At 60.9% G+C, this 55,908-nt stretch carries 48 protein-coding genes, 2 tRNA genes, 1 pseudogene and 1 riboswitch (1 of these 52 only partly in view); of the genes and pseudogenes, 26 read left to right on the top strand and 25 right to left on the bottom strand.

Annotated features, from left to right (window positions below; all coding sequences use genetic code 11):
- Positions 1–539, top strand: partial view of a YgiQ family radical SAM protein gene (locus AB5Y98_RS08540; protein WP_368231739.1) — the 3' portion only. The gene continues 1,867 nt to the left of window position 1, outside the view; the window shows 539 of its 2,406 coding nt (coding positions 1,868–2,406); its start codon lies beyond the left edge, outside the window; it ends in the stop codon at positions 537–539.
- A gap of 96 nt (positions 540–635) precedes the next feature.
- Here AB5Y98_RS08540 and AB5Y98_RS08535 read toward each other — a convergent pair whose 3' ends face one another.
- The 3 genes from AB5Y98_RS08535 to AB5Y98_RS08525 all read right to left on the bottom strand — a co-directional run bounded on the left by AB5Y98_RS08535 (position 636) and on the right by AB5Y98_RS08525 (position 4,668).
- A complete protein-coding gene (locus tag AB5Y98_RS08535) occupies positions 636–1,607 on the bottom strand; it encodes a retron St85 family RNA-directed DNA polymerase (RefSeq protein ID WP_368231737.1) in 972 nt (323 codons plus the stop codon).
- Between the two features lie 149 nt (positions 1,608–1,756).
- A complete protein-coding gene (locus AB5Y98_RS08530) occupies positions 1,757–2,689 on the bottom strand; it encodes a retron St85 family effector protein (protein WP_368231735.1) in 933 nt (310 codons plus the stop codon).
- A gap of 479 nt (positions 2,690–3,168) precedes the next feature.
- The gene (locus tag AB5Y98_RS08525) at positions 3,169–4,668 is read right to left on the bottom strand and encodes a histidine-type phosphatase (RefSeq protein ID WP_211051537.1); all 1,500 of its coding nucleotides are present in this window, start codon (positions 4,666–4,668) and stop codon (positions 3,169–3,171) included.
- Between the two features lie 221 nt (positions 4,669–4,889).
- Between AB5Y98_RS08525 and AB5Y98_RS08520 the strand changes: the two are divergent.
- Positions 4,890–5,118, top strand: a pseudogene (locus AB5Y98_RS08520) (hypothetical protein).
- Position 5,119: 1 nt separating this feature from the next.
- Here AB5Y98_RS08520 and AB5Y98_RS08515 read toward each other — a convergent pair.
- A complete protein-coding gene (locus AB5Y98_RS08515; protein WP_368231734.1) occupies positions 5,120–6,160 on the bottom strand; it encodes a helix-turn-helix transcriptional regulator in 1,041 nt (346 codons plus the stop codon).
- A 191-nt stretch (positions 6,161–6,351) separates the two neighbouring features.
- Here AB5Y98_RS08515 and AB5Y98_RS08510 point away from each other — a divergent pair, with 191 nt between their 5' ends.
- Both AB5Y98_RS08510 and AB5Y98_RS08505 read left to right on the top strand, forming a co-directional pair.
- Positions 6,352–6,693 carry a DUF805 domain-containing protein gene (locus tag AB5Y98_RS08510; RefSeq protein ID WP_201970535.1) on the top strand — a complete coding sequence of 114 codons (342 nt, stop codon included), beginning with the start codon at positions 6,352–6,354 and terminating at the stop codon, positions 6,691–6,693.
- The gene (locus AB5Y98_RS08505) at positions 6,690–7,172 is read left to right on the top strand and encodes a hypothetical protein (RefSeq protein WP_368231733.1); all 483 of its coding nucleotides are present in this window, start codon (positions 6,690–6,692) and stop codon (positions 7,170–7,172) included. The genes AB5Y98_RS08510 and AB5Y98_RS08505 overlap by 4 nt, the downstream gene beginning before the upstream one ends.
- 55 nt (positions 7,173–7,227) lie before the next feature.
- On the opposite strand, the gene AB5Y98_RS08500 is transcribed toward AB5Y98_RS08505, so the two are convergent.
- A complete protein-coding gene (locus tag AB5Y98_RS08500; protein ID WP_319909664.1) occupies positions 7,228–7,662 on the bottom strand; it encodes a hypothetical protein in 435 nt (144 codons plus the stop codon).
- Positions 7,659–8,192 (bottom strand): DinB family protein, encoded by a 534-nt coding sequence (locus AB5Y98_RS08495; RefSeq protein WP_368231731.1) that lies wholly within the window; start codon positions 8,190–8,192, stop codon positions 7,659–7,661. The genes AB5Y98_RS08500 and AB5Y98_RS08495 overlap by 4 nt, the downstream gene beginning before the upstream one ends.
- Positions 8,193–8,731: 539 nt before the next feature.
- Here AB5Y98_RS08495 and AB5Y98_RS08490 point away from each other — a divergent pair.
- The 4 genes from AB5Y98_RS08490 (at position 8,732) to aqpZ (ending at position 11,956) form a co-directional block, all read left to right on the top strand.
- Positions 8,732–9,118 carry a hypothetical protein gene (locus tag AB5Y98_RS08490; protein WP_005298645.1) on the top strand — a complete coding sequence of 129 codons (387 nt, stop codon included), beginning with the start codon at positions 8,732–8,734 and terminating at the stop codon, positions 9,116–9,118.
- A gap of 207 nt (positions 9,119–9,325) precedes the next feature.
- The gene (locus AB5Y98_RS08485) at positions 9,326–10,234 is read left to right on the top strand and encodes a Gfo/Idh/MocA family protein (protein WP_368231729.1); all 909 of its coding nucleotides are present in this window, start codon (positions 9,326–9,328) and stop codon (positions 10,232–10,234) included.
- A 187-nt stretch (positions 10,235–10,421) separates the two neighbouring features.
- Positions 10,422–10,943, top strand: a complete 522-nt coding sequence (ruvC, locus tag AB5Y98_RS08480) for a crossover junction endodeoxyribonuclease RuvC (RefSeq protein ID WP_258119696.1) — start codon at positions 10,422–10,424, stop codon at positions 10,941–10,943.
- Positions 10,944–11,269: 326 nt separating this feature from the next.
- Positions 11,270–11,956 (top strand): aquaporin Z, encoded by a 687-nt coding sequence (aqpZ, locus tag AB5Y98_RS08475; RefSeq protein WP_025202032.1) that lies wholly within the window; start codon positions 11,270–11,272, stop codon positions 11,954–11,956.
- A gap of 260 nt (positions 11,957–12,216) precedes the next feature.
- Here the strand turns inward: aqpZ and AB5Y98_RS08470 are convergent, their stop codons facing one another.
- The 3 genes from AB5Y98_RS08470 to AB5Y98_RS08460 form a co-directional block, all read right to left on the bottom strand.
- Positions 12,217–12,966 (bottom strand): lytic transglycosylase domain-containing protein, encoded by a 750-nt coding sequence (locus AB5Y98_RS08470; protein WP_368231754.1) that lies wholly within the window; start codon positions 12,964–12,966, stop codon positions 12,217–12,219.
- A gap of 172 nt (positions 12,967–13,138) precedes the next feature.
- Entirely contained in the window at positions 13,139–14,536 is a 1,398-nt protein-coding gene (locus AB5Y98_RS08465) for an alpha-amylase family protein (RefSeq protein ID WP_368231727.1), read from the bottom strand.
- 194 nt (positions 14,537–14,730) lie between these two features.
- Entirely contained in the window at positions 14,731–15,894 is a 1,164-nt protein-coding gene (locus AB5Y98_RS08460) for a M23 family metallopeptidase (protein ID WP_368231725.1), read from the bottom strand.
- Between the two features lie 428 nt (positions 15,895–16,322).
- On the opposite strand from AB5Y98_RS08460, the gene AB5Y98_RS08455 reads away from it, so the two are divergent.
- Entirely contained in the window at positions 16,323–16,802 is a 480-nt protein-coding gene (locus AB5Y98_RS08455; protein WP_005298657.1) for a GNAT family N-acetyltransferase, read from the top strand.
- 4 nt (positions 16,803–16,806) lie between these two features.
- Here the strand turns inward: AB5Y98_RS08455 and AB5Y98_RS08450 are convergent, their stop codons facing one another.
- Positions 16,807–17,349, bottom strand: a complete 543-nt coding sequence (locus tag AB5Y98_RS08450) for a DUF1439 domain-containing protein (RefSeq protein WP_368231724.1) — start codon at positions 17,347–17,349, stop codon at positions 16,807–16,809.
- A 96-nt stretch (positions 17,350–17,445) separates the two neighbouring features.
- Here AB5Y98_RS08450 and cls point away from each other — a divergent pair, with 96 nt between their 5' ends.
- Both cls and AB5Y98_RS08440 read left to right on the top strand, forming a co-directional pair.
- Positions 17,446–18,927, top strand: coding sequence for a cardiolipin synthase (gene cls, locus AB5Y98_RS08445; protein WP_005298659.1), 1,482 nt, complete (start codon positions 17,446–17,448; stop codon positions 18,925–18,927).
- Between the two features lie 95 nt (positions 18,928–19,022).
- A complete protein-coding gene (locus AB5Y98_RS08440) occupies positions 19,023–20,285 on the top strand; it encodes a DUF945 family protein (protein WP_368231723.1) in 1,263 nt (420 codons plus the stop codon).
- Positions 20,286–20,354: 69 nt separating this feature from the next.
- On the opposite strand, the gene purU is transcribed toward AB5Y98_RS08440, so the two are convergent.
- Positions 20,355–21,191 carry a formyltetrahydrofolate deformylase gene (purU, locus tag AB5Y98_RS08435; RefSeq protein ID WP_017780649.1) on the bottom strand — a complete coding sequence of 279 codons (837 nt, stop codon included), beginning with the start codon at positions 21,189–21,191 and terminating at the stop codon, positions 20,355–20,357.
- Positions 21,192–21,390: 199 nt separating this feature from the next.
- A riboswitch (FMN riboswitch) is annotated at positions 21,391–21,548 on the top strand.
- A 105-nt stretch (positions 21,549–21,653) separates the two neighbouring features.
- Between purU and ribB the strand changes: the two genes are divergently transcribed.
- Both ribB and AB5Y98_RS08425 read left to right on the top strand, forming a co-directional pair.
- On the top strand, positions 21,654–22,307 hold the full coding sequence (gene ribB, locus AB5Y98_RS08430) for a 3,4-dihydroxy-2-butanone-4-phosphate synthase (protein ID WP_005298666.1): 654 nt from the start codon (positions 21,654–21,656) through the stop codon (positions 22,305–22,307).
- A 224-nt stretch (positions 22,308–22,531) separates the two neighbouring features.
- On the top strand, positions 22,532–22,774 hold the full coding sequence (locus AB5Y98_RS08425) for an Lpp/OprI family alanine-zipper lipoprotein (protein ID WP_010634682.1): 243 nt from the start codon (positions 22,532–22,534) through the stop codon (positions 22,772–22,774).
- 143 nt (positions 22,775–22,917) lie between these two features.
- On the opposite strand, the gene AB5Y98_RS08420 is transcribed toward AB5Y98_RS08425, so the two are convergent.
- Positions 22,918–23,766: a tetratricopeptide repeat protein gene (locus tag AB5Y98_RS08420; RefSeq protein WP_368231722.1), complete on the bottom strand. Its 849-nt coding sequence runs from the start codon at positions 23,764–23,766 to the stop codon at positions 22,918–22,920.
- Entirely contained in the window at positions 23,763–24,485 is a 723-nt protein-coding gene (locus tag AB5Y98_RS08415) for a 4'-phosphopantetheinyl transferase superfamily protein (RefSeq protein ID WP_042050484.1), read from the bottom strand. Before AB5Y98_RS08415 ends, AB5Y98_RS08420 begins: the two co-directional genes overlap by 4 nt.
- Positions 24,486–24,760: 275 nt before the next feature.
- Here AB5Y98_RS08415 and AB5Y98_RS08410 point away from each other — a divergent pair, with 275 nt between their 5' ends.
- The 3 genes from AB5Y98_RS08410 (at position 24,761) to AB5Y98_RS08400 (ending at position 27,298) form a co-directional block, all read left to right on the top strand.
- The gene (locus AB5Y98_RS08410; RefSeq protein WP_005298673.1) at positions 24,761–25,249 is read left to right on the top strand and encodes a C40 family peptidase; all 489 of its coding nucleotides are present in this window, start codon (positions 24,761–24,763) and stop codon (positions 25,247–25,249) included.
- A 151-nt stretch (positions 25,250–25,400) separates the two neighbouring features.
- Entirely contained in the window at positions 25,401–26,345 is a 945-nt protein-coding gene (gene rlmF, locus AB5Y98_RS08405) for a 23S rRNA (adenine(1618)-N(6))-methyltransferase RlmF (protein WP_368231721.1), read from the top strand.
- Between the two features lie 233 nt (positions 26,346–26,578).
- Entirely contained in the window at positions 26,579–27,298 is a 720-nt protein-coding gene (locus AB5Y98_RS08400; protein ID WP_368231720.1) for a MaoC family dehydratase, read from the top strand.
- A gap of 138 nt (positions 27,299–27,436) precedes the next feature.
- Here AB5Y98_RS08400 and AB5Y98_RS08395 read toward each other — a convergent pair whose 3' ends face one another.
- Both AB5Y98_RS08395 and AB5Y98_RS08390 read right to left on the bottom strand, forming a co-directional pair.
- Positions 27,437–28,435: a DUF481 domain-containing protein gene (locus AB5Y98_RS08395; protein WP_336290784.1), complete on the bottom strand. Its 999-nt coding sequence runs from the start codon at positions 28,433–28,435 to the stop codon at positions 27,437–27,439.
- Between the two features lie 27 nt (positions 28,436–28,462).
- Positions 28,463–29,380: a L,D-transpeptidase family protein gene (locus AB5Y98_RS08390; protein WP_368204667.1), complete on the bottom strand. Its 918-nt coding sequence runs from the start codon at positions 29,378–29,380 to the stop codon at positions 28,463–28,465.
- 419 nt (positions 29,381–29,799) lie between these two features.
- Between AB5Y98_RS08390 and AB5Y98_RS08385 the strand changes: the two genes are divergently transcribed.
- Positions 29,800–29,889, top strand: a tRNA-Ser gene (locus tag AB5Y98_RS08385).
- Between the two features lie 50 nt (positions 29,890–29,939).
- Here the strand turns inward: AB5Y98_RS08385 and AB5Y98_RS08380 are convergent.
- The 4 genes from AB5Y98_RS08380 to AB5Y98_RS08365 all read right to left on the bottom strand — a co-directional run bounded on the left by AB5Y98_RS08380 (position 29,940) and on the right by AB5Y98_RS08365 (position 35,374).
- Positions 29,940–30,371: a hypothetical protein gene (locus AB5Y98_RS08380; protein ID WP_368231719.1), complete on the bottom strand. Its 432-nt coding sequence runs from the start codon at positions 30,369–30,371 to the stop codon at positions 29,940–29,942.
- A 198-nt stretch (positions 30,372–30,569) separates the two neighbouring features.
- A complete protein-coding gene (locus AB5Y98_RS08375) occupies positions 30,570–30,956 on the bottom strand; it encodes a hypothetical protein (RefSeq protein WP_206194334.1) in 387 nt (128 codons plus the stop codon).
- A gap of 117 nt (positions 30,957–31,073) precedes the next feature.
- A complete protein-coding gene (locus AB5Y98_RS08370) occupies positions 31,074–34,202 on the bottom strand; it encodes a multidrug efflux RND transporter permease subunit (RefSeq protein WP_368231718.1) in 3,129 nt (1,042 codons plus the stop codon).
- Between the two features lie 14 nt (positions 34,203–34,216).
- A complete protein-coding gene (locus AB5Y98_RS08365) occupies positions 34,217–35,374 on the bottom strand; it encodes an efflux RND transporter periplasmic adaptor subunit (RefSeq protein WP_368231717.1) in 1,158 nt (385 codons plus the stop codon).
- A 155-nt stretch (positions 35,375–35,529) separates the two neighbouring features.
- On the opposite strand from AB5Y98_RS08365, the gene AB5Y98_RS08360 reads away from it, so the two are divergent.
- Together AB5Y98_RS08360 and AB5Y98_RS08355 are read left to right on the top strand one after the other, a co-directional pair.
- Positions 35,530–36,258, top strand: coding sequence for a response regulator (locus AB5Y98_RS08360; protein WP_368231716.1), 729 nt, complete (start codon positions 35,530–35,532; stop codon positions 36,256–36,258).
- On the top strand, positions 36,255–37,334 hold the full coding sequence (locus AB5Y98_RS08355; RefSeq protein WP_368231714.1) for an ATP-binding protein: 1,080 nt from the start codon (positions 36,255–36,257) through the stop codon (positions 37,332–37,334). The genes AB5Y98_RS08360 and AB5Y98_RS08355 overlap by 4 nt, the downstream gene beginning before the upstream one ends.
- A gap of 1,018 nt (positions 37,335–38,352) precedes the next feature.
- Here the strand turns inward: AB5Y98_RS08355 and AB5Y98_RS08350 are convergent.
- The gene (locus AB5Y98_RS08350; RefSeq protein WP_208201478.1) at positions 38,353–38,556 is read right to left on the bottom strand and encodes a hypothetical protein; all 204 of its coding nucleotides are present in this window, start codon (positions 38,554–38,556) and stop codon (positions 38,353–38,355) included.
- Positions 38,557–38,823: 267 nt separating this feature from the next.
- Positions 38,824–39,741, bottom strand: a complete 918-nt coding sequence (locus tag AB5Y98_RS08345) for a LysR family transcriptional regulator (RefSeq protein WP_201882937.1) — start codon at positions 39,739–39,741, stop codon at positions 38,824–38,826.
- Between the two features lie 153 nt (positions 39,742–39,894).
- On the opposite strand from AB5Y98_RS08345, the gene fdhD reads away from it, so the two are divergent.
- Complete coding sequence (gene fdhD, locus AB5Y98_RS08340) at positions 39,895–40,701, top strand: formate dehydrogenase accessory sulfurtransferase FdhD (protein ID WP_162518998.1); 807 nt, start codon at positions 39,895–39,897, stop codon at positions 40,699–40,701.
- Positions 40,688–42,976, top strand: a complete 2,289-nt coding sequence (locus tag AB5Y98_RS08335) for an FdhF/YdeP family oxidoreductase (RefSeq protein ID WP_139431726.1) — start codon at positions 40,688–40,690, stop codon at positions 42,974–42,976. The genes fdhD and AB5Y98_RS08335 overlap by 14 nt, the downstream gene beginning before the upstream one ends.
- A gap of 115 nt (positions 42,977–43,091) precedes the next feature.
- Here the strand turns inward: AB5Y98_RS08335 and AB5Y98_RS08330 are convergent.
- Together AB5Y98_RS08330 and AB5Y98_RS08325 are read right to left on the bottom strand one after the other, a co-directional pair.
- A tRNA-Thr gene (locus AB5Y98_RS08330) sits at positions 43,092–43,167 on the bottom strand.
- 85 nt (positions 43,168–43,252) lie between these two features.
- Positions 43,253–43,993 carry a phosphatase gene (locus AB5Y98_RS08325; protein WP_094698106.1) on the bottom strand — a complete coding sequence of 247 codons (741 nt, stop codon included), beginning with the start codon at positions 43,991–43,993 and terminating at the stop codon, positions 43,253–43,255.
- A 468-nt stretch (positions 43,994–44,461) separates the two neighbouring features.
- On the opposite strand from AB5Y98_RS08325, the gene AB5Y98_RS08320 reads away from it, so the two are divergent.
- From AB5Y98_RS08320 to AB5Y98_RS08305, 4 genes are all read left to right on the top strand, one after another.
- A complete protein-coding gene (locus tag AB5Y98_RS08320) occupies positions 44,462–45,115 on the top strand; it encodes a TetR/AcrR family transcriptional regulator (RefSeq protein ID WP_005298722.1) in 654 nt (217 codons plus the stop codon).
- A gap of 48 nt (positions 45,116–45,163) precedes the next feature.
- Positions 45,164–47,488 carry an acyl-CoA dehydrogenase gene (locus AB5Y98_RS08315; protein ID WP_244365018.1) on the top strand — a complete coding sequence of 775 codons (2,325 nt, stop codon included), beginning with the start codon at positions 45,164–45,166 and terminating at the stop codon, positions 47,486–47,488.
- A 170-nt stretch (positions 47,489–47,658) separates the two neighbouring features.
- Positions 47,659–50,721, top strand: a complete 3,063-nt coding sequence (locus tag AB5Y98_RS08310; protein ID WP_368231713.1) for an efflux RND transporter permease subunit — start codon at positions 47,659–47,661, stop codon at positions 50,719–50,721.
- Between the two features lie 15 nt (positions 50,722–50,736).
- A complete protein-coding gene (locus tag AB5Y98_RS08305; RefSeq protein WP_017785768.1) occupies positions 50,737–51,783 on the top strand; it encodes an efflux RND transporter periplasmic adaptor subunit in 1,047 nt (348 codons plus the stop codon).
- A gap of 66 nt (positions 51,784–51,849) precedes the next feature.
- On the opposite strand, the gene pyk is transcribed toward AB5Y98_RS08305, so the two are convergent.
- On the bottom strand, positions 51,850–53,289 hold the full coding sequence (gene pyk / locus AB5Y98_RS08300; RefSeq protein ID WP_005298729.1) for a pyruvate kinase: 1,440 nt from the start codon (positions 53,287–53,289) through the stop codon (positions 51,850–51,852).
- Between the two features lie 163 nt (positions 53,290–53,452).
- The gene (locus AB5Y98_RS08295; protein ID WP_005298732.1) at positions 53,453–54,307 is read right to left on the bottom strand and encodes a MurR/RpiR family transcriptional regulator; all 855 of its coding nucleotides are present in this window, start codon (positions 54,305–54,307) and stop codon (positions 53,453–53,455) included.
- Between the two features lie 349 nt (positions 54,308–54,656).
- On the opposite strand from AB5Y98_RS08295, the gene glk reads away from it, so the two are divergent.
- Positions 54,657–55,625, top strand: coding sequence for a glucokinase (glk, locus tag AB5Y98_RS08290; RefSeq protein WP_042050465.1), 969 nt, complete (start codon positions 54,657–54,659; stop codon positions 55,623–55,625).
- Positions 55,626–55,908: the final 283 nt, after the last annotated feature.

Here is a 55,908-nt window from a genome sequence, read left to right as displayed (position 1 = left end):
TCGTGGTGAAAGGGGAGCGTCGCCGTCGCCTGCACAAGGCGCTGCTGCGCTACCACGATCCGGCCGGCTGGCCGATGATCCGCGAAGCCCTGCTGGAGATGGGCAAGGGCCACCTGATCGGTAACGGTCCCGACTGCCTGGTGCCGCCGGAAGGCCGTGGCGAAGCCAAGGCAGAACGCAGCCGCAGCAAGGGCCTCAAGCCCGCGTTGACCCGCCACAGTGCCATCACCCATCAGCGCAGTAACGGGGCGGGCAACAAGGGCGCTCGCAGCGAGGCCGGTGCAGCCAATGCCCCGGCAGCCAGCAGAAATGGCGGCAAGGCGGGCAATGGCAAACCGGTGGGCTCCGAGCTCAAGTTGGGTAAAGGGAACGGCAAACCCGCCGGACAAGGCGCAGGCCAGAATGCTGGTAAGGGCAAACCGACCGGCAAACCCGCCCATAAGGGCAAGGCGTCGACCCGGGCAGGCTCTGCCAAGCCCACCGCTCAGGGCAGCAAGCCTGCGGCCAAAGGAAATGGTGCCAAGCGACCGGCACGGTGAGTTTGCTGATTGGAAAGCGATAGAAAATAAAAAGGCGACCGTATGGTCGCCTTTTTATTTTTTTAGAGTGATGAAATGCGGTATCAGCATTATCAGTTAACGTGATATAACAATTTCCTTATTCAAGGAACTTGCCGCAGGAGATTGTGGAAATTTCTTTTTAAGAGATGAAATATAAGCATGTAATCTTGTATACATTTTTTTATCAACGGAGTACACGAATGATAGTAAACCGTTTACTCTTCGGTAATTATCACTCTTACCTGTAAATAAATAATGAATTTCTGCTCTTATTTCCCTATATTTTAAACTTCCAATTCCAACATTATTATCTGACAAAACAAGACCAGTGATTTTTTTCTGTTTTTTCACTCCAGACAATGTTGTCTTAGGCTTGTTAATCTTGAAACCTTCATCAGATATTATTGTTCCTAAAAAGGATTTGGCTTTTTGAATTTTTAATGCGCTATTTGATGATAATGTAATATCATCTGCATATCTTGTATAGGTTATGCCTTTCGGCCCAGCATAGCCTTGTATTCTAGAGTCTAATTTTGAGCAAACTAAATTGGCTAATTTAGGTGATGTCGGGGCACCTTGAGGTAATCCACCTTTGAAAACACATAAATTAGTTAGGAGTACACACATTTCTTTGTTATATCCAACAGAAGAAAATACTCCATAAACCTTATTTGCTGAAACGCTTGGGAAAAAATCTTGCAAATCAACAGAAAGAACATATTGAGAACCAATATGTGGCTTCGCATTATCTAATATCGACATTCCAGACTCAAATCCTTTTGAGTATGAGGAGCAGCTCAATTCATCTAGTATATTTCGCAATATCCAAGCTTGAACAGCTTTCAGATCTCGAGATGGCTGTGCAATTAGACGGTAAGAACCATTTGTCTTTGGCACTTTATAAGTCTTATATAAAAACTCTGAAGATCTTGATAGGTGACGGATTTTGCTAGGGGATAAACGTGAGAAAGAAGCGAAATCCTCTAAAGATTTCATTGCCGGCAGACCAAGATTTCTTAGTCTATATATGCTCTGGGTTGTCATCATGTTGGCGAAACACCCTTACGTCTTAAGTATCAAGTTTAACTGTGCAGATCAAGAAACGGATGTTTCTGGCTCTGCACAGTTAAATGCAGCAATAGCTCAGATTGTGTGCAGGACAGCGAAACGCTATCCAATGAACCAAGGTTCACTCGCTAAGGGTGCCCGCCGGTGAACATCCTATCACGACTAACTTTGGCTTTCCTACGATTTTCTGCATTTAGAAGCTCTATCCTAACTTTATCTAGATATATTCTATCGAATGTCTGCCTAACATGCTGAGCACCTAGAGTGGTGACTATATAACCGTAGTCAGTTTTTGATATAAAACGATTAAATGATAGACGGGCTAAAGCCGATCTCGTCGCAATTTCACATAGCGTCTTATCATGATTAGTAGCAAACTCCATTAATTTGTATAACATCAAAGAGTTAACGCTATCAATTAAATAAATACACGGAAGGATAAAGTTTTCTGCTTCTAAAATGTTGGCGACATCTTTTTTTACATGCCTGTTTCTTTTTATTACGGTAATGTGATCATTAACTTTTCTATATATTTTGTTTGCCTCTATGGGATCTGATAAATGATCGTAGTTAATATGTAGGACTTTGCCTGTTTCAGAGTTTTTTATCAGCCTATAAGGACCATAATTTATAAAGCTTTTATCTGATTTATATTTTTTGTTAGATAATACAATGATTTTATTAGCAAGATTCTTATTGTTCGAAAATGCTCCAATTTCTGCGAATGAACCAGGGCTTTCAGGGAAAATAACTATACTGTCAACGCTGTCAGCGAGAATATTCTCAAGTTCTAAAAGGCTGAATTTTCCTTGTCCAGCGAGTAAATCATCAAATATATCTTCTGGATATAGTAGTTCATATCTCGGATACTTAGAGAATATCAATGCCATTTTTGATCTTGCAGTGGCTTTGTTTTTTATATCAGCGCCGCACAAAAAAACAGTGACTTTTTTTTGGTTGACAGGAACAAAAATATGCTTTTTGATAACTTCAGAGATAATTTTAAGTTCCGTGTCAGATAGAGACTTATCAACTTTATAATGCTTGGTTTTAGCTGTCATTGACATATCCATATCATGGGATGTATTTCATGTTAATTGCTTATAATTCTAAAATTAATTTAGAAATTAATAAACGCTAAAAACTTATAAATCACTGTTTAGGGTCGGGTAATGAAAACCTCGGGGAGTGATATCTGTGGTATCAAAGACGCCCCATCTCTTTGTGCAAGGCGTAATGCAAGAATTCCACGCTACCGCCCGTGGATTACAGCTTCCAATATGCTCCCTTGACCCGCGCTGGCAGTAACCTATCGCAACTCAACAGGTTCTGGATGGCTATGGTAAGCCAAACGAAACTGCCGAGGCGAGCCTTAAATTGATTCAACTATCAGAAATTAATCGTTTTTTGCGTTTGATCAGCAAATGGAACTGGAAGGCGGCTTTATTGCCATATCCCGCTTTGGCAAGCAGGGAAGGGGAGTGGATCGGGGCGACCTGCTGGTCGCCCCTGGTGATTGCCATATCCGGCGTGCGAGGGGTTAGCCGTTATAGCCGTAGCAGCGTTTGAGCTCCTCGAAGTCGTAGTAGTGGCTGCCGCTCTGGTAGGGCTGGCAGCCGGTTTTAAAGGCGATCTCCTTTTCGTTGTAGAGCATCTTGACCAGCACCTGCCGTTGCCCGTTCTGGTAGATATCCCACTGAATATTGGCGGTATAGGGGGAGACCCAGCCGCCGCGCCACTCGTTGTTCTGCTGGCTGAACAGTTGATCCGCGCTGGCCCCCTGACGGCTCCCCTCCAGCTTCATCAGGGCGGCGAGGGGGATAATGGCTTCGGCGTGGGCAAAGCGCAGGGTGGCCCGTCGGCTCTGCTCACCCTCCACCACCTGACGCTGCACCTCGCCAAACAGGCCGTCGAGCAGCGGCTGGGCAATGGTGTAGGGGGCGCTCTGGTTGGCAAAGCTCGGCCCCTTCTCGTAGAAATCTTCCGCATCGGAGAGGTAGGAGAACCAGGCAGACTCCTGTGGGGTCAGGAACTGTTCCAGCGCCCAGGGTTCGCTGCCCTGTGCCTGCGCTTCGCGGATCATGCCGGGGCCGATGATAAAGAGGTTGTAGAGCATCAGGGCCGCATCCACTTCGTCGCGCACATAGGTCATGCCGCCATCTTCCGGGTTGACGGCGACAAACTCGACGCCGCCCGCCAGATAGTCGACAAAGCCCTTGCTGTAGATACGCTCCAGCATGCTGCGAGCCATCTCTTTGGTCTTGCTCAGGTTTTTAAGCTGATCCAGCGCCCTGGCCAGCTCGGGGGCCGGGGCGATTGCGGCATCTTCGTCGCCGATAAAGCGCTGGTAGCTCTCATAGGCGGGCAGGTAGCGGGCGTAATCCCCCTCGGGCGTGGTCTTGTGGAAGTAAAGCTCGAACTTGTTGACCAGCTTTTTGTCGATCTTCGAGGGGTCATCCTGCGTGAGGTAGCACTGCGCCGAGTCGCTGACATAGTTCACGTCGCGCTTGAGGCTCTCCATAAAGTAGAAGGCGCTTTCGTTGGCCCTGTCCTTGCCCGAGGTGACCACCTTGATGCAGTGGGGCTCGCTGCTGTTGAGCAGGGTCGGCAGCCGCGCCGCCAGCCGGGTGGCGAGATTGGCGTGCTCCTCTTTGCCCAGCGCCGAGAGCAGGCCATAGCCCAGCTTCTGGTTGGCGGCCGTCACCAGGTCGACCTTGCCTCCCAGCCCCTGCCCGAGAGTGGTGAGCGCCCCCTGACGCTGCGCCTCTTCCCATACCAGCTTGGTCAGCACGTCATATTTCGGGCTGGAGAGGGAGCGCGAGCCATGGCGCGCCACCATCTCGGTAAAGACCGGGCTGAACCCCTGGGGCGCTGGCTCGTAGCTCTCCGCCTGCTGCTGCGGGCTGTAGACCGCTTTGGTGCTGTATTGATAGGCGGTTTTGCCCTGGCTGTCGGCAGACGATTCGTTCTCTGACTGGCAGCCGCCAAGCAAGACCAGCGAGACGGCCAACGCCACATAAGAAGAGCGCGGAAAAGTCATGATGTTCCTTATCTATCCATATGAAAAATAAGTGAAAAACTCTATGGCTTGAAAATGACCGCGGGATGTCAGCCAGATGACAGGCTGATGACTTCTGATAAAGCAGTAAGCAAGGGGACAGACGTGGCGAGCATGCCCATCAGGGAGCGCTTCTGTTATCTTGGCCTGCCCGATAGATGGGCTTGGAGCCCGTTCATGACGTGTTTGGCAGGAGCAATCAGATGGCAATAAAAACGCGATCCCGCAGGGAGAAGGTGGGCGGCGGCCTTGGGCTGCTGCTCGGGATTATCGGCTTCAACCTGCTGGTGCCCTTCCTGTTTGAAAAGCAGGCGGGCTTTGATGGCAACCAGCTGCTCTGGGCCGCCGTGACGGCGCTGGTCTGCGCCGAGCTGGGGGGCCAGAGTGGGCAAGTGGCTGGATCGCCGGGAGCAAACGAGAGCCGGCGACTGACTCAGGAGGCGGCCGACAGGTCGCGCCTTGCCCTGAACTGGCTGGGAGTCAGGCCGGTGATGCGCTGAAATTCGCGATTGAAATTGGATTTGGTCTGAAAACCGGCGTTCATCAAGATCTGGGTAATGCTCTCATCCGTGTTCAGCAGAGCCTGCCTGGCATGGGCAATCCGATATTCGTTGATGACCCTGGGGATGCTCTGCTGGCGCACCAGATTGACGGCACTGGAGATCTGCTTGGCGGGAATGCCCAGTTTGCGTGAGAGACGGGCCAGGGTCAGCTCAGGATCCAGATAGCAGGCTTTCTCCTTCATCAGGTTATCGAGCAGAGCCACGATCTCCCGGGCGCGCTCTTCGCTCAGCAGCGGCGCTTTTTCTGCAGGCTCGGGTTCGGAGGCTGGCATCTCCTCCTCTTCTACGTCAGGGGTATTGACCCCTACCATCACCACGGCCGCCGCCAGCATGGGCACCAGCATCAGGTGACCCAGCGACAGGATATAGGGCGCCAGCTGGCCTTGATTGAAGGCGAAGTCGAGGGAGACGGCGGCGTCGATGGCCGCCGAAAACAGCAGCATCCAGCCTGCGATATGTTCCGCCCGCCTGACCCCCTCCCACTCATTGAACGAGACATAGAGCAGCAACTGTGTCTTATCGGAAAAGCGCACCAACGCGATGCCGTAGCAGAGATAGATAGCCGTTAGCAGGCCATCCAGCGGCAGTGGCAACCAGTTGTGGGTCAGCATGCCGAAGGCAACCAGTGCGGGGCCGACGCCGTGCAGCCAGGAGATGCGGGCCCCTGGCGCCTTGGCCCGGCTGAAGATATGCCAGGCGGCCACCGGAATAAGCGAGGCAAGGATCGGCTGCGCGAGAGTGAGCAGCGCCAGATCGAAGGTCCAGCGCAGCCCTACCACACCGGTGGTGATGGCGCACAGCAGCAAAAAGAGGGCGGTCGTTCTGGCAGATCGCCCGAGGCGCGCCAGCAGCACGGCGGCCAGCAGTGCCAGCAGCAAGGAGACGATAAAGGGTATGGGTATGGCCAGCATCATGTATCCCGTGTGCAAAGAGTGGCCGTTGACCGGCGGCGGCATGCCAGCATAACGGCTTGGGTCAGGCGAATGAAGCCCATGATGGCGCAGGCGCGGTTCGAGGACGACCTGAAACCGGTTTGAGGACGCCCGGGGGCGCTTTGCTCCCCATGATAAGGGCTCTCAATCACCATAAAAGGCAGGTATCCATGTTCTCTTTCTATTGGCTGGCGTGGCAACGCGCCCTGGATTTTTCGGGTCGCGCCACCCGGGCCGAATGTTGGTGGTTCATGTTGGGCCATCTGCTGGTCACCCTGATCTGCATCTGGCTGGACGTGCTGCTTGCCAGCCTGGGCTGGCTGGATCTGAGCTACGGCCTGGTGAGCAGTGTGCCCCTGATTGCGCTTATCGTGCGTCGCTTGCATGACACCGGCCGCTCCGGTTGGTGGGGCTGGGTCTTTCTGGTGCCGGCCGTGGGGCCCTTGCTGCTCATTTATTTGTTGGCGCAGCAAAGCGGGGCAACCCATGTTGGCAAGGAGGCATCGGCATGAGACACGCACTCTGGTTGTTTATGCTGTGCTGCTCGCTGACGGTGGCTGCCGTCAACAATCCCCACGATTTTCCCAAGGGGGCGCTGGGCCTGCTGCAGGTCGACAGCCTGACCCGTGGCGAGCTGCTGTGGCTGCAGGGGCGGGTGGGGGAGGGAACCTATACCACCACGGATGCCGAGGGGCGCCACTGCGCCATCCGGGTGCCGGTGGCGGTCGGCAAGGTGGCGAGCAGCGGCCTTGGCATCGACTCTGCTGCGGGGCTTGCCATCATCGTCATGACGCCGCGGCTCGATGCGGCGCTCAGCAAAGGTGAGCGGGTGAACAGCCGCGACTTCATCTTCTCCCGCGAGGCCGCAGACCCGGCGGCCGACGGCTATATCGTCAGCGGGATCGCGGCAGACGAAGGGTTTGTGCTGAACTCGCGGCGGCGCTGGATAGCCTGGCTGCTGGAAGACAAACCGGCGCTGCGCTGTCAGTAAGGTCTCCCTCGTCGGGAGGATGCGCCGGCCAGGGAAGTTCCACTGGCCGGTGCACTTACTGCCACACCTCCTGCCCCTTGCCATTGAGCAGGGTGTGAAAGAGATAGTGATCGTCCCGATCGTAATAGACGGTAATGGTGTGCTGCTCGGTGTAGTCCGCCGCCACGCTGGCCACCGTCATGGGCACCAGGATCAGCTCCCCCAGCCCCATTGTCACGGCGCTCGCCGTGGCCTGGCCATTGCCGTCACCGCGCTTGTGGATCTTGCCGAGCACGGTAAAGCGATCGCAGCCCTGCACCTTATCCTCGGTCAGAAAGGTGGCCTGCTGGCAGAGCTGGGGCTCGCCCAGTTCTGCGCGAATGGTCGTGCGGGTCTCCCCCGCTGTCAGGGTATTGCGAAAGCGCCCCGAGTAGTGATCGAGGGCGGCGGCGCAGCCGCTTAGCAGCCAAATCAGCAGCAGCGGTGTGAGCCGCAGACAGGCGGGTTTCATGGACGAGCCTCGTTATCCGCTAGGGCTGCATCGCCCCGCCGTTCAGGTTCGCTGCGATGCAAGAAGGTGGTCAGGGTATCGCGTGGCGGCGTGATGCCGCACTGCACCAGGATCCGCCCAATCGCCCCCCTGTGATAGCCGCCGTGGGTTACCAGGTGCAGCAGCATCTCGGCGCGGCTCATCTGCCCCTGGTCGCCATCCACGAAGTTGAACGAGAGCACGGCCTCGCCATCTGCCTCGCTCAGGTCGGCAACGTAATCCAGATACCAGGCATCCAGCTTGCTGATGGCGCTGCGCAGCATCGCCAGGGTCGGCGTCTCGGGGGTATTGGTGGCGGTAAAGCCGTGCCGTTCCCCCAGCAGGTTGGCTTTGAAGATGGTATCGACCACATGGATATGGTTGAAGATGCGCAGGGCCGTGTGGTGAGCCTCGCCATATTGCGCGGCATCCAGGGTAGCGAGGGTCGCCAGCAGTTCGTCATCGGCCCAGCGCTTGTAATGAAAAAGGGATTGCAGCGTCTCGTTGTTCATCGGTTCCTTGCCCTCATTTGCTCCTTGAAAGGTGGGCATGGTAGCCAAGAAGAGACCGATATGAAACCTGTTCTGCGGCGGTATCGATAGCAGGCTGGTTGCTGCAAGAAAGCGGTCAGCCGGGCCCCATGGGCCAGCCAGCCTATGTTCTGCTCTCGCTCTGGCTGGTGAAACATAAGGTGATCAATCAGTTACATAGGGCTGACCATAAGGCCGTCATCCCGGGCGTCGCTGAAGGCTGGGGGAGCCAGAGACACTCGCCCGAAGCCAGTGCCGCCGCCAGGTTTGCAGGGCAGAGAGAGGTGGCAAAAGGGCGGCCAGATGCCCTGAAATATCTGGTTACACTCTTCCCGCCCTGTTGATTGAATAGTGATTGAATAACGAAGGGCCGGGTGTGAAGATGCGCGCCACTCGCGACACGAGCCTGCTCGGCGAGAGATATCAAAAAAGCGACAGCGGTGATGGCGGCGGCGAGCGTCGCGGTCAACACCGCGGCAAAACCGGGCCGAGATGGCCCGCCATCTGTGAGTTCAGACCCCATGAAAAAACTGTTTCTGTTGTTGCCCGCGCTGGCGCTGACGGCCTGTGCCGGCAGCATGACCTCTGTTGACAAGACCAGCCCGCAAGGGCGCAAAGTGGTGGTGGGCCAATTCCCGCCCAAGCCGGAGAACTTGTGCACCCTCAAGCACAACGAAGAGCTCCCGATGAACCTGCTGGAGCGCTATAGCAGCGCAGGACTGCTCAACTCCTATCTGAACAACAACCAGGAGAGCGTCAAGGTGGCCGACGAGAAGCAGGCCAACTATGTCCACGTTTATATTCCCGCTCGTAAAATGCTGTTCGGGGTGATCGACCTTAACTACAACGACAAGCCGCGGGTCACCTACTACGACTGCCAGTCCCTCAAAGGGCTGTCACGGGGCTGATCCTCGCAGGCCGAATCGGCGTGTAATGCAAGCAACAGATGCAGAAACAGGGGCGACCGGCGGGTCGCCCCTGTTGCTTTTGGCGCCGCCGATGGAGGGGAGAGGAGGGGAGTGCTACTCTGTCCGCCAGTTTGCATTGACCGGTTGGCGCAGGCGCTCGCCAGCGCTGACTCTGCCCACGCGTGCCTGATAAAACAAGGAGTTGTCATGCGCATTGCCCTCGTAGGTCTTGGTGATATCGCCCAGAAAGCCTATCTGCCGCTGCTGGCCAGCGACGAGCGAGTCACCCCGCTGCTCTGTACCCGCAATTCGGCGGTATTGGATAAGCTGGCCCGCCAGTACCGAATTGCAGAGTGCTTCACCGAGCTGGGCGACTTGCTGGCAAGCCGCCCGGATGCGGTGATGATTCACGCCGCCACCGCGGTGCACCTTGAGCTGGCCGCCCAGTGCCTGCGTGCCGGCATCCCCACCTTTGTCGACAAGCCGCTGTGCGACACGTTTGCCGGGGTAGAGAGCCTGGCCAATCTGGCCCTGGCGCAGAACCGCCCGCTGTTTGTCGGCTTCAATCGCCGCTATCTGCCCGCCATGAGTGCAGCCCGAGGCCAGCTGCTCACCGAGCTCAACTGGCAAAAACACCGCCACGCCCTGCCGGGGACACCGCGCGCATTTCTGTTCGACGACTTTATCCATGTGCTCGACAGCCTCTGCTACTACGGCGGCACGCCTGATGGGGATCTGCATGCGGTGCTGCGGCGCTGTACCCGCCAACCCGAGTTGCTGGCCGGGGTGAGCGTGGCCTGGCAGAGCGGGCAGGTGGCGGTGAGCGGCAGCATGAATCGCAGCGCTGGCATTACCGAGGAGCGTATCGACGCCTATGGTGACAACCTCTCCCTGCATATCGAGAACTGCACCCGGGGCACCCTGGCCCGCGATAAAACCGTGCAGACCCTGGCCCCCGACGACTGGCAGTCGGTGCTGGCGAGCCGGGGCTTTGCCGCCATGCTGGCCCACTGGTATCAGCAGATTGAGGCGGGGCGGGCCGACGGGGCGCTGATAGAGAGCTACCTGCACAGCCACCGGCTGGCAGAGCAACTGGTGGCCCTGGCGGGGGAGTGAGGGTGAGCGCCGCGCCGGTTTGCTCGGGCCATGGACAGGAGGGGCGGGCGAAAAAATTGCCGGACCACTGTATGAGATGGCGCATCCCTGCGCAGTCGGCAGGGAAGGGCACCTGCCGGGCGAGCCAAGCGCTGGCTTGTTTGCTATCTTGGCGAGCAGAAACGGCCTTCAGAGCAGCAGCGAGTCTATGAGCATTATTTTGGGGATAGATCCGGGTTCACGCATCACCGGTTACGGGGTCATTCGCATCGTGGCGGGCAAGGCGGAGTACCTGGGCTCGGGCTGCATCCGCACCGACCTGGGAGAACTACCATCGCGCCTCAAGCAGGTCTATGACGGAGTGAGCGAGATCATCGCCCAGTTCAAGCCGGACGAGTTCGCCATCGAGCGGGTCTTTATGGCCCGTAATGCCGATTCCGCTTTGAAGCTGGGTCAGGCTCGCGGCAGCGCCATCGTGGCGGCGGTCAATGCCCTGTTGCCGGTGAGCGAATACTCGGCCACCCAGATCAAGCAGGCGGTGGTGGGCACCGGCGGCGCCGCCAAGGAGCAGGTGCAGCACATGGTGACTCACCTGCTCAAGCTCTCGGCCACCCCGCAGGCGGATGCGGCGGATGCCCTTGGGGTGGCGCTCTGCCACTTCCATACCCGCCAGATCCTGATCAAGATGGCCGGACGCAGCACGGGAGCGGTGCGCGGTCGCTACCGCTGAGCCGCGCATACCGCCGTGATAGCGGCACTGTCGGGCAACCGGCCATGCACCGGCGGGTTGCCTCTTCTGGCAGCGGCGACTGTCGGTAGAAGCCTCAAAAGGGTCACTTTCTGTCGCACCTCCTCTCCACCGAGAAGGGCTGTCTGACCGGTCGCTAACGACAATCCTCTCAGTTAATCAACGGCTTGTGATGTATGTCACATTTTATGGCCGTGCTCCCCTCCCTTCGCATGCCCGATCCTGACTCTCATAATATGCGCCGGCCGCGTGGTGCGGCCCGGTGAGCCCTGGGCTCCCGCTTCATCCATCATTGGGAGAATCGAGAAGTGAAACCTTTTGCAGCTGAATTCATGGGCACCTTCTGGCTGGTGCTGGGGGGCTGCGGCAGCGCCGTGCTGGCCGCCGCCTTTCCGAACGTCGGCATCGGCCTGCTCGGCGTGGCGCTGGCCTTCGGTCTGACCGTGCTGACCATGGCTTACGCCATCGGCCATATCTCGGGCTGTCACCTGAACCCGGCCGTGACCATCGGGCTCTGGGCCGGCGGTCGTTTTCCGGCCTCCGGCGTGCTGCCCTACATGGTCGCTCAGGTGCTGGGCGGGATTGCCGCCGCGGCTGTGCTCTATGTGATTGCCAGCGGTCAGGCCGGTTTCGATCTGGCGGCGGGCTTTGCCTCCAACGGCTATGGCGAGCACTCTCCGGGTGGCTACAGCATGCTGGCGGCGCTGGTGTGCGAAGTGGTGATGACAGCTTTCTTCCTGTTCGTCATCATGGGCGCCACCGACAGCCGGGCCCCGGCCGGCTTTGCCCCCATCGCCATCGGCCTGTGCCTGACCCTCATTCACCTCATCAGCATTCCGGTGACCAATACCTCGGTCAACCCGGCGCGTAGCACGGGCGTGGCCTTCTTCGTGGGGGACTGGGCACTGAGCCAGCTATGGCTGTTCTGGGTTGCGCCCATCGTCGGTGCCATTCTGGGTGCATTGGCCTATCGCGCGATCGCGACCAAAGCCTGATCCGTCAGGGCAACAAAGTGTGGTATCGACACGCCCCCGGGCGTGTTTTTTCGTTTCTGGCGGGTACGAAAACGGGCCGCAAGGGCCCGCAAAGTTGCTTGGTCGTCGGCAAGAGGGGAGGGGCTACAACCCCTTGGCGCTCAGCATGTCTTTGTAGCGCTGGCGCAGCAGTTGCACCCGCTCCACACATAGGCATAGGTGCGGGTTTCGGCCATGCCATATGGGAGGGAGTGCCACCTTGTTTGTGACTTGCCAAGGGCTTACAACCCCTTGGCACTCAGCATGTCCTTGTAGCGCTGGCGCAACAGCTGCACCCGCTCTACATAGGCGCGGGTTTCTGCGTAAGGGGGTATGCCCCCATGTTTTTGCACCGCACCGGCACCGGCGTTGTAGGCCGCGGTGGCCAGCGCTACGTTGCCACCATACTGCTTGAGCAGCCCCGCCAGATATTTCACCCCGCCGAAGATATTCTGCTCCGCCAGCATGGCATTGCCCACCCCCAGCTCCCGCGCCGTGGCGGGCATCAGCTGGGTCAGTCCCATGGCCCCCTTGCGGGACACGGCGAGGGGGTTGAAGGCGGATTCGGCGTGGATCAGCGCCCGGATGAGGGCCGGCTCCACCTGATAGGCCTTGGCCGCCGCCTGGATGGTGCTGGCGTAGTCATAGAGAAACAGGCCGGTGGTGTGCCAGTTGACCTTGGAGTCGGGGTCGCAGGCGTAGCAGTCGTTGAACAGCAGCAGCTCGTAGCGGCCCTGATCCGGCATCACGTCCGAGTAGCGCACCACGCCGTTTTTCTGCACCGACTTGTAGACCTGGATCTGGCGGGTACCGGGCGGCAGCGGTGGGCTGGCCGGCTCGGGGGGCGGCAGCACCCCCGGGGTGGGCATGGTGACGGGGGGCGTCGCGGGGGGCGGTGCCGGCGGCTCGGTGGTGAGGATCACCACCTCGGCCGGGGCGGGTGTCTGACTCCAGCCGGGCGGGGAGAACAGCGGGATCAATCCCATCAACATCCATGCTTTCAACGGCTTGCTCCTTCAGCCTCGTTAGCCTTGTTGAGTAAAGCATCACGGCGCGGGCAGAACAAGCCCGCCCTGACCGACCCGTGCACCCGGCCGAGAAAATAGCGGCGGCAGACCAAATAAAAAGGCCGCCCAGTGGCGGCCTCGCACGGTAGTTGCCGGTTTACTCCTGCAGCCAGAGGCGGGCGCTGCGGGCGGGAATGGCGACCCGCACCCACTGGCTCTGCACGTTGACCACGGCGCTCTGGTCGAGCACGTCCCGGTAGTTGCGATACCAGTTCATCTCGAACTTGGCGGTATCGAGCCAGTACTCCTGCTCGTAGTCGCACTTGTTGATACCGACCAGCCCCTGCTTGCCGCGCTTGAACAGCACGAAGCAGTCGCCGCTGCCGACCAGCTGCATGGGTTGGCCCTGCACCGCGTTGTGGAAGCGGATCATCCCCTTGATGTCACTGCGCAGGTAATAGTCCTGCCAGCGCAGCCCGTCCTTGGCCTGGGTCTCGCCGTGATCCGAATAGACCAGCGGCGAGCCGCCGTCGCGACCAAGCAGGTAGGCGTAGGCCAGCTTCTCGTCGGTCGGGTTCAGGATCTGGTAGCGAAAGCCATCGTTGGTGGGAATGTCGTGGGTGATGGCGAAGGTGACCGCCCGGCTGCCCGGCAGGGCCTGGCCGTAGGCACCGGGATCCGCCAGCAGGTTCATGCTGCCACCATAGCCGAGCGCCCCGCGCAGGGAGGCGAACAGCGGGAAGTCATAGGCACCCTGGCCGCTGCTGTCGAGGTAGGGCTTGAGGAAGCGCTCGTAGTCGTTGCTGCCGGCGCCGCCGGTGGTGATCACCTCGCCGAACACGTGCATCCCCTGCTTTATCTCCGGGGTGAACACGGCATTGATCTGGTAATCGCTCATGTGCTTGACCGCATCGACCCGAAAGCCCTTGATCCCCATCCCCTTGAGCGCCTTGAGGTAGGCCTGCTGCTGGCTTACCACCCAGTTGTTGGGGTCGAGATCCGGCAGCCCCTTGTCGCCGGCGCCGCCGCACAGCCGCCAGAACTGCACGTTACCCGGATCGTTCCAGTCGCTGATGCACCCTTCCGGATGGAAGTCCTGGCCGGCCAGGAAGTTCTGGCCCAGATCGCCAAACAGCTTCTGCCGCTCGAAGTAGCCGGGGTTGGCGGCATAGCTTTGCAGCAGTTCGCTGCCGGGGTAGTTGAGATCGCTGCGCTTCCAGCTTTCGTTGGCCATGTGGTTGAGCACCACGTCCGCGTAGACGGCGATGCCCCGCGCCTGCATGGCGGCGATCAGCTGCTCGAGATCCTGCTTGTTGCCAAGGGGAGTATCGATGAGGCGCAGATCCTGGGGTTGGTAGCGTGCCCACCACTCGTTGCCCGATGACTTGAGGGGCGGCGAGATGAGCACCTGTTTGTAGCCGGCAGCCTTGATGAGATCGGCCTTGGCGGTGACTTCACTGTATTTCCAGTTGAAGGCGTGCAGTATGACGTCGGCGTGTGCCAAAGGAGCGATCAGCATACCTGTGATCGCCCAGATTCCCGCTGTGTGTTTCATTATTGTCAGTCCTTTTATTGGGTGCCCTGATGGGCACCCAGAGCCTCACACCAGCTTGGCTGGCCGGCAATCGCCTGACGGTGATTTTGTGAGCACTTTCAAAGCGGACTGTGCGGATCTGTGACGGCTTGCAAAAAACCGCATAGATCCCATCATTACTGATTTTTCAATCACTTAGCGGGCTGTATTGCAACTCAGTCGACCCCGTTGTTGTAGAGCGGCTGCCAGGCACAGTAGCGCTGGCCATTGCGCTGGTTGTAGAGCCAGAAGCGGTTGCAGTTGTCGTCGTAGTTGCTGGCGCCGACGTTGACGGCATAGCTGCTCAGCTTCTGTCCCTGCAGGGACTGGAACACCCCGTTGTAGAGCAGGGAGAAGTGCAGGTGCGGGCCGGTGGAGGAGCCGCCCTCGCACAGCGCCTCGTTGCGGTTGCTGGCATAGGTGCCGATGGGGGTGTCGGCGGCCACGTAGTCACCGCTGCGCACCGAGACCCCGCTCATGTGGTAGTAGTTGGTGGCCCAGCCATTGGGGGCGGTGACTCGCACCTGGCAGCGGGAGAAGACGGTGACGGTGCCGCTGTTGGCGGCGGTGACCGTGTAGGTGGCACCGCCCCAGCCCGGCCAGTCGTAGGAGACGTCGATGGATGAGTAGGGATAGCCGGAGCCGGTATGGGAGTGGGCGCCGTTGGCCTTCCAGCTGTAGCCCTGGCGCCAGGGCAGCTGGAACTGGCCGCCAGCCAGCGGTGCCGCGGGCGCAGCCGCGCCGCCCCCGGGGGAGGTCATGGCATCCTGGCCGAACAGGGTCCGCCACTGCTCACCGAGCTGCTGCTGCACTGGCGCGCTCAGCAGGCTGGCGAGGGCGGCCTGGTGCGCTGCTTGCGGCGCCAGGGCGGGGGTGCGGCGCGGGGTGAGCTGCAGCTGGGCGCGGGCCTGGTAGAAGCGCTCGGAGAGCTGGCGCGCCATCAGCTCCAGCTGGTTGTCAAAGCCCCTGGCTTTCACCAGCTTGGCGAATGGCGCCGTCATGGCTTGATCGGAGGGGGCCGAGATGAGCTGGCTGCTCGTCTCCATCAGGGCCAGCAGCAGCTGGGGGTTGAGGCTGGTGATGCCGCTCCAGTGCAGGATCACCTCCTCCTTGGGTAGCAGGTGAGGCGCCTGTTGCAGCAGGAAATCGTGCAGATCGAACGCCATGGCCGCCTCGCCGAACACGAAGTGGGCCTCATCCAGGGGGAGTGCCGGGGCTTGGCCGGCGGCAAGCTGCTGCGCCGTGAAGTGATAGGGGGCAAGCGGGACATGGATGTCGCCGGCCCAGCCGGCGGCGGGCAGCAGGGCCAGCAGCAACAGGGAGGGGATCGGTCTGGACATGATAGCTCCTTGGCAAAGTGGTGAGGTGTCGGTGTGGGGATGACCCCACGCAGGCAACAACAGCGCGATGCTATGCCAAGGTTTCACCATAGGGTGAAATGGGGAAGTTGCTATTCGAATGGAGCTTTTTATCCGGGGCGCTGACGAGAGTGACTTGTTAATAAATGTTTACATGTTCTGTTTGTAGAGCCAAATCAGTGAGTTGCGGGCCAAGAAATGGCGAGCTGCCGTAAAGGGCCAGGAGAAGGGACAAACAGTGTCTGCCTCTGGTTTGCCGTGCTAGGATTGCGGTTTGCCGCCGCGCCGGCAGCATGTTAAAAAGTATGCAACTTGATGTGGTTATTGGCTTTTTTGTTACTAAAAGCCGTGATATCTTCATGCTGGTCGGATCTCTTCGACCAACAACTTCTGTGCGAGGATCTGGCCGGATGGCCAGGGATGAAACGAGTGTGATAGGCAAACGGGCGATGGAACTCACGTTCGAAGAGTACTGCGATGCGGATCTCTCCCTGATCAGGGACTACTACGAAACCACTTTCTCCCACTACGTGCCGGATCTGGCCGAGCGGATCTTCGTGGTACGCGACGCCCACTGGCTGGTGGGGGCCGTGCGCCTGCGCGACGAACAGGATTACTATCACCTCTGCGGCTTTCGCCTGCTGCCCCACTACCAGTCGCTGGGGTTGGGGTCTCGCCTGTTGCAACACGCTTGCAGCGATCTGCTGGACAAGCCGGTGATCTGCCAGGCCTTGCCGTTCGAAAAGCCCTTCTACCTCAAGGCCGGCTTCGCCGACCTGCCCCTGCACGAGCTGGAGGGGCCGCTCTTCTCCCTTTATGACCAGCAGCGCGAACAGGGTTACCAGATCGAGCTGCTGGTGCGCCAGGCCAAGGCCCCGGTCTACAACTGAACCGTCACTGGGGCTTGGTCAGCAGGTGGATCTTGCCCGGTGACAGCTCCAGCCCCAGCAGATTCTCCTTCAGCCAGGCCTGATTCGGATCCTTGGCATCGAGCCGGTAGACCGGTTGGGTCTCCAGCCGCTTCTCCATGCTCTGCAGCAGCATGCCGAGCATGAAGCCGAACTTCTGTTGCGCCGCCTCAGGCTCCAGCTTGTATTCAATCAACTTCATGTTGTCGAGGAACAGGGCGCTCTGTGCCTTGTCGTAGCGTGGCCTCGCCTCGTAGGCCATGTTCAGCCGGGCGTCGTATTCGGTGTTGTCCGGCAGGGCGATCTTGAGCTTGCCCTTGCCGTAGACCCGGGCGGTGTCCGGGCTCTGACGTCCGATCTGCACGTCGCTCTGCTCGAGCTGCACATGGGCCTTGATGATGCCGGGCAGCTCCAGCTGTTTGTTCACTTGCACCTGGGATTGCAGGTACTGGTTTATCTGTTGCTCATTGATGTCATATGAGCCTTGACCTAGCATGGTCAGACTGAGCAGCATAGATGACAGGATCATGCTAACGACCTGATTGAATGGGTGTGTCTTACAGCATACCATCCTGCTTTCGTGGGATCTGCCCACCGCTTTCACCCCTGTGTAAAAGGAGTTCTCGTGATCAACGGTCTGGAGCACGACATCCAACTGCTGTTTTCCCAGTTCCTGGGCTGGTTGCTGCTGCTGTTTCACACCGTGATCGTGGCGGGGGTCTCATTGCGGGTGGTGATGAAGCGACGCCCCATCGGGGTCTCGCTCGCCTGGCTCGCCCTCATCTATGCCATCCCGTTTGCCGGGGTCGGCTTCTACGTGCTGTTTGGCGAAATTCGCCTCGGCCGGCGGCGCGCCGAGCGGGCCCAGGCCATGTACCGCCCTTACGCCATCTGGATCCGCCAGCTGGCCCGGCTCTTCCCCCAGCACTGCTGCGAGGTGGGGGAGAAGGCCCAGCCGCTGCACGATCTGATCCAGGGACGGCTGGCCATGCCCATGCTCTCCGGCAACCGGATGACGCTGCTCAGCAAGCCGGAAGCCATCCTGCGCGAGATAGTGCGCGACATCCGCCAATCTTCCCAGTCCTGCTACCTGGAGTTCTACATCTGGCACCCGGGCGGCGACACCGACGAGGTGTGTGAAGCCTTGATGGAAGTGGCGGCGCGCGGCGTGGATTGTCGCTTGCTGCTCGATTCCATGGGCAGCAAGACCTTCTTCCGCTCGCCCTGGCCGAAGAAGCTGCGCAAGGCGGGGGTCAAGCTGGTGGAGGTGCTGCCGGTCGGGGCCTGGCGCATCCCGTTCCAGCGCCAGGATTTGCGTATGCACCGCAAGCTGGTGGTGATCGATGACAGGGTCGGTTACACCGGCTCCATGAACATGGTGGATCCCCGCTTCTTCAAGCAGAACGCCGGGGTCGGCCAGTGGGTCGACATCATGATCCGGGTACAGGGCCCCATGGTGCCGCTGATGTGGTCCATCTTCGTCTGGGACTGGGAGATGGAGACCGGCGAGCGGCTGCTCGACAGCCTGCAGCACGAGCCGGAGGCCTGGCCCCAGAGCAACTACCGGGCCCAGCTCATCCCGTCCGGCCCCTTCGTCGGCGGCGACTGCATCCAGCAGAGCCTGCTGCTGGCCATCTACCAGGCCCGCCACCATCTGGTGCTGACCACCCCCTACTTCGTACCGGACGATCCGCTGGCGGCGGCGCTCTCCTCGGCGGCGGCCCGCGGTGTGCAGGTGCAGCTGGTGCTGCCGGCGCGCAACGACTCCATCATGGCCAATTACGCCTGCAATGCCTTCATGGAAGAGCTGCTGGAGGCGGGGGTGGAGATCTACCGCTACGACGCCGGCCTGCTGCACACCAAGAGCGTGCTGGTGGATGACGACTTCGCCCTGGTGGGGACGGTCAACCTGGATCGGCGCAGCCTCTGGCTCAACTTCGAGGTGACCCTGCTCATCGACAACCCGGTGTTCGTCGCCGAGATGACCCAGCTGGTGCAGGGCTACATGGTAGAGGCGACGCCCATGTCGCTGGCCAAGTGGCGGGCACGCCCCTGGTACAAGAAGGCAATGGAGAACATGTTCTATCTGTTCAGCCCCTTGTTGTGACATCACTTAATTGTGGTCGGCGCCGAATTGCGCTTGCCTCCCCCCGAACTTGCCCCGTAGAGTGCGGCAATCACTCCCTGGAGAACGGAATAAAGATGAAGAAGCGAGTAGCGCTGGCCGTCACGGCGGCCTTGGTGGTGGGTGGGCTGGGTGCCTGCTGGTACACGGGCAATGCGTTTGACCGCATCATGGCCGAGCAGATCGCCAAGGTGAAGCAGGAGAGCGGCATCGATCTGAGCTGGCAGCCGGGTTCGAGCAACCTGTTCACCCGCGACGGCGTACTGAAGATGGTGATCACCCCGCAGACCCTGGCCAGCCTGGATGGTCAGCTGGAGGGGAGCGAGCCGGTCGAGGTGCAGTTCATCGTCGACAGCCGCATCCTGCCGCTCTACATCAAGAGCAACATGCTGCTCGACACCAGGCAAGGTTCGCTGGCGCCCGTGTTCGGCGCCTTCAAGATGGAGCAGTGGCAGTTTGGTATCGAGTCGGTCAGCAGCCTGTGGACCTCCAGCAACAGCAGCCGCTTCTGGGCCAACGAGTTCAAGGTCAAGCAGGGGCTGGACGAGTTCAGCTTCCTGCCGATGAAGGGTGACTATCACGGTGATCTGGAAGGCAATGGCCACCTCACCTTCCACTGGCAGGGCATGACCCTGCACGAAGAGCAGAACAAGATGGACATGGTGCTGGCCGAGCTCAAGGGCAGTGCCGACATGGCCGAGATCCGCGGCATCTGGCTCTCTCCCCGTAGCGACATGACCCTCTCCGCGCTGTCGGTACAGCTGCCGGACAACGTCAAGTTCTCCCTGCAGGGGCTGACCTCCGAGACCCAGCTGGCTGGGGATGATGCCCAGACCCTCTCCAGCAGCTACCAGATGAAGGTGGATACCCTCAATCTGGAGAACGAGGCCGACAACCTTGCGCTGACCCAGAGCAAGCTGGCCCTCAATCTGAAGGGGCTGGATCTGGAAGGCTATCAGGCGCTGCAGGCCTCCAGCGGCCAGGGCGTGGAAGAGGAAGCGATCCAGCAGGCGCTGGACAAGATGCTCAAGCGTGGCGCCACGCTGGAGCTGGTGGACTTGAGCTCCCATCTCAACGGCGAGCCGGTGGCCATGAAGGGCGACATCAAGCTGGCAAGCACCTCGCTCGAGCAGCTGTTCAGCAGCGAAGAGGGGATGCACGCCCTCTCCGGTCTGCTGCACGCCAACCTGAGCGGCAAGCTGGGCAAGGCGGTGCCGCAACTGGCACCCATGCTGGACCAGTTCGCGGCCATGGGGTATCTCAAGGCGGACAAGGAGCAGCTGACGGCCGAGATCAAGCTCGACAAGGGCGCCATGACCATCAACGATCTGCCGCTCTGATTTACGTCGCGTCAGTGCACATGGAACAAAGGCTCCCGCGGGAGCCTTTGTCGTTTTCAGTGGCCGGAATTACTTGAACACCACCGTCTTGTTGCCGTAGACGAACACCCGTTCGTTCAGCACCAGCTCCAGCGCCCGGCTCAGCACGGACTTCTCCACGTCGCGGCCGGCCTTGGCCATGTCGTCGGCACTGAAGGTGTGATCGACGTGGATCACGTCCTGCTCGACGATGGGGCCCTCATCCAGATCGTCGGTGACGAAGTGGGCGGTGGCGCCGATCAGCTTGACGCCGCGATCGAAGGCCTGGCGATAGGGGCGGGCACCGATGAAGGCGGGCAGGAAGGAGTGGTGGATGTTGATGATCTTGCGCGGATAGGCCTCGACGAAACTCGGGGTCAGCACCCGCATGTACTTGGCCAGCACCACGTAGTCGGGCTGGTAGCCGTCGATGATGGCGCGCACCTGCTCTTCATGCTCGGTGCGGCTCAGATCCTCGTGACTGACGGTGTGGAACGGAATGTCGAACTTGCCGGTCAGCTCGGCGAGGGTGTCGTAGTTGCCGATCACCGCCACTATGTCCATGTCCAGCGCACCGGCGTAGTTCTTCATCAGGATGTCGCCGAGGCAGTGGGTCTCCTTGGTCACCAGGATGACGATGCGCTTCTTGCCGGCCTTGACCAGGCGGCGCTGGGCACCGGTGGGCAGGGCATCATCGAGGTCGGCCAGCAGGGTCTCGTCGTTGAAGCGCCCTTCCAGCTCGGTGCGCATGAAGAAGCGGCCGTTTTCGTGATCCACGAACTCGTCGTTCTTGTTGATGTTGAGCTGATGCTTGTAGCAGATGTTGGTGATCTTGGCGATGAGGCCCTTGGCGTCCGGGCAGTCCGTCAGCAGTATTTTCTTTTCCATCTCTGTCATGATTCCGTTGGTGTTGTTGGCGCCTGAGTCTGCGCAGGCCGCGCGTTTTTTCTGGCACTATGCCACAAACAAAATCAGAAAGGACAGCGCGCCGTGCATCCGGGCGATCCGTGCCCCGGAGCAGGCATGCTATTCATCCTTGATGGGTTTTGTGCTGGTATCCGGCGCCGTTTTTCTTTAGGCTGTCTGCGCTTATTCTCAGGGCGGGGTGAAATTCCCCACCGGCGGTATCCCGATATGACTCGGGGAGCCCGCGAGCGCCCGACCCGGTTTTCAGCCGGGACGGGGTCAGCAGATCCGGTGAGATGCCGGAGCCGACGGTCACAGTCCGGATGAAAGAGGATAAGACAGACTATTGCAGGCAAGCCCCCCGCGGGCCGGCCGCCGCATGCCTATCTCTGTCTGCCTTTCCATGCCCTGATTCTGGTCCTTGTCTTGTTTAGGAGTCTTACCATGAATCAGTCTCTTCTCAGTGAATTTGGTGATCCCATTGCCCGTGTCGAAGCGGCGCTGGCAGCTCTGCGTGCCGGTCGCGGCGTGCTGGTGGCTGACGATGAAGATCGGGAGAACGAAGGGGATCTCATCTTCGCCGCCGAGTCCATGACCAATGAACAGATGGCCATGATGATCCGCGAGTGCTCCGGCATCGTCTGCCTCTGCCTGACCGACGAGCGAGTACGCCAGCTCGAACTGCCGATGATGGTGGAGGCCAACTCCAGCCACTATCAGACCGCCTTCACCGTGACCATCGAAGCGGCGCAGGGGGTGACCACCGGCGTCTCGGCGGCCGATCGCATCACCACCATCCGGGCAGCCATCGCCGACGGTGCCAGACCCTCCGACCTGCACCGCCCGGGCCACGTCTTCCCGCTGCGGGCCCGCACTGGCGGGGTGTTGACCCGCCGCGGCCACACCGAAGCCACGGTCGATCTGATGCAGCTCGCCGGGCTCAAACCGTTCGGTGTGTTGTGCGAATTGACCAAGGAAGATGGCTCCATGGCCCGCTTGCCGGATCTGGTGGCATTTGGCCGCCGCCATGACATGCCGGTGCTGACCATCGAGGATCTGGTGCAGTATCGTCAGTTGCTGTCAGAACGTTCAGCCTGAGCCTCATACGAAATTGTAATAAGCACAAAATTTGGTTACGCTTTGTGCGAACCTCATCCAGTGACCCTTATTTTTGACTGAACTTTGCACAAAAAGTGTACGTTTAAAAAAAAATGAGGGTTTTAATGCATTTATCTGTGATGGGGCCTATCCAAACTATGATTTTTTTGTGCCATAATCACGCCGCTTGCTAAACGTCTGGCGAGTTAAAGGGAGCTTTTAAAATGAAAAAAATGTTGTTGGTAGGTGTTGTTGGTCTGTCCGCTCTGCTGGGCGGTTGTGCAAACACCAGCGAACTGGAAACTTCCGTTCAGAATCTGTCTAACAAAGTTGACCAACTGGCTCAAGATGTTAGCGCTGTTCGTGCTGATCAGTCCAAGATCGCTGCTGATGTTGCAGAAGCCAAGCAAGAAGCTATGCGTGCTAACCAGCGCATCGACAACATGGCTACTTCCTACAAGAAGTAATCCATGCGAAAAAAATGGCGCAGTTATGCGCCATTTTTTTTTGCCTGAAATTCATCAAATTCCCGCATTTTCCTCGCTGATCCCCGCCTGACAAGGCAATGCCGATCGCTCGGCATCACCCCGTTGCTCATCTTCGTTTCAAGTCAGTAGAGCAGGCTGTAGAGCTTGCGACGGTAACCCTGCGCTGCCGGGTTGGATCCCATGGTGGTCAGGATGTCGAGATAGGTCTTCTTGGCATCGCCGAAGGCGAGATCCCGCTTGAGGATGGTGAACAGCAGCGCCAGCGCCTCTTCCTGGCGGCCGGCCTGGCTGTATTGCACCGCCAGCTCCTGGGCCAGGGCAAAGTTGTCAGGCTCCTGCTGGTGACGGGCTTCCAGCGCCCGCAGCTCCGGGCTGTCCGCGGCCTGTTGGGCCAGCGCCAGACGGGAGACAAGCGTCTGATAGTGGTCATCCTGGGCGATCATCGGGATCTTGCCGAGCAGCTCCTGTGCCTCATCCAGCAGATTGAGATCGAGTGCCGCCTGGGTCAACCACAGACTGATGTCGTGGCGATCCGGTGCCAGCTGATGGGCCTTGCCGAAGTGGCCATAGGCCACGCTCGTCTGGCCGTCCGCCAGTGCCTGTTGCCCCTGTTCGAGCAGTTGCTCCTCCTCCTTGGGGGCGAAGGCGGCGAAATAGCCGCGCAGGGTGGCCTCGTCCTGCGGGCCTTCCAGAATGGCCTGCTCGTCAGGGCGTCCCTGATGGAACAGCACCAGCGCCGGCAGGGCGCGCAGACCGAGCTGACCGGCCAGCGGTTGCAGCTGCGGATCGTTCATGTCGACCCTGGCCAGGGTCACCTGGGGATTGGCCGGGCCGACCAGCGCCTCCACCTGCGGGGTCATGGCCTGACACTCCGGCATCTGGGGGGCGTGGAAATAGATGACGATCGGCTTTTTCATGGAAGCATCGATCAGGGCGGCTTGGAAATTCTGGGGATTGATGTCGACGATCATGAGGCTGACTCTTGGAAAATGGTGTGAGTTAACATGGGGTTGAATGGGCCGGAATTCAAGCTGCCATCGAGCAGCCAGCCGTTGACGGCCAGGGTCGGCGCAGCCAGGCTGAGCCAGCCCTGGCCGATAGGCCAATCCTGCACCCGGTAATCTTCTTGATCGAGCTGGTTGTCGAGCCGCCACGCTTCCTCAGGCACGAAGCGCACCTTGTCGAGGCCTGCGGCGATGCCGGCGCCGTGGGCTTTCAGCACCGCCTCCTTGCGCGACCAGAGCCGATAGAAGGCCGACTCTTGCTCCGCTTCGGGCAGGGCGAGCAGCCACTCATATTCACTGCGTGCATAAAAGCGGCGCGCCAGTGGCAGAGTCTGGCGGCGGCGCTGACCCATCTCGATGTCGACCCCGAGCGGGCCGGCGGCGCAGAGGGCGATCACCAGCCAATCCCCGCTGTGGCTGAGATTGAACTGCCAGCACCCGTCGCTTAGCACAGGTTTGCCGTGCGGGTTGCTGGCAAATTGCAGTGCATCGGGTTGACACTGCAGCCGCTCGGCCAGCAGCCGTCGCAGCAGCCCGCGGCTGAGCAGGTACTCCTGGCGGCGCAACGGCTGGCCGATGGCCTGCCATGTCTGCCGTTCGGCGGGGGAGAGCAGGGTCTGCAGCAGAGTCAGCTGCTCGGCGTCGACCTTTGCCGGTTTTAACAAATAGAGATCCACAGAGATCATAATTTTTCACTTTAAAAGAGCGGCGAAACAGCGATAAAAGTCAGTTTAATCCGGTCAGGACGGCCTCTTTCGAGATTGTATATTGTTTGGCCACGATCACATTAATCAGGAAAAATAATGCATTTCCTTGCAGAAATGTGAGGTCGATAGGGATTTTCGCTTGCCTCGATAGAATTCTTGGATATAGTCGGGTGCTGTTGCCTTATAAATTGCCCGTTCGGGCCGTATTTTAACAAGTTTTACTATTTTGCGGGGATAAAGGATTGCGCCACCTGATGCTACTGCTGGTCGCGCTCGGAATGGTGGGTTGTGCCTCGGCACCCCAGCCCGAGGTCGCGAGCAAGATCGAAGTTTCCATGATGGAACCCGTAATTGAACCGGAAGCTTCACAAACCCCAGATGTAAACGAAATTCTGACTGTATACAAAGAGTGGCGCGGCGTACCTTACCGCATGGGAGGCAGCAGCCAGCGTGGCATCGATTGTTCCGCTTTTGCCCGTGAAGTGTTCCGCAACGCCGTCGGCATCGAACTTCCCCGCGATACCCGCTCCCAGGTCCATGAAGGCACCCGAGTCTCCAAGCAGGATCTGGTCGAAGGGGATCTGGTCTTCTTCAAAATCAATCGCCGCCTCAACCACGTCGGCATCTATGTGGGCAATGGCGAGTTCATCCACGCCTCCACTCGGGCCGGGGTAACCCGCTCCAAGCTCGACAGCTCTTATTGGCGCAGCAAGTTCTGGCAGGCACGCCGGATCGACATCTGAGTCAGGCTGGATAAACGGCTCGCAGTACGGACTGTTTTTCCAACCTCACTTGAACCGGGCTCCCGCAGCCCGGTTTTTTATGGCTGCGATTTAGACTTTCGGGGGCCGAATCACTATAGTGTGGGCCCGTTTTTTCCCCGGCAGGCCCAGCATGAAGACCCGTTTAGACCATAAATCCGGATTGCACCCGCGCAATCGCCACCAGGCTCCCTACGACTTTGCCGCGCTCTGTCTGCGCACTCCCGAGCTGCAGCCCTTCGTCTTCGTCAATCCCTACGGCGCCAGCACCATCGACTTTGCCGACCCCGCCGCCGTCAAGGCGCTGAACAAGGCCCTGCTGGCGCTGCATTACGGCATCCAGCACTGGGATCTGCCGGCCGGCTACCTCTGTCCGCCCATTCCCGGGCGGGTGGACTATCTGCACAGAGTGGCCGACCTGCTGGCCGAGAGTGCGGGCAAGGTGCCGACTGGCAAGGGCGTGCGGGTACTGGATATCGGGGTGGGGGCGAACTGCATCTACCCCCTGCTGGGTGCCCGCGAATATGGCTGGCGCTTCGTCGGCTCCGACATCGACCCGGTGTCGGTCAAGGCTGCCTCTCTGCTGGCCAACAGCAACGGGCTGGGCAGCCAGATCGAGTGCCGCCTGCAGGGCAGGGCCGGCGACATCTTTCAGGGCATAGTGGCGCCGCGCGAGCGTTTTGCGCTGACCCTCTGCAACCCTCCCTTTCACACGTCTCTGGCGGAGGCGAGCAAGGGGACGGAGCGCAAGCTGCGCAATCTGGGCAAGGAGGTCAAGGACAAGCCGGTGCTCAACTTCGGCGGCCAGAAGGCCGAGCTCTGGTGCGAAGGGGGAGAGGCCGCCTTTCTGGCCGCGATGATCAACCAGAGCCGGGCCTTTGCCGAACAGTGCCTCTGGTTCAGCTCGCTGGTATCGAAAAAGGAGAATCTGCCGGCGGCGAAGAAGGCGCTGACCCGGGTCGGTGCTCGTCAGGTGCGGGTGCTCGAGATGGCGCAGGGCAACAAGGTGAGCCGGGTGCTGGCCTGGACCTTCTTCGATGAGGCAGGGTGCCGCGAGTGGTGGTCAGCAGCGCGCTGATCTCCACACAGGCCCGTGACGGGCCTTTTTCATCTCAATCCCAACATGATCGGATAAAAAACAGGCAATCGTTTTCTTCGTTGGTTCATCATGCTGTTATGTAGCTATCCTGTAGTGATTTTTGCCTTGGTACAGCTGTACGCCGAGATTTTTTTGCACTTTCAGCTGTAACTTTAATAAAATAGGACTGGTTAGACCTCTTTACAGGCTTTGAATCGAATAGGGATCGGTACATGAAAGTTGTCGATTTTCTGAAGCGCAAGCGCGAAATTCTGGCGCAGCACCCCTTTGAGCTCAAGGATTGGCTCTCCCCGGCTATCCGCGACTACTGGCGTGAGTTTCAGCAAAAGGCACACCTCCACCCTCTGCTGGGGCGAGTGCTGGATTTGCAGGGCGACAACCAGTCCATGCTGCAGCAGCAGGGTGCGGCCCAGGCCGTCAACGGCCAGCCCGTGCCACCGCAAGAGTCGATCATCGAACTCGACGGTGAGGCGGCAGCCCTGTTTGCCACCTTGCAGGCGCGCATCGGTGAAGAGACCCACGTGGGCGAATGGCTGCATGTCAGCCAGCAGATGATCGATCAGTTTGCCGCCGTGACTGGGGATCATCAGTGGATCCACACCAACCCCGAGCGTGCCGCCGCCGAATCGCCGTTCAAGACCACCATCGCTCACGGCTTCCTGACTCTGGCCCTGTTGCCGCAGCTGACCGGCTCGGTGGACGAGGCCAATCCGGAGTTTCCGACCGCCCGTATGGTGGTGAACTTCGGTCTGGATCAGGTTCGTTTCCCGTACCCCATCAAGGTGGACAGCAACATCCGCGCGCGCACCAAGCTGGCTCGGGTTACCCCCATCAAGGGCGGGTTGGAGCTGCTCAAGGAGATCAAGGTGGAGATCGAGGGTGTACGTCGCCCCGGCTGTGTCATCGAATCTGTCACCCGACTCTACTTCTGATGGGGTGACGGTTGTCACTCCGTGGCCCGAATCGTATAGAAAAAAACAGGCTCACCTCGGTGAGCCTGTTTTGTTTATGGCATTTGTTGTACTTACCTATGTCGCAGCCACTTGCGTATCCATGGCTTGTCTTGAGGACTAGAAGCTTGCCCCCAAGCTTATCAGATGACGCCACTCTTTGCCTGATAAGGGTGTCTGAACACCTTGATAGTCCAATCTCGAGTCTTCCCAGTCGAGCTCGCTCGACCAGGAGAGGCGCAGGTGATCGTTGAAGTAGTAGCGCATCCCCAGGCTGCCTTTTACGGCCTGTTCCCGGGTGATGTAGGGCGACGGCTGGTCCAGATAGCGCTTGTAGCTGCCCTTGCTGAACAGCTCCAGTTGCTCCGACCAGAGCGCAACGGGTTGACGATAGTCCCAGCCAAGGCCCATCAGGGGATAGCTGATGATCCTGTCGTTGAAAATATCGGGGATGATGAAGTTGTCCCAATAACCTGGCCGGAAGTAGGAACGCTCCAGTCCCGCTTGGCTGATCAGCTCCAGTCGTCGCCGCTTGTCGTTCCAGAACCGGTAACCCGGGCCGCTCACATACCCCACATCCATGTATTCGGGGTCCAGCATCTGGTATTCAAAGTCGATGGCTGATCGTAAAAACCAGCGCTGGTCGAAGAAAAAGTCCAGCATGGGCTTGAGCCGGTACTCATGGCTGTTGGTGACGTTGTTGGCGGTCTCGTAGATGTACTCCCCGTCCAGCGTATAACGCCAGTCGAGGTTGGCCACCTCGGTGGATGCCTTCAGGTTGACGTTGTTGGTCTGCTTGTCGCTGTGCTTGAGCTTGACGTTCAGATCGCCGCTGCCGCTCCACAGCCAAGCCTTCTTATCATCCGGCGTCAGGGCGAGCAGGGTAATGCCGCTCTTGACGGTCGGTTTCGGCTTGTCCTGCTTCTCGATGCGCCAGCGCTTGACCGCCTCGCGCTTGACCGTGACGGGCTCACTGTAAGGGAGCGCGATGCGCACCTCCTCGTCACCTATCTCTTCTATGGTGCCGGTCAGCCGGTCACCGTTGTCCATCCAGAGGATGTCGGCCAGAGCCGCCGGGCTCAGCAGCAGGGCAAACAGACAAAAAACGCGGTAGCTCATGAAGATCCTCGTGAACATGGTTGGCTATCAGCCGCTGACGGGACGGGGGATGCCGTTCTTGCGGTTGAGCGCGCTGGCGGCCTTGTCACCGTCGACTTCCGGCCTGGCGATGAAGGCCTGCGCCTCGGCGGAGAGGATCAGCGGGGCGCCCTGTTTCAGCTCCAGCTCGGTGCGAGAGAGGGGAGAGTGAACTTCCAGCCAGTGGCGGCCATCCGGCTCGATGGCGGTCTTGACCGGCTGGTTGATCACCCGCACCTGAGTGCCGACGGGGACAATCTTGAACAGGGCCTCGATGTCGTCAGGGCGCAGTCGAATACAGCCGGCACTGACCCGCAGGCCGACGCCGAAATCCTTGTTGGTGCCGTGGATGAGATAGTCCCGCTTGCCATAGCCAAGGCGCATGGCGAACTTGCCGAGGGGGTTGTCGGGGCCGGGCGGCACGACCGCCGGCAGGGTGATCCCTTTTTGTTCCAGCCAGGATTTGCGCACCATGGGGCCGGGCACCCAGGTCGGATTGGGGTTCTTGGCAATGATGGTGGTGGTCATTTCGGGGGTCTCCCGCCCTATGTCACCGATGCCGATGGGCAGCACCATCACCTCGTTCTTGCCCTTGGGGAAATAGTAGAGGCGCAGCTCCGGCAGATTGATCACTATGCCTTCGCGGGGCACGTCCGGCAGCAGCATCTGGGTCGGCAGGGTCAGCCGGGTGCCCGGTTTGGGCAAATAGGGGTCAACTCCCGGATTGGCTTCCAGCAGCGCCAAAAAACCAATCTGGGTGTGCTTGCCGATGAGCTCGAGATGTTCATCTGGCTGGACTATGTAGTCCTCCAGCTCGCCGATCAGGCGGCTGCCTGCCGGGGGCAGCGGATAGGTGGTAGCCAGGGCCGGAGCCGTCAGCAGGCTGGCGGTCAGTGCCAGCAATGAGAGGGTTCGTGCGATGAACATGTACTTCCTGTCTGATTGGATGAGGGGGCCGCACCGCGACCTCCCCGAGGAAAAAGGGGGAAATTGTCAGTCAAATACGCGCCGATTGCCAGCCTGACCGGCAAGGGGTGCAGCCGGGTCCCTGCACGGCAATTTGTCATGTTGACCCTGTCTTGCCTGTTTTTAATGCAAAGCCAAGCCATCTGCAATGAGCAGAGGAACGCTGACGGGAGAGGGGATGGCGGTTCAGCGCCATCGAATGCACGAGATGCAATGCAGGGGGCTGATCGCCCTGGATTGGGTACCAGTACCGGGAGCGACAGGCTCGGACGCCTGCTGCCAGACATGCACTCACTTGCTGGTTTTGTGTGCAGTCGTTTGATCTTTAAAGAGATTCAAGTTGATTTCCAGAGGCGGCTCCGGTAACAATGAAGCCCCGTGGAGAGATGCCGGAGTGGCCGAACGGGATTGACTCGAAATCAATTGTGGCAGCAATGCCACCCAGGGTTCGAATCCCTGTCTCTCCGCCATCTTCAGGCCCAACCTGTCTGACAGGTTGGGCTTTTTCATTTTGTGATTTTTATAGTACGCCATTAGAAGGTGCTCCCGAACCCCGCCCCTGGTTCATAGACTGTTGCCTCCCTGCACCTCTGTCCGCCTCCATTGCGTCCATGTTGGCAATGGAGGAAGCCGTCAGACCGATGCTGAGACAGAGTCCCAGCAGGGCCCGCGTTGCTGGCATCCTGACATTGGGATGGTGAAAGTCTACCTGGGTCAGATAGCAGAGTGCGGCCGCAGAGATTGCCAGCGATGAGCTGGCGACGGTGCGCAGGCTACAGAGGTTGAAGAGGTAACCCGCGCTCGGGCCGCCCACGGCGGCTGCGGCCATGATGGGGATGATGAACATGCCGGCTTGTAGTGGCGTGTTGCCCAGCACGTATTGCAGCGCCTGCGCCAGGGTCAGCTCGCCCCCCGTCAGGGCGCCGAGGATAAGCAGCAGCGCCTGGCCCAATCCCCATCTACCCGACGTCGTCCGTTCGATTGGCGGCAATAGGATGAATACCAGCGGCGCGACCAACAGCATGACCGGGACATAGATAAAAAAGGTCGATCCCCGTCAGTAGTGGGCCAGCCGCACTCCGCCGATCAACGGCCCGAGGACCGTCCCGCAACCCTAACTGTTTCCCACTGGCCCAGCGCAATGGCACGCTCATTTTCCTCTTGGAAGGTGCGACGTATGGTGCCCAGCACGCAGGGCATGATCATCGCGCCCACCAGGGCCAGCAGCCCCTGTGCATTGGTGAGCATGGCTGGCGTCGGCGCAAAGGTGGCCAACAGGGAAGCCATCCCGAAGATGGCAAGCCCGGTCGGTGAGCAGCACACGCCGGTTGCCGATACGATCCGCCAGAGTGCCCATGGCCACCAGCAGTCCCGGCATCAGCAGCGGATAGATGTCGATGATCCACAGTACCTCGGTAGCGGATGCACCGAGGGCCTGGGTCAGCGAAGGTACGGCAATGTGCAATATGGTCATGTCGATGACTACCGGCAAGAAGGCCAGGAGGACCAGCCAGCGGCGTTGAGTGTCAGAAAACATGGCGTGGCTCCTCCGTAATGGTGGGTGAATGAGGGCTGGCAACGCAGACCTCAACCAGAGCTGTCTGGCGGCCCTCGTTCAGGCCGCACAACAGGCTCAGGGGGCAAAGCCTGGCCATTATTGCTCTCCCCATTGCTGAGCACGCCGGGCCAGCCAGACCTGCAGGCGCTCCTGCGCCCCGATGATGAAGACAAAGAAGACCGGCACGAAGAAGATGGCCAGCAGGGTGCCGCTGATCATGCCGCCGAACACGCCGGTGCCGATGGCATGCTGGGTCTCCGCGCTGGCGCCGCTGGCGAGCATCAGCGGCACCACGCCGAGGGTGAAGGCGAGCGACGTCATCAAGATGGGGCGCAGACGCAGGCGTGCGGCGGTCACCGCGGCATCAAGCAGCGTGCGACCCTCGGTGTGCAACTGGCGCGCAAACTCCACGATGAGGATGGCGTTCTTGGCCGACAGCCCGATGATGGTGATCATGCCCACCTTGAAGAAGACGTCGTTGGGCATGCCGCGCAGCATCACTGCCGCCACGGCACCGAGCAGGCCCAGGGGGACCACCAGCATCACGGAGAGCGGGATGGACCAGCTCTCGTAGAGCGCGGCCAGCACCAGGAAGACCACCAGCGCCGACAGCAGCATCAGCATGGGGGCCTGGGCCGCCGACTGGCGCTCCTGCAGCGACTGCCCCGTCCAGGCCAGGGCAAAGCCTGGCGGCAGCTGTGCCACCAGACGCTCCATTTCCGCCATCGCGGCGCCGCTGGAAACCCCGGGGGTGGCACTCCCGGAGAGACGCACGGCGGGGAAGCCCTCGAAGCGCATCATCTGCTGCGGCGACTGGCGCCAGGTCGGCGTCACCACCTCCCGCAGGGGCACCATGCCGCCGCTGGCATTGCGCACCCGCAGGCCGAGTACGTCATCAAGCTGCATGCGCGCCTTGGCGTCGGCTTGCAGGATGACCTGCTGCATGTGCCCGCCGTTGGGGAAGTCGTTGATGTAGAGCGACCCCATCGCCGCCGACAGGGTGCTGCTCACGCTGGTGAACGAAAGTCCCATGGCCTCGGCCTTCTGCCGGTTGATCTCGAGGTGAATGCTCTCGCCGGGGGGCAGGCTGTCGGGATAGACATCGCTCACCACCTCGCTTTGGGCTGCCAGTGCCAGCAGTTGCGCCTGGGCGGCCAGCAGCGCGGCTTCCCCCTGGTTGGCCCTGTCTTGCAGGAATAGCGTGAAACCTGAAGAGGTGCCCAGTTCGTCGATGGCGGGCGGCAGCAGGCTCATTACCGTGCCTTCATGGCTGTTGGCCATGGCCGCTTGTGCCAGCTCCGCCTCTTCGGCAGCCGTGGCACCATGACGCTGGTCCCAGTCTTTGAGCATGGTGAAGGCCATGGCCGCATTGGGGCCGGCGCCGGAGAAGCTGAAGCCCTGCACCACCAGGTTGGTGTCGAGCGCCTCGCGAGAGGCAACATGGGCCTCGAACTCCTTGATGACGGCCAGGGTGCGCTCGCTGGTGGCGCCGGTCGGCAACTGGATGGAGGTCATGAAGTAGCCCTGATCCTCGTCCGGCAGGAAAGAGGAGGGCAACTGGGCGGCGGCGATGGCCAGCACGGCGCAGAGGGCGATGAAGGCCGCCATCATGCGTCCGCTGCGCCCGACTAGGCGGGTCACCCGCGTGCCGTAGCTCGCGGTGAGGCGCTCGACGCCCCGGTTGAAGGCACCGAAGAAGCCGCGCTTCTCATGGTGATCCGGGCTGACCGGGCGCAGCAGGGTGGCGCAGAGTGCGGGCGTCAGGGTCAGGGCGAGGAAGGCGGAAATCAGGATCGACACCGCCATCGACAGGGTGAACTGCTGGTAGATGACCCCCACGGAGCCGCTGCCAAACGCCATGGGGATGAACACCGCCGTGAGCACCAGGGTGATGCCGATCACCGCCCCGGTGATCTCCTTCATGGCCCGCGATGTCGCCTCCCTGGGCGATAGCCCCTGGGTGGCCATCAGGCGCTCGACGTTCTCCACCACCACGATGGCGTCGTCGACGATGATGCCGATGGCCAGCACCATGCCGAACATGGTCAGGGAGTTGATGGAAAAGCCGGCCAGCAGCATCACCGCGAAGGTGCCAAGCAGGGCGATGGGGGCGACGATGGCCGGGATCAGGGTGTAGCGCAGGTTCTGCAGGAAGAGGAACATCACCAGGAACACCAGCACCATGGCTTCCAGCAGGGTGTTGATCACCTTGTCGATGGAGACCTTGACGAAGGGGGCCGAGTCGAACGGGATCGAGTAGGCCATGCCCGCCGGCAGTGTGGGGGCGAGCTGGGCAAGGCGTGTGCGCACCGCATCGGCGGTGCGCACGGCGTTGGCACCCGGGGAGAGCTGGATGGCGGCGCTGGTGGCGGCCACCCCGTTCTCCCGGTTGGCAAAGGCGTAGGATTGCGCCCCCAGCTCGACCCGGGCGACATCACCCAGCACCAGTTTGGCGCCATCGGCACCTGCCCGCAGTACGATGGCGGCGAACGCCTCTGGGGTCGTCAGTTGCCCTTGAACCGTAAGGGGCACCGTCACACGCTGCCCCGGCAGGGCGGGTTCATCGCCGAGGCGTCCCGGTGCAATCTGCACGTTTTGCTGCTCGATGGCCTGCGCCACCTCGCTGATGGTCAGCCCGTAGGCGGCGAGCTTGCCCGGATCCACCCAGATTCGCATGGCCTGTTCGGCGCCGAACAACTGCACCCGTCCCACCCCCTCGATGCGGCGCAGCTCCTGGACGATATTGCGCGCCATGTAGTCGTTCAGCGCTATTTCATCGAAGCGACCATCCGGTGAAGTCATGCCGACCATCATCAGAAAGCCGGACGAGGCGGACTCCACCTGCAGGCCGTTTTGCCGCACCGCCTGTGGCAGGCGAGGCTCGACCCCCTTGATGCGGTTTTGCACGTCCATCTGGGCCAGCTCCGGATCGGTGCCCGGCTTGAAGGTGGCTGTGATCTGCGCGCTGCCCGAGGCGTCCACCGACGACTCGAAGTAGAGCAGGCTCTTGACCCCCGACAGCTCGCGCTCGATCAGGCTCACCACCGCATCGTTCAGGGTCTGCGGCGTGGCGCCCGGATAGGTGGCATAGAGGGTCACCGACACCGGCGCCACCGAGGGATAGCGGGAGATGGGCAGCTTGGGGATGGCGATGACCCCCGCCAGCACGATGAACAGGGCGATCACCCAGGCAAACACCGGGCGATGAATGAAAAACTGCGGCATGTAATGTCTCCGATTCAGCGTGTGTGGGTGCTAGCGCGCTGGCTGGCAACAAGGGGTTGCCAGGGGTGGGCAATAACCTGAACACCCGGGGTCAGGCGGTCTATCCCTTCGATCACCACCCGCTGTCCGGCGCTGAGCCCGGACGCGATGCGGTACTGGCGCGCCACCAGCTCACCGGTTGTGACAGCTATCTGTTGTGCCTGCCCATTGGCATCCAGCACCCACACGCTGGTCTGGCCCGATGTGCGCACCACCGCCTGCTGGGGCACGCTCAGGGCGTTGGCATAGCGGGCACGGGGAATGCGCGCCTGTACGTAGAGGCCGGGCAAGAGCCGCCTCTCCGGGTTGTCCACCAGCACCCGCAGCAGCACGTCACCGGTCCCGGCATCCACCTCGATGCCGGAGAAGAGGATGTGCCCCTGCATGCCGAGCGGCTTGCCATCGCTGCCGAGGATCTCCACCGTCAGTTCAGGTGCCGTCGAACCAGCCTGCTGGCGCAGGGCGTCCAGTACCGAGGCAGGTTGACGCACATCGACGTAGACCTGATCGATCTGCTGGATCCTGGCCATGGGGGTGGCATCGGTCGGCGACACCAGGGCCCCTTCGCTCACCAGCGCCTGATCGATGCGTCCGGCGATGGGAGCCTCCACGCTGGCAAATTGCAGGTTCAGCTGGTGCCGGGCCAGGGCCGCCCTGGCCTGAGCCACGTCGGCGGCAGCCTGATCCCGCTGGGAGACGGCGTCGTCATAGGTCTGGCGGCTGATGGCCTCGGTGCGCAGCAGCGGCACCAGGCGGTCAATCTGGATGCGGGCTCGGGCCAGCACGGCCTCGGCTCGCTGCAATGCCGCGGCGGCGCTGTCGACATCCGCCTTGAAGGGGGCCGGGTTTATCTGGAACAACACGGTGCCTGCGCCGATTTCGGCGCCCTGCTCGAACAGGCGGCGCTGCACAATGCCGCTTATCTGGGCGCGAATTTCGGCGCTGCGCACCGCGGCCACCCGGGCGGGCAGATCCTCGCTGATGACCAGATCCTGCCCTGCCAGCGTCATCACCGACACCTGAGGAAGGGCCGGCGTGTCTTGCGCTTGCGGCGCCCCATCGCAACCTGCCAACCCGAATACGGCAATGACGGCGAGCAGGGCGCCCGCATACCGCTGTCTGACAAACATCATACTCACCTCGTTAAACCGTCTCCCCGGCATGGTGTTGCCGCGAGAGCACATCGAGCGGGCATTATGGAGAGGGGCTATTGCGAATGATTCGAGGCTTTGTGGAGAATCCATGGAGGCGGTGATAAAGTTCCAACCCACCATTTTCGAGGCCGACCATGTCGTATCTTCCTGCTTCCGCCAGCCCGGCGGCCCAGTCACTGGTACTGATTGCAGAGGATGAAGCCGAGATCGCCGAGATCCTCGCCGCTTACCTGCAACGTCACGGCTTGCGCACTTTGCATGCCGCCGATGGCCGCGAAGCCCTGGCCATGCACCAGACATGCAAACCCGATCTCCTGCTGCTGGATGTGCAGATGCCGCAGCTCGACGGCTGGCAGGTGCTCAGCGAGATCCGGGCCCGTGGCGACACGCCGGTGATCATGCTGACCGCCCTGGATCAGGATCTCGACAAACTGATGGGGTTGCGCATGGGGGCGGATGACTATGTGGTCAAACCCTTCAATCCGGCTGAAGTGGTGGCCCGGGTACAGGCGGTGCTCAGACGCAGCCAGGCTGCAAAACAGGCCACGGCCCGGGTGCTGCGGGTCGGCCCCTTCGAGATCGATCTGGAGAGTCACGAGGCCAGCCTTTGCCGCGATGACGGGCAACTGGTGCTGGATCTGACCCTGACCGAGTTCAAGTTGCTCGCCTCCCTGATGCGGGCGCCGAAACGGGTGTTCAGCCGCGCCGAACTGCTGACCCACTGCCTGCCGGAGGGGGATACCCAGGAGCGCACGGTGGACAGCCACATCAGCAAGCTGCGCAAGAAGCTGGAGGCACACGGCATCCAGGGGGTGCCCGCCAGTGTCTGGGGCGTCGGCTATCGCTTCGGGGGCGATGCATGACATCGGCTCCCGGCCTGCGCAGGCAGATCATCCGCTCCCTGGGGCTGATGGCGCTCGGCATCATCTCCCTCGCGGTGATCGGCACCTATGTGTTCTACGCCATTGCCGTGACCTATGTGCCTGGCAGCATCTCCGAGAGCTGGATACCCTCCAGGGTCGAGATGCTCTGGATCGGCTCGACCATTCTCATTGCATTGGGGATGGCGCTGTACGTGGCGGTGCGCCTCTCTCGGCGCATCCTGACTCCCCTCAATTCGGTGGCGAACAGCCTGCGCGAGGTGGCAGAGGGCAAACTCGATGCGCGCGTGCCGCTGGATGAGCAGGCGATCGGGGAGACGGCGCAACTGGTGCGGGACTTCAACACCATGGCCGAACGGCTGCAGAGCATGACCCGGGAGCGGGAGTTCTGGAATGCCGCCATCGCCCACGAATTGCGCACCCCGGTGACCATCTTGCGCGGCCGCTTGCAGGGGCTGGCCGAAGGGGTATTTCCGCCAGAGCGTGCGCTCTTTGAAGGCTTGCTGCGTCAGGTGGAGGGATTGACCCACCTGATCGAAGACTTGCGGGTGCTTAGTCTCAACGACAGCGGCCACCTGGAGTTGCAACGAGAGGAGATCAGGCTGGCCGACGAGCTTGCCGTGGTGATCGAGGCGTTTGTCACCCCCCTGGCCGCGAGCGGTTTCACCCTCAAGGGGGAGCTCGATGCCGAACTCCTTGTTTGTTGCGATGCACTTCGCATCCGTCAGGCTCTGATGGCGCTGCTGGAGAATGCCCAGAAGCATGGGGTGCCGGGCCTGCTGACCGTGCGTCTGCATCGCTCGGGCACCCTGTGCGTCCTGAGCGTGGAAGACGAGGGGCCCGGCATCAGCGAGGAAGTTGCAGCCCATATCTTCGATGCGTTTCGCCGGGGAGATCCGTCACGTTCGCGCAAGAGCGGCGGCAGCGGGCTCGGACTCGCCGTAGTCAAGGCCATTGCCGAGGCCCACGGTGGCAGTGTGGTTTGCCAACCCGCTAAAAGTGGAGGAACAATGTTCCTTCTCTCATGGCCTATATCGTTCAATTCTCAGTTGTCCTGAAATATACCTTGTTGTTTAAATAGTCAATTTTGTCCCATTGGACTAGGTTTTCGTCATATCCCATAGCTTAATGAGTGTACTAATGGGTTAAAGCATAATTGTCCACGGGCTGGGGCAAGATGGCCCTACATTTTGGCTCCACATAGCAACTTGAGCGTTTGGGCTCTGGCTTAGTTATCGCTAAGCAAGTCGACCAATATGGTTTGTGGTGTCTGGTGGGTTATTGCTCGATGTGGTGTTGTGGTTGCTGGCCGATGGCAGCGGTTATCTGCCGAGGGATCAAAGTCTTGTAATCACGCAAGTCATGCATGGTTGGGCTTCCCAACCCCTAGGTGTGAGGAACTACATGACGTTGTGGGGATGATTGTCTACAGCGATTGCTTGAGACGGTTGATGTCTCGTTGATAGCTACGGCGGTGGCTATGCCAAATCACCCGCTCGGTAGCAGCCTCCAGTAGCGCAGTGGTCATGGTGCGGGGAAGAACCAGATTTGCGCCATCCCATTTATCCAGGTCCAGCACGCCGGAACGCACCAGACTGGCCAACTGCGTATCAAACTCTTGGGTCAGCTTCAGCGCAATGAACTCCTCGATATGGCTCGGAGCCTGGTAATATCAGCCTCTGGCGCCATTGGTAGTGCATTGGGCGTTGTCATGGTCATGGTCATGTATGGCAGCTCCAATGCGGCGTGTCATTGGTACTATGGTTGACGTAGGACCCGACCATTACCCGTTGCAACTCGCCAACCGGCTAACCCGCAGCATTACAGACACAGCGAAAGCGGGCGAAGTTAATCTCTCGCGGCAGATGTTCACGCATATCCCGTGGACTGACAAAGAGCGTGGTCTTGTGCTGCACCGGGTTGGGGGCTATCAGTGGCCCGCCAATTCGTCGCCTCTCCACATCGTGGGCATAGGCAAATCCCGGCATTATCAACTGTTGACAGATGAGCTTGGAGAGAGCTGGATGGGTACACATGGCTTCCGCTACGGCGGCCTGGCTAAAGCTATCGTTGAACTCAATCATTGGTGTTTGAACGGTAGGCCGCTGCCAGCAGCGCAAACTGTTCGACCAGGTAACTGATGCTGATGCCCAGTTCATCACTTACCCCATCACCCAGACGGTGATGCAGGTGTGCCATGTCATCAGAGATACGTTGGGCTATCTGGGCGGTTGAGCTCGATAGTGGGCTTGTCAGCGTTAGGGTGATGGCGAGATTCATCGCATCTCTCCCCAAGGAACTTGGTCCCACAGTGGCAGTCGGGTCAGCACGTCTTGCGCCAACGCTTGCTGAAACTGCTGTATTACCTTGACCAAACGAGGTGCCTGCTCAGGGCTCCCTCTCCATTCGCTCGACTGGTACAGCTTAGCGCGGCTTGCTTCTCATCTTCTCATCGTTGCCAAGATTCTGGCTTTGTACTCGAGTCATGTCAGCTGGCTGAAATAGACAAAGGTGGATCAATCCAGCGGAGTTTGCGTTCGCCACTGCTCAGCCCTGTGTGCTGGTTTGCTCACTCTCCCTCACCAGCTCGAGGAAGGCGCGCATAGCGGGGGTGATGCTGTGCTGGCGGGTGATGAAGGCGGTATGGCCGATGTCGCGTTGCGGCGCCAGCGGCAGGCAGACCAGATCCGAGAGCTTGCTGGCGGATCGGGCGAGGCCGGCACTGACGATGGCCCAGCCCAGCCGGTGGCGCACGGCGCTCACCAGGTGAAACAGGGAGTCGGTTTCCAGCACCACGTCAAGCCGGATGCCGGCCCGCTCGGCGGCGCGGTCCAGATACTTGCGAAACTGCATGGTGCGGCTGGGCAGTACCAGCGGCCGCTGCTGCAGTGCCGTCAGGGTCAGCTTATCGCCGGGGAGGCGCTGATCCGCCTCGTCGCGGTTCATCAGCACCGCCATCTGGTTGTGCCCCTGGGGATAGAGGTGGAAGGTCTGTCTGGCGGCACCGATGAGCGGTTCGTCAAATCCCAGTCCGATGTCGCACTGGTGCAGCTCCAGCTGTGACAGCAGGGCTTCGTTGCTGAGCACCGAGAGACGAATGACGATGTCGGGGTAGCGCTGCTTGCAGCGGGCGATGAGTGGCATGATGTCGACATTGGACTGGGGCACTATGCCGATGCGCAGGGTGCCGGATAGTTCGCCATGAAACAGCGCCAGCTCCTGCTTGAGCGCCTCCTGCTCCAGCAGCATCCGCTCGGCATACTGGCGCACCAGCTCGCCCGCTTCGGTGAGGGCGACGAACTGGCTGGTACGTACCACCAGATCGGTGCCGAGGTTCTTCTCCAGCGCCGTGATGCTGGCCGAGAGGGTCGGCTGGGTGATGTGGCAGGCCTTGGCCGCTCTGGCAAAATGCTGATGTTTGGCCAGTTCGTGGAAATAGTGCAACTGCTTGATGTTCATCGTCATACGGGAGGCGAGGGGAGGATGGATTTAAAAATTAATCAATTGAAAAAACGTCGTCAATAGAATGACTCTATTACCATATAGATTTATTTCATTGGTTTTGCGTCTGCCGCCTCTCTAAACTTGAATGCAGTTTGCATTTTTAGGCCAACCTGCATGCCTGCCTACACGCCCGTCGACATCCCCGTAAATTTGCCTGTCTCGCCCGCACTGGATCATCTGGTGGAGGAGGTCGCCGTCGCCATCAACATCAATGGCATCAACCATGCGGTGATGATGGCGACCCCGGACGATCTCGATGACTTTGCCGTCGGCTTTCTGTTTGGCGAGGGGATCATCCGGCACAACCACGAGGTCCACGACATCCAGATTGGGCAGGCCGAGCAGGGGATGGTGTTGGACATCACCATCGCCAACCGCTCCCAGGCCGCTCTGGCCCAGCACAAGCGCCGGCTGACCGGGGCGACCGGTTGCGGCATCTGCGGCGTGGCGGCGGTGGAGCAGGCGCTGCCCGCACTGCCGGTGTTGCCACTGACGCCGCCGCTGGATGGGGCCTTGCTGGCGGGGCTGCGTGCGCAGATCGCCCAGTGGCAGCTCAAGGGTCAGCAGCATGGCGCCCTGCATGCGGCGCTGGCGCTGGATGCCGAGGGGCGGATCCTCCATTGCCGGGAAGATATCGGGCGCCACAATGCCCTCGACAAGCTGATTGGCCTGCTGCTGCGCGGGCACAGTGCGTGCGACACTTTGGTGGTGACCAGCCGCTGCGGCAGCGAGCTGGTGCAAAAAGCCGCCCGTTTCGGTGCCCGTCATCTCATCTGCCTGGCATCGCCCAGCCAGCTGGCGGTCAGGCTGGCCCTCAAATACAACCTCAACGTCGTTCATATTCCCAAGTTTGATGCCCCGGTCAGCTACTCCAGCTATCGCCCGGCGGATCCCATCGGAGAGTGCCATGAGTCATATTGAAAAGCCCGCCAAAGCCGGCGGTTTTTCGTCCCTGCAATCCACCATGAAACAGGTGCTGCGCAGCCAGAAGACCCGTCAGAACATCAAGAACCTGCTGCGGGTCAACCAGACCGACGGCTTCGACTGCCCGGGCTGCGCCTGGGGTGACAACGACCACGGCACCTTCCAGTTCTGTGAGAACGGCGCCAAGGCGGTGGCCTGGGAATCCACCGGCAAGACGGTGGGGGCCGAGTTTTTCGCGGCCCATTCGGTGCGCCAGCTGGCCACCCAGAGCGACTACTGGCTCGAGTATCAGGGGCGGTTGACCGAGCCGATGCGCTACAACCCGGCGACCGATCACTACGAGTCGATAAGCTGGGATGATGCCTTTGCCCTGATTGCCGACACCCTCAAGGGGCTTGCCAGCCCGGACGAGGTGGAGTTCTACACCTCGGGGCGTGCCAGCAACGAAGCTTCTTATCTTTATCAGCTGTTTGGCCGCCTGTTTGGTACCAACAACTTCCCCGACTGCTCCAACATGTGCCATGAGGCGAGCGGGGTAGCGCTGATCCAGTCGGTCGGCATCGGCAAGGGGACTGTGGTGCTGGATGACTTCGACCAGGCCGATGCGGTGTTCGTCTATGGCCAGAATCCGGGTACCAACCACCCGCGCATGATGAATGCCCTGCGCCAGGCGGCACGTGGCGGCTGCAAGATCGTCAGCTTCAACAACTTGAAAGAGGTGGCGCTGGAGCGCTTCGCCAGCCCGCAGAGCCCGCTGGAGCTGCTGACCCCGGCGGCCACCACCATCAGCCACCAATACCTGACGCCGAAACTGGGTGGCGACATGGCCGCCATCCGCGGCATGGCCAAGTACATCCTGGAAGAGGCGCCAGAGGCGGTGGATCGCGACTTCATCGCTCGCCATACCCGCCACTTTGCCGAGTACGAGGTGCAGGTGCGTGCCACCGACTGGGGGGCGATCGAGCAGCAATCCGGCCTGAGTCGCGCCGACATCGTGCAGGCCGCCCGGGTCTTTGCCGCCAGCCAGCGCATCATCAGTTGCTGGGCCATGGGGGTGACCCAGCATCTGCACTCGGTCGATACCATTCGCGAAATCGTCAACCTGCACCTGATGCGCGGCCAGATTGGCAAGCCGGGGGCGGGGCTCTGTCCGGTACGGGGCCACAGCAACGTGCAGGGCAACCGCACCATGGGGATCAACGAAAAGCCGACCGCTGCCTTTATCGAGCGGCTCGAGCGTCACCTGCAGGTGAGCCTGCCGCGGGCCGCAGGTCACAACGTTTACGAGGCGCTCAAGGCGCTGCATGAGGGCAAGAGCAAGGTACTCATCTGCCTGGGTGGCAACCTGGCGGCAGCGGCGCCCGACACCGACTTCACCTACGGGGCGATGAAAAAGGCCGAGCTCAACGTGCAGATCAGCACCAAGCTCAACCGCAGCCATCTGCTGGTGGGCAAGGCGGCGCTGATCCTGCCCTGCCTCGGTCGCACCGAGCTCGATATCCAGCGCACGGGCAACCAGAAGATCACGGTGGAGGACACCTTCAGCATGGTGCACGCCTCGACCGGCGCGGCCGAGCCAGTGTCGCCCCTCTGCCTCTCCGAGACCGACATAGTGGCGCGGATGGCTCATGCCACCGTGGGCGGCGAGCGGGTCGACTGGCTGGCCCTGCGCGATGATTATGCTCGTATCCGTGATCTTATCGAACAGACCATCGCCGGTTTTGCCGATTTCAATGCCCGCATCCAGCAGCCGTGCGGTTTTCATCTCGATAACTCCGCCGCCAAGCTGGTGTGGAACACCGCCAGCGGCCAGGCCGAGTTTCGTGCCAGCACCCTGCCGCACTCTGTGTTGCCGGAGTGTACCCGTCATGCCGAGCAGATGAGCGATCAGCCGGTGTTGCTGCTGCAGAGCCTGCGCTCCCACGATCAGTACAACACCACCATCTATGGCATGGATGATCGCTATCGTGGCATCAAGGGCCAGCGCAACGTGGTGTTCATGAACGAGGCGGATGCCCGCCAGCTTGGCTTTGCCGAAGGGGACAGGGTTGACATGGCGGCCATCTGCAACGACGGGCGCGAGCGCAGCGTGACCGGTTTTGTGGTGGTGATCTACGAGATCCCGCGCGGCAACATCGCGGCCTACTATCCGGAGACCAACCCGCTGGTCCCCATTGACAGCATTGGGGCGGGCTCGTTCACCCCGACCTCCAAGTCCATCCCGGTGCTGGTGACCGCCTCCAATCGGCAGGACAATCTGTTGCTGCTATGAGCCGAGAGGTTTGCAGGCTAGCCGGTTCAAGCCGGCCAGCCCCATGCAGCAGAGCCTGGACATCCTATAAACAACAACGCCGCATAAGCTATGCGGCGTTGTTGTTTTTCAGCTCTGGTGCCGGTAACAGGAGTCGAACCTGCGACCTTCGCATTACGAATGCGCTGCTCTACCAACTGAGCTATACCGGCGTGCCACTAGATTCCTGAAAACCCGGGGGCAAGTCAATGAGCTGTACTCGGTTTTATGAGTGAGCTCATGGAGTTACGGTCAAGGTCAGAGGTCGGTGAACTCCGGAATATGGGCACGGCCGCGGCTTTCGAGAAAATCGAGCAGGGCGCGGGGGGAGCGCGCCAGGATCCGCTCTTCGGGGAAGCCGGCCTCGGTCACCAGCCGGTGGCAGTGCTCGAAATCCCCGAGGCTGAAGGCCACGTGGGAGTCGGAGCCGAAGGTGAGGTAGGCCCCCATGTCCCGCGCCGCCTCGACGATGGCGCGGCAGTTGCCTTCACTGCCCGGGCGGGAGTGGCTGAAGGAGGAGTTGTTGAGCTCCAGCGCTACCCGATACTCTGCCGCCGCCTTGACCACCGCCTGGATATCGATGGGGAAGGCGGGATTGCCGGGGTGGCTTATCATGTCGACCCGGCCGCTCTTAATGGCGTTGATCATGGCCTGGGTGTGGGTGGCCTGGTCGCAGGGGGGGAACACCGGTTCGTGAAAGCCCGCCATGATCATGTCGAGCCGCGACTCGTAGCGCTCGGGGAAGTCGATCTCGCCATCGATGTTCTTGATGTTGGCTTCGATGCCGCGCAGGATGCCGACCCCGTCGACCACCCGTGGCAATACGTGCAGGTTGACGAAGTGCCAGAAGTGGGGGGCATCCGCCATATCGGGGCCATGATCCGTGGTGGCGAACAGCTTGATCCCCTTTGCCTTCGCGATGGGCAGGTAGTCGTGAATGGTGCTGTAGGCGTGGGTGCTGGCGACGGTGTGGGTGTGGGTATCGACCGTGTACTTCATCTTATCTTCCCCTCTGGCGTGAGGGGCCAGCATAGCAAAGGCGGCGGGTCGAGACCATGTGGTGGCTTGTCATACTTTGTCACAAATTGAGGGCAGGTTGACAAAGTTTGAACACGCTTGGCAGCCATGATGGGTGTATCGATGAAAGCCTGAACTCGCATCGATGGGTTGGATCAGGATGGTGCAACCTCATTTCCCCGCCGTCGCGCCCTGCGACGGTTTTTTTTGCCCGTTTGCCAGCGTGCTGGATAGCAGCAGGGTAAAAAAATGCCCAACTAGCATGGAGCAGGTTGGGCGAGACTTAATGTTTAATTGCAGTGGCATAGATATAGAGTCCGATTCGTCCGTGAAGTTCCCGCCTTGTTCCCCATTTTCACGAAAAACATTTCACTAACACCTGTTCACATTCTCTTGACACAAAAGGTTGTGAAACGTACTTTTTAAACATTCGTTTAAGTGAGGTGTCCTGTGAGTAAAATCGATACCAAAAACCGCATTCTCGATGCCGCCGAGGTGTTGTTTGCCGAACGGGGGTTCGCCGATACCTCTTTGCGTCTGATCACCAGTGAGGCCGATGTCAACCTGGCCTCGGTGAACTATCACTTCGGCTCCAAGAAGGAGCTGATCCAGGCGGTGCTCGATCGCTATCTGAGCCTGTTCATGCCCGAGCTGGATGCACGCCTGCATACCCTGATGGCGCAAGAGCAGCTGACCCTGCTGCAAGTGTTCGAGAGTTTCGTCGACCCGCTGATGAAGCTGGTGGCGGTGCGCACCAACGGTCCGGCCATCTTCATGCAGCTGCTGGGACGCGGCTACATCGACAGCCAGGGTCACCTGCGCCGCTTCATCACCGCCCATTACGGCCCCATTTTGCAGCGGATCACCCAGGCCATCTCCAAGGCCAACCCGGAGTTGTCGCCGGCGGATCTGTTCTGGCGGCTGCACTTCACCCTGGGTACCGTCGTGTTCACCATGGCTTCGGCCGATGCGCTGCGCGACATTGCCCAGGCCGATTTCGGCCAGCAGCTCGATGTGGAGGGGCTGGTACGCAACGTCATTCCTTATCTGGCGTCCGGTGTCGGGGCGCCCGTGGAGTCGACCAGGCTCTCCCTGGCCGTGTAACAACCAACAATAAATCAACGGAAACAGTGAAATAGAAGGAACTTGAGTATGATCACATTGCTTATCCTGCTGGTGCTGGCGATAGCCGTCGTGCTCGGCGTGCCCTCCATCCGTAAAAAGGTGGTCACCCGCCCGGTGTTCGGCATCTTCAAGAAGATACTGCCGCCCTTGTCTGCCACCGAGCGGGAGGCCATGGAAGCCGGCTCCGTTTGGTGGGATGGGGAGCTGTTTCGCGGCAACCCCGACTGGAAAAAACTGCACGGCTACGGCAAGGCCGAACTGACCGCAGAGGAGCAGGCCTTCATCGACAACCAGGTCGAAACCCTGCTCGCCATGGTCGACGACTTCAAGATCGTCAACGAAACCAAGGATCTTCCGGAGCCGGTGTGGGACTATCTGAAGAAGGAAGGCTTCTTCTCCCTGATCATCCCGAAATCCTACGGCGGCCGTGAATTCTCCGCGATCGCCAACTCCACCATCGTCACCCGCATTGCCACCAAGAGCCTGAGCGTGGCGGTTACCGTCATGGTGCCGAACTCCCTCGGCCCGGGCGAGTTGCTGATGCACTACGGCACCCAGGCCCAGAAGGACTTCTGGCTGCCGGGGCTGGCTAACGGCAAGGAAGTGCCCTGTTTCGCCCTGACCGGGCCGGAAGCGGGCTCCGACGCTGGCGCCATTCCGGACAAGGGGATCGTCTGCAAGGGGATGCACAAGGGTGAAGAGGTGCTGGGTATTCGCCTCAACTGGAACAAGCGCTACATCACCCTGGCGCCGCGCGCTACAGTGCTGGGGCTGGCGTTCAAACTCTATGACCCGGAAAAACTGCTGGGTGACAAGGAAGAGCTCGGTATCACCTGCGCACTCATCCCCACTAGCCACCCGGGCGTGCGCGTCGGCGATCGCCACTACCCCATGGGGCTGGCGTTCCTGAACGGCCCGACCTTCGGCAAGGACGTGTTCATTCCGCTCGACTGGATCATCGGTGGCCCGGATTACGCCGGTCGCGGCTGGCGCATGCTGGTGGAATGCCTCTCCGCCGGGCGCGGCATCTCGCTGCCTGCCCTTGGCACCGCTTGCGGTCACATGGCGAGCCGCACCGTGGGGGCCTACTCCTACGTGCGCAAGCAGTTCGGCATGTCCATCGGCAAGTTTGAAGGGGTGCAGGAAGCGCTGGCTCGCATCGGCGGCCTCACCTATCAGCTGGAAGGGGCCCGTCGCATGACTGCAGGTTCCCTGGACTTGGGTCAGGCACCGGCCATCGTCACCGCGATTTCCAAGTACCACATGACCGAGATGGCGCGCCAGATCATGGATGACTCCATGGACATCCACGCCGGCCGTGCCATCCAGCTGGGCCCGAAAAACTACACCGGCTACGCCTACATGGGCATTCCGGTGGCGATCACGGTGGAAGGGGCCAACATCCTGACCCGCAACCTGATGATCTTCGGGCAGGGGGCCACCCGCTGCCACCCGTACGTGTTTGCCGAGCTGGAAGCGGCGGCCGACACCGACGTGGAGCGCGGCCTCGAGAAGTTTGACGCCCTGCTGATGAAGCACATCGCCTTTGGCGCCGGCAACTTCTTCGGTTCCCTGTTCCAGGGGCTGACCCTGGGCCAGTTCAACAATGCCCCGGTGGCCGGTGAAACCGCCCGCTACTACAAGCAGCTCTCTCGCATGAGTAAGGGGCTGGCCCTGTGCGCCGACGTCTCCATGCTGATGCTGGGTGGCGATCTCAAGCGCAAGGAGATGATCTCCGCCCGTCTGGGTGACGTGCTGAGTCACCTCTACCTGGCCTCTGCCACCCTCAAGCACTACGAGGATCAGGGCCGCATGGTCTCCGATCTGCCGTTCGTGCAGTACGCGGTGGAGCGCAACCTCTACCTGATTGGCAAGGCGTTCGAGGGCTTCTTCCAGAACTTCCCGAACAAGGTGGTGGGCGCCGTGCTCAAGCGGGTGGTGTTCCCGTTCGGCGTGGGTTACAAGATGCCGGCCGACGATCGCTGCCATGCCATCTGCCTGGCCATGATGAAGCCGGGCGAGTTCCGCGACCGTCTGACCGCGCTCTGCTATGTGGGCAAGGACGAGGCGGACCCGGTCGGCCTGATGGAGCGCGCTTTCCAGGCCATGGTCGCAGTGCAGCCCTACGAGAAGAAACTGGTGCAGGCCCAGAAAGAGGGCAAGCTGCCCCGCAAACTGGCGTTGCCGGAGCTGGTTGCTGCTGCCCTGTCCCAATCCATCCTGAGCAAGGACGAGGCGGACAAGCTGCTGGCCGCCGATGCCCTGCGCTACGAAGCGATCCAAGTGGACAACTTCGCCCCGGGCGAGCTGGAGGGGTTATCCCAGCAAAATCCGGTGGTGCACGCCGCCTGAGAGTGCACTCGCTCCTGAATCTGAAACCGGCCGATATGGCCGGTTTTTTTGTTTGTTAACCATGCATTTACAACCTCGATTAATTCCAGTTTAATGCAATGGCCCCCCACCCTTGGGGCAGGAAGCAAGGCCAGCGGAATGGCCGACAACAACAAACTCAGGAAGAGTGAATGAACCTCGCCAAAACGGCGATCGAACGTCCCATCTGGGTGGCGGTCTCGATCGTGCTGATTTTTCTGCTGGGCCTGCTTAGCATCCGGGGGCTGCCGATCCAGCTGTTTCCCGACATCGATCGCCCGCACCTCAACATCTCGGTGGACTGGCGCTCGGCCTCACCCCAGGAGATGGAGTCGGAGATAACCGACCCCATCGAGCAGGAGATGCAGGGGGTGCAGGGGCTCAAGAACCTCACCAGCAACAGCTTCCCCGGCTTCACCGAGATCGATCTGGAGTTTGCCCTCGGCACCGACATGCAGCGGGCCCAGCTTGACGTCATCTCCCGCCTGAACCGGGTCTCCGGCCTGCCGGACAAGATTGGCGGTCCCTACGTCAACAACTACAGCAGCAACGACACCCTCACCTTCTTCTTCATCCAGCAGCTGCCCGGCGCCAAGGGGCCGATCGACGATCACCAGGCGTTGATCGAGGCGCGGATAAAACCCGAGCTGGAGCGCATTCCCGGGGTGTCGACGGTCGACATCCAGGGGATCAACGAGCGCCAGATCCAGATCCGCTTCGACCCCTACCGCGCCGCCGAGCTGGGGGTGGAGATCCCGGTGCTGGCCAGCCGGGCCAGCACCGGTTGGGATGTCTCCGCCGGCACCCTCGACATCGGCCGCTGGGAGTACAAGCTGCGCTTTGCCGGCCGCTACGACGTGGCGACCCTGGGAGACAAGGTGGTGGACTGGCGCGACGGCCTGCCCATCTATCTGCGGGACGTGGCGGAGATCCAGCTGGCCCGGGAGGAGAACCCGGTGCTGCGCATCCAGAACGGCAACACCGCCATCGCGGCGCAGATCTTCAAGGAGAGTGGGGCCAACGCCCTGGCGGCGCTGGAGGCGATCAAGCTCAAGGTGGGCGAGCTCAACCGCGAGGTGCTGGAGCCGGTCGGTCTGCACATGGAGCAGTCGTTCGACGCCTCCCTCTACATCAACCGGGCGGTGAGCATGGTGACCGCCAACCTGGGGCTCGGCGTGCTGCTCTCCTGCGCCATCCTCTGGGTCTTTCTGCGCCGGCTCAAGGCGACCCTGATGATCGCGATCGCCATCCCCATCAGCATCATGCTCACCTTCTGTCTGCTCAAGGTGCTGGGACGCACCCTCAACGTCATCTCGCTGGCGGGCATCGCCTTTGCGGTCGGCATGGTGCTCGATGCCGCCATCGTGGTGCTGGAGAGCATCTATCGGCGCCACGAGCGAGGGGATCTCAGCAAGGGGGAGGCGGCGCTGGAAGGTGCCAGCCGGGTGTGGACCGCCCTGGTGGCCTCCACCCTGACCACGGTCGCCATCTTCCTGCCGGTGCTGCTGCTCAATGACGTGGAGGGGCAGCTGTTTGCAGACCTTGCGCTCACCATCGCCTGCGCGGTGACCGTCTCCATGCTGGTGGCGGTGACCGTGCTGCCGGCGGTGGCGGCGCGCTGGATGGGGCGCGAGCGGCTGACTGACCCCTATGAGGCGCTGTGGCAGGGCACCACCCGCCACGTGATCCGCTGGACTGCGACGCCCCGCCGGCGCTGGACCGTCATCACCCTGATGATGAGCCTGCCGGCGCTGGCGACCTGGGCCCTGCTGCCGAAGATGGACTACCTGCCGGACGTGAAGCGCGACGCGGTGGATGTCTGGATGAATTTCACCCCGGGCTTCAACCTCAAGGCCCAGCGCGAGGAGGTGATCGACACGCTCATCGCCAGGCTGGATCCCTACATGAAGGGGGAGCAGGAGCCGGCCCTCAAGAACTACTACATATTGCGTTACCCGGGCGGTGCCCAGATCGGGGTGCGACCGAAAGAGGAGGACCAGATCAAGGTGCTGGAGCAGTTGCTGATGAAGCAGTTGCTGGTGGGCATCCCAGATACCCAGGTGTTTGGCGGTCAGGGGTCGCTGTTCGGCGGCTTTGACAGCGAGAACGGCATCTCCCTGCTGCTGCAGGGGGGCGATCTGGCCGAGCTCTATCGGGCGGCGCGGGCCGCCATGGCCATCGTCAAGCAGGATCTGCCGGGGGCCCAGGTCAGGCCGCAGCCGGATCTCGATTTCACCGCCCCCGAGCTGCGGCTGATGCCGCAGGACCGGCGCCTCGCCGAGGTGGGCTGGGATCGCACCCCCATGCCCGCCATCATCCAGACCTTCGGAGACGGGCTGCGGGTTGGCGAGTATTTCGACGGGGAGGAGCGGCTCGACATCATGTTGATGGGGCAGACCTCGGCCAACCCGGATGAACTCAAGGCGGTGCCGCTGGCGACCCCGTCCGGGCGCATCGTACCGCTCGGCGAGCTGCTACGGGTGGAGCACGACATGGGGCCGGCCAGCATCTTTCGGGCTGACGGGCGGCGCAGCATCAGCCTCCAGATCTCGCCCCCGGCGGGGATGAGCATGGAGCAGGTGCTGGACACCCTGCAGAGCAAGAGTTTTGCCGCCATCCGGCCGCTGCTGCCGGCCGGCGGCGAGCTGCGGGTCTCCGGCAATGCCGACAGCCTGCAGCAGGCGCTCAGCAACCTGGGGGCCATCTTCCTGTTTGCGGTGATGATCCTGCTGATCCTGTTGTGGGGGGTCTTTGCCTCCCTCAAGGATGCCGTGCTGGTGCTGCTGACCCTGCCGCTCGCCACCGTCGGCGGCGTGCTGGCGCTGCACCTGAGCGGGCTGCTGGTGCCGCTGCCGATGGATCTGCTGACCATCATCGGTTTCGTCATCCTGCTGGGGCTGGTGGTCAACAACGCCATCCTGCTGGTGCACCAGACCCGCACGGCGGAGCGGGAGGGGATGAGCCGCCAGCAGGCGGTGGCCGATGCCCTGCAAAGCCGGATGCGTCCCATCGCCATGACCAGCCTCACCAGCATCTTCGGCATGCTGCCGCTGATGCTGAGCCCGAGCGAGGGCAGCGAAATCTACCGGGGGCTGGCCACCGTCATCGTTGGCGGCATGAGTTGCAGTACCCTGTTTACCCTGGTCCTGTTGCCCGCCTTCCTGCGGCTGGGTGAGCGGGTCGACGTGCCGCAGGCCATTCGGCAGCGGGCCTGAGCAAGGAGCTCATCGATGACACGAGTTTTTACAAGGATGGTTGTGGGCGCGGCGCTGCTGGCGGGGGGCGTGTTCCCCGCGCTGGCACAGGGCAAGATGGTGACCCTGGCGGACGTGACCCGGGGGGAGGCGGCGGCCAGCATCTGGGTCAGCGGTACGGTGGCGAGCCGCCAGCAGGCGGCGCTCAGCGCCGAGGTGAGCGGCCGGGTGGAGTGGATCGCCGAGTTCGGCAGCCGGGTCAGCAAGGGGGATGAGCTGCTGCGCCTCGACAGCGCGGCGCTGCGGCTCTCGCTGGAGCAGGCCCAGGCCGAGCAGGCCAAGTGGGAGAGCAACGTGCGCTTTGCCCGCGCCGAGTTTGGCCGGCTGGCGACTCTGCATCGCCAGAAGAGCGCCTCCCAGAGCCAGTACGACAAGGCGCGCTACGACGTGGAGCAGGCTGAACTGGCCGAGCGGCTGGCGCGGGTGCAGGTGCGCCAGATTGAGGAGCAGCTGCGCAGAAGCCACATCTTCGCGCCGTTCGACGGGGTGGTGAACAACCACTTCATCCAGCCGGGGGAACATGTGGATGCCGGCGAACAGGCGCTGGAGCTGGTCAACCCCGATCAGCCCGACATCCGCCTGCAGGCCCCCATCGTCTGGGCCGGCCAGCTGGCGCCCCAGACCCGGCTGCGAGTGGAAGGGGATCAGCTCAGCGGCCACGGGGTCTACTACCAGCGGGCGGCCAGCGCCGATCCCAAGTCGCGCCTCATCGAACTGCGCCTCAAGCCGGAGGGGGGGCGTTTCATCATCGGCTCGCCGGTGCGGGTGGCGTTGCCGCTGGCGGAGCAGCAGACCATGCTGCTGCCGCGCGATGCCCTGGTGCTCAACACCGAGGGGAGCGTGGTCTATCAGGTGGAGCAGCATGGCGAGGAGCTCAAGGTGAACCGGGTGCCGGTGACCGTGCTGTTCGGCGACAGCCGGCAGGTGGCGGTGAGCGGGGCGCTCAAGCAGGGTGACAGGGTGGTGGTGCGCGGCGCCGGCAGCCTGCAGGATGGCGACAAGGTGGAGCTGTTTCGCGGCTGATATTGCTTGGTCACCATGAAAAACGGCTCCCGCGGGAGCCGTTTTTGTTGCTGGCAGGAGGAGCGATTACTCGACCATCATCACCTTGCAGGTGTTGGTGCTGCCGACGGTTTCCATCTTGTCGCCGTGGGTGAGCAACACCATGTCGCCGCTTTGCAGCAGCCCCTTGGCCTTGAGCACGTCCAGCGCATCGCGGCACACTTCGTAGACCGGCTTGGTCTCATCGCCGTCAAACAGCACAGGGGTGACGCCGCGGTAGAGGTTGGTCCAGGCCAGGGTCTTGTTGTGCGGTGACAGGGCGAAGATCGGCAGGCCGGAGCTGATACGGGACATCAGCAGCGGGGTAGTGCCAGACTCGGTCAGCGCCACGATCGCCTTGACTCCTTCCAGGTGGTTGGCCGCATACATGGTGGACATGGCGACCGCCTCTTCCACCGAGGTGAAGGTGTAGCTCATGCGGTGGTTGGAGACGTTCAGGCTCGGGTGCTTCTCGGCGCCCACGCAGACGCTGGCCATGGAGGTAACGGTCTCGATGGGGAACTGGCCGGCGGCGGTCTCGGCGGAGAGCATCACCGCATCGGTTCCGTCCAGCACGGCGTTGGCCACGTCCATCACTTCGGCACGGGTCGGCAGCGGCGCATTGATCATCGACTCCATCATCTGGGTCGCGGTGATGACCACCCGGTTCAGGCGACGGGAGTGGCGAATGAGCTTCTTCTGCACGCCGACCAGCTCGGGATCGCCTATTTCGACGCCCAAGTCACCACGAGCCACCATGACGGCATCGGAGCCGAGGATGATGTCTTCCATCGCCTCGTCGGTGGCGACAGTCTCGGCGCGCTCGACCTTGGCCACGATCTTGGCGTTGGAGCCGGCTTCGCGGGCCAGCTCGCGGGCGTAGCGCAGGTCATCGCCGCAGCGGGGGAAGGAGACGGCCAGATAGTCCACGTTCATGCGGGCGGCGGTCTTGATGTCTTCCTTGTCCTTCTCGGTCAGCGCCGGGGCGGAGAGGCCGCCACCCTTCTTGTTGATACCCTTGTTGTTGGAGAGCGGACCGGCCACGGTGACCGTGGTGTGGATGCGGGTGCCTTCGACCTGCTCCACTTTCAGTTGCACGCGGCCGTCGTCCAGCAGCAGGATGTCGCCGGGCACCACGTCATTGGGCAGGCTCTTGTAGTCGATGCCGACCTGCTCCTGGCAGCCTTCACCCTTGCCAAGGGCGGCGTCGAGGATGAATTTGTCGCCGATGGCCAGATAGATCTTGCCGTCCTTGAAGGTGGAAACGCGGATCTTGGGGCCCTGCAGGTCGCCCATGATGGCGACGTGACGGCCCAGCTTGGCGGCGATGTCACGCACCTGGTTGGCGCGCAGGATGTGGTCTTCAGCAGTGCCGTGGGAGAAGTTCATCCGCACCATGTCGGCACCGGCACGGATGATCCCCTCGAGGATCCCTTCGCGATCGGTGGCCGGACCGAGTGTGGTTACAATCTTTGTACGTCTTGGCATGAAAGACTCCAGTTTTGAAGTTGATATGACTTGAGATACTGCCCCGTCAAGCGCATGACCCATTGCACCCGCTTGCAAGCCATCTGGGTGGCTTTTGTTACTAAATTACAATACTACACCAAGGAAGGTGGCAGAGACAGCCGGGGGCCGGGGCCCCCGTTGTTCACGAAGAGTGGGGTGTATCAAAGCGGGATTCGCGCAAACCTTCTTTGACTTTCTTCAGGTTTTCGCGAAATTTCATGCCGCGGCGCAGGGTGAAACCGGTTGCCAGCACGTCCACCAGGGCGAGCTGGGCGATGCGCGAAGCCATCGGCATGTAGACGTCGGTGTCTTCCGGCACGTCCATGGAGAGCACCAGGTTGCACTCGCGCGCCAGCGGGGAGTCCTTGGCGGTCATGCCGATGACGGTGGCGTCGTTTTCACGGGCCAGCGCGGCAATCTCCACCAGCGCCTTGGTGCGGCCGGTGTGGGAGATGAGCACCACCACGTCCCCTTCGCTGCTGTTGATGCAGCTCATGCGCATCATGACGATGTCGTCGAAGCTCACCACCGGGATGTTGAAGCGGAAGAACTTGTTCTGGGCATCGCGGGCGACGGCGGAGGAGGCCCCAAGGCCGAAGAAGCTGATCTTCTTGGACTGGGTCAGGATGTCGACGCAGCGATTGATGGCCGAGATGTCCAGGCTGTTCTTGGCGGCATCGAGGCAGGCCATGGTGGATTCGAAGATCTTGGCGGTATAGGTATCGGGCCCGTCTTCTGCCTCCACGTGGCGGTTCACATAGGGTGTGCCGTTGGCCAGGCTCTGGGCCAGATGCAGTTTGAAATCGGGAAAGCCCTTGGTATCGAGCCGGCGACAGAAACGGTTGACGGTCGGTTCACTGACGTCAGCCATCTTGGCGAGGGTGGCGATACTGGAGTGGATGGCCGTCTGTGGGGAGGCCAGGATGACCTCGGCGACTTTACGCTCTGATTTACTGAAACTTTCCAAATTATTAGTAATTTTATCAAGGGTATTCATCATCACCACCAGGCGTTTTTGTAATTTAGCTTCAGTGTCTTTGCACTGAATTCATGGCTAAGCAGGTTTCCAATCAACTTGATGACTATACAAGACAAGCTCTTATCGAAACTAATCTCGGCCCTGCAAAGTATGACTCATGTCTAATTATTTCGTTGTTTTGGTTACAAACTTCCAGTCATTCCGTGAAAGCGCTTACAAATGTTGCAAAGCAACAACACTGTGAGCGGGCGCACAGTTGCACCCATCAAACGCGCCGCAAGGGGAGGGGCTCGGGTAGAATTGGCACCAAATAATAAGTGCGGGACGGTAATGGCCGCCCCGACCCCAGTAACGAAGGAGTTGTTTTATGCAGCATACCCATGCGCTGGTCGGCGACGTAGGCGGCACCAATGCCCGGTTGGCCCTGTGCGAGCTGGCAACCGGCACCATTTCCCGGGCCAAGACCTATTCCGGGCTGGCCCATCCCACTCTCGAAGCCGTGGTTCGCCTCTATCTGGATGAGCACAAGGTGCAGGTGAGCGAAGCCTGCATCGCCATCGCCTGCCCCATCAACGGCGACTGGGTCGCCATGACCAACCACAGCTGGGAGTTCTCCATCAGCGAGATGCAGGCCAGTCTGGGGCTGACCCGACTGCAGGTGATCAACGATTTTACCGCCGTCTCCATGGCGGTGCCCGTGCTGGGGGAGAGCGATCGCATCCAGCTGGGTGGCGCGGCCCCAGTCGCCGGCAAGCCCATCGCCATCTACGGGGCCGGCACCGGCCTTGGCGTCGCCCACCTGGTGCAGGCGGGTGAGCAGTGGCTGAGCCTGCCGGGCGAAGGCGGTCACGTGGACTTTGCCGCCAACAGCGAAGAGGAGGATGCGGTGCTGCAGGTGATGCGCGCCGAGTTGGGCCACGTCTCGGCCGAGCGGCTGCTCTCCGGCCCCGGCCTCGTCAACATCTACCGTGGTCTGGTGAAGTCCGATGGCCGCGAGCCGCAGGCGTTCGAACCCAAAGACATCACCGAGCGCGCGCTGGCGGGCGAGTGCCTGGACTGCCGTCGCACCTTGAGCCTGTTCTGCGTGCTGATGGGCCGTTTTGCCGGCAACCTGGCGCTCAACATGGGCACCTTCGGCGGCGTCTACATCGCCGGTGGCATAGTGCCGCGCTTCCAGGAGTTCTTCATCGGCTCGGGTTTTCGGGTGGCCTTCGAGGACAAGGGGCGTTTCAAATCCTATCTCAAGGATATCCCGGTCTTCCTTATCACCCATGAAGGGCCGGGCCTGCTCGGTGCCGGTGCCTATCTGCGCCAGTCGCTGGGCATCAAGTTGTAAGCAACGACAGGGCTGGTGACGCAATGGCCATGGTTCAGCCTTGATTCAGTGACCATGGCGTAGAGTGTCCCTACGTACTCAAGAAGAGAAGGCGCCATAAGGAATTGGGATTTCTCTTCATCCGCTGGGTGCGTTTGTCACCTGACAAGCCTGAACTGTTTCACCGGCCCTTGCGGCCGGTTTTTTTATGCCCGCCGTTTACTGCCGGCCTGTTGTGCTGGCGATGGCGGCAGCCAGGTCTGTGTGAGGTGGTAGGGCCACAATGCAGTGCGCCTGCCAGCTG

This window comes from Aeromonas sp. s3, assembly GCF_040907805.1.
Classification (GTDB): Bacteria; Pseudomonadota; Gammaproteobacteria; order Enterobacterales; family Aeromonadaceae; genus Aeromonas; species Aeromonas dhakensis.
This window is presented reverse-complemented; position numbering and strand designations above follow the sequence as displayed.

What these genes read in the sequence shown, in the direction of transcription:
- AB5Y98_RS08535 (WP_368231737.1), bottom strand. Translation starts at nt 1,607, where the DNA reads ATGATGACAACCCAGAGCATATATAGACTAAGAAATCTTGGTCTGCCG.
- AB5Y98_RS08530 (WP_368231735.1), bottom strand. Translation starts at nt 2,689, where the DNA reads ATGACAGCTAAAACCAAGCATTATAAAGTTGATAAGTCTCTATCTGAC.
- AB5Y98_RS08525 (WP_211051537.1), bottom strand. Translation starts at nt 4,668, where the DNA reads ATGACTTTTCCGCGCTCTTCTTATGTGGCGTTGGCCGTCTCGCTGGTC.
- AB5Y98_RS08515 (WP_368231734.1), bottom strand. Translation starts at nt 6,160, where the DNA reads ATGCTGGCCATACCCATACCCTTTATCGTCTCCTTGCTGCTGGCACTG.
- AB5Y98_RS08510 (WP_201970535.1), top strand. Translation starts at nt 6,352, where the DNA reads ATGTTCTCTTTCTATTGGCTGGCGTGGCAACGCGCCCTGGATTTTTCG.
- AB5Y98_RS08505 (WP_368231733.1), top strand. Translation starts at nt 6,690, where the DNA reads ATGAGACACGCACTCTGGTTGTTTATGCTGTGCTGCTCGCTGACGGTG.
- AB5Y98_RS08500 (WP_319909664.1), bottom strand. Translation starts at nt 7,662, where the DNA reads ATGAAACCCGCCTGTCTGCGGCTCACACCGCTGCTGCTGATTTGGCTG.
- AB5Y98_RS08495 (WP_368231731.1), bottom strand. Translation starts at nt 8,192, where the DNA reads ATGAACAACGAGACGCTGCAATCCCTTTTTCATTACAAGCGCTGGGCC.
- AB5Y98_RS08490 (WP_005298645.1), top strand. Translation starts at nt 8,732, where the DNA reads ATGAAAAAACTGTTTCTGTTGTTGCCCGCGCTGGCGCTGACGGCCTGT.
- AB5Y98_RS08485 (WP_368231729.1), top strand. Translation starts at nt 9,326, where the DNA reads ATGCGCATTGCCCTCGTAGGTCTTGGTGATATCGCCCAGAAAGCCTAT.
- ruvC (WP_258119696.1), top strand. Translation starts at nt 10,422, where the DNA reads ATGAGCATTATTTTGGGGATAGATCCGGGTTCACGCATCACCGGTTAC.
- AB5Y98_RS08470 (WP_368231754.1), bottom strand. Translation starts at nt 12,966, where the DNA reads ATGTTGATGGGATTGATCCCGCTGTTCTCCCCGCCCGGCTGGAGTCAG.
- AB5Y98_RS08465 (WP_368231727.1), bottom strand. Translation starts at nt 14,536, where the DNA reads ATGAAACACACAGCGGGAATCTGGGCGATCACAGGTATGCTGATCGCT.
- AB5Y98_RS08460 (WP_368231725.1), bottom strand. Translation starts at nt 15,894, where the DNA reads ATGTCCAGACCGATCCCCTCCCTGTTGCTGCTGGCCCTGCTGCCCGCC.
- AB5Y98_RS08455 (WP_005298657.1), top strand. Translation starts at nt 16,323, where the DNA reads ATGGCCAGGGATGAAACGAGTGTGATAGGCAAACGGGCGATGGAACTC.
- AB5Y98_RS08450 (WP_368231724.1), bottom strand. Translation starts at nt 17,349, where the DNA reads ATGATCCTGTCATCTATGCTGCTCAGTCTGACCATGCTAGGTCAAGGC.
- AB5Y98_RS08440 (WP_368231723.1), top strand. Translation starts at nt 19,023, where the DNA reads ATGAAGAAGCGAGTAGCGCTGGCCGTCACGGCGGCCTTGGTGGTGGGT.
- purU (WP_017780649.1), bottom strand. Translation starts at nt 21,191, where the DNA reads ATGGAAAAGAAAATACTGCTGACGGACTGCCCGGACGCCAAGGGCCTC.
- ribB (WP_005298666.1), top strand. Translation starts at nt 21,654, where the DNA reads ATGAATCAGTCTCTTCTCAGTGAATTTGGTGATCCCATTGCCCGTGTC.
- AB5Y98_RS08425 (WP_010634682.1), top strand. Translation starts at nt 22,532, where the DNA reads ATGAAAAAAATGTTGTTGGTAGGTGTTGTTGGTCTGTCCGCTCTGCTG.
- AB5Y98_RS08420 (WP_368231722.1), bottom strand. Translation starts at nt 23,766, where the DNA reads ATGATCGTCGACATCAATCCCCAGAATTTCCAAGCCGCCCTGATCGAT.
- AB5Y98_RS08415 (WP_042050484.1), bottom strand. Translation starts at nt 24,485, where the DNA reads ATGATCTCTGTGGATCTCTATTTGTTAAAACCGGCAAAGGTCGACGCC.
- AB5Y98_RS08410 (WP_005298673.1), top strand. Translation starts at nt 24,761, where the DNA reads ATGCTACTGCTGGTCGCGCTCGGAATGGTGGGTTGTGCCTCGGCACCC.
- rlmF (WP_368231721.1), top strand. Translation starts at nt 25,401, where the DNA reads ATGAAGACCCGTTTAGACCATAAATCCGGATTGCACCCGCGCAATCGC.
- AB5Y98_RS08400 (WP_368231720.1), top strand. Translation starts at nt 26,579, where the DNA reads ATGAAAGTTGTCGATTTTCTGAAGCGCAAGCGCGAAATTCTGGCGCAG.
- AB5Y98_RS08395 (WP_336290784.1), bottom strand. Translation starts at nt 28,435, where the DNA reads ATGAGCTACCGCGTTTTTTGTCTGTTTGCCCTGCTGCTGAGCCCGGCG.
- AB5Y98_RS08390 (WP_368204667.1), bottom strand. Translation starts at nt 29,380, where the DNA reads ATGTTCATCGCACGAACCCTCTCATTGCTGGCACTGACCGCCAGCCTG.
- AB5Y98_RS08375 (WP_206194334.1), bottom strand. Translation starts at nt 30,956, where the DNA reads ATGTTTTCTGACACTCAACGCCGCTGGCTGGTCCTCCTGGCCTTCTTG.
- AB5Y98_RS08370 (WP_368231718.1), bottom strand. Translation starts at nt 34,202, where the DNA reads ATGCCGCAGTTTTTCATTCATCGCCCGGTGTTTGCCTGGGTGATCGCC.
- AB5Y98_RS08365 (WP_368231717.1), bottom strand. Translation starts at nt 35,374, where the DNA reads ATGATGTTTGTCAGACAGCGGTATGCGGGCGCCCTGCTCGCCGTCATT.
- AB5Y98_RS08360 (WP_368231716.1), top strand. Translation starts at nt 35,530, where the DNA reads ATGTCGTATCTTCCTGCTTCCGCCAGCCCGGCGGCCCAGTCACTGGTA.
- AB5Y98_RS08355 (WP_368231714.1), top strand. Translation starts at nt 36,255, where the DNA reads ATGACATCGGCTCCCGGCCTGCGCAGGCAGATCATCCGCTCCCTGGGG.
- AB5Y98_RS08350 (WP_208201478.1), bottom strand. Translation starts at nt 38,556, where the DNA reads ATGAATCTCGCCATCACCCTAACGCTGACAAGCCCACTATCGAGCTCA.
- AB5Y98_RS08345 (WP_201882937.1), bottom strand. Translation starts at nt 39,741, where the DNA reads ATGACGATGAACATCAAGCAGTTGCACTATTTCCACGAACTGGCCAAA.
- fdhD (WP_162518998.1), top strand. Translation starts at nt 39,895, where the DNA reads ATGCCTGCCTACACGCCCGTCGACATCCCCGTAAATTTGCCTGTCTCG.
- AB5Y98_RS08335 (WP_139431726.1), top strand. Translation starts at nt 40,688, where the DNA reads ATGAGTCATATTGAAAAGCCCGCCAAAGCCGGCGGTTTTTCGTCCCTG.
- AB5Y98_RS08325 (WP_094698106.1), bottom strand. Translation starts at nt 43,993, where the DNA reads ATGAAGTACACGGTCGATACCCACACCCACACCGTCGCCAGCACCCAC.
- AB5Y98_RS08315 (WP_244365018.1), top strand. Translation starts at nt 45,164, where the DNA reads ATGATCACATTGCTTATCCTGCTGGTGCTGGCGATAGCCGTCGTGCTC.
- AB5Y98_RS08310 (WP_368231713.1), top strand. Translation starts at nt 47,659, where the DNA reads ATGAACCTCGCCAAAACGGCGATCGAACGTCCCATCTGGGTGGCGGTC.
- AB5Y98_RS08305 (WP_017785768.1), top strand. Translation starts at nt 50,737, where the DNA reads ATGACACGAGTTTTTACAAGGATGGTTGTGGGCGCGGCGCTGCTGGCG.
- pyk (WP_005298729.1), bottom strand. Translation starts at nt 53,289, where the DNA reads ATGCCAAGACGTACAAAGATTGTAACCACACTCGGTCCGGCCACCGAT.
- AB5Y98_RS08295 (WP_005298732.1), bottom strand. Translation starts at nt 54,307, where the DNA reads ATGAATACCCTTGATAAAATTACTAATAATTTGGAAAGTTTCAGTAAA.
- glk (WP_042050465.1), top strand. Translation starts at nt 54,657, where the DNA reads ATGCAGCATACCCATGCGCTGGTCGGCGACGTAGGCGGCACCAATGCC.